Source organism: Bradyrhizobium sp. SBR1B (assembly GCF_014198205.1).
Lineage (GTDB): Bacteria > Pseudomonadota > Alphaproteobacteria > Rhizobiales > Xanthobacteraceae > Bradyrhizobium.
In genome coordinates, this window is the sequence record NZ_JACIHC010000003.1 from 222364 (window position 1) to 277632 (window position 55269).

General features: G+C 64.8%; 57 protein-coding genes, 1 tRNA gene and 1 pseudogene (2 of these 59 cut by a window edge). 27 read left to right on the forward strand and 32 right to left on the reverse strand.

Annotation, left to right across the window (positions count from 1 at the left end; translation table 11 throughout):
* Positions 1-622: the final stretch of an adenylate/guanylate cyclase domain-containing protein gene (locus GGD61_RS09420; RefSeq protein WP_183230614.1), read on the forward strand. 689 nt of this gene lie to the left of the window's left edge; the window shows 622 of its 1311 coding nt (coding positions 690-1311); the start codon falls outside the window, past its left edge; it ends in the stop codon at positions 620-622.
* A 188-nt stretch (positions 623-810) separates the two neighbouring features.
* On the opposite strand, the gene GGD61_RS09425 is transcribed toward GGD61_RS09420, so the two are convergent.
* Positions 811-1002: a CsbD family protein gene (locus tag GGD61_RS09425; protein ID WP_183230615.1), complete on the reverse strand. Its 192-nt coding sequence runs from the start codon at positions 1000-1002 to the stop codon at positions 811-813.
* 364 nt (positions 1003-1366) lie between these two features.
* On the opposite strand from GGD61_RS09425, the pseudogene GGD61_RS09430 reads away from it, so the two are divergent.
* Positions 1367-2262 (forward strand): annotated as a pseudogene (locus GGD61_RS09430) (3'-5' exonuclease).
* 15 nt (positions 2263-2277) lie between these two features.
* On the opposite strand, the gene GGD61_RS09435 reads toward GGD61_RS09430, so the two are convergent.
* The gene (locus GGD61_RS09435; protein WP_183230616.1) at positions 2278-2463 is read right to left on the reverse strand and encodes a DUF3606 domain-containing protein; all 186 of its coding nucleotides are present in this window, start codon (positions 2461-2463) and stop codon (positions 2278-2280) included.
* 116 nt (positions 2464-2579) lie between these two features.
* On the opposite strand from GGD61_RS09435, the gene ligD (GGD61_RS09440) reads away from it, so the two are divergent.
* Positions 2580-3500: a non-homologous end-joining DNA ligase gene (gene ligD / locus GGD61_RS09440; RefSeq protein ID WP_183230617.1), complete on the forward strand. Its 921-nt coding sequence runs from the start codon at positions 2580-2582 to the stop codon at positions 3498-3500.
* Between the two features lie 58 nt (positions 3501-3558).
* On the opposite strand, the gene GGD61_RS09445 is transcribed toward ligD (GGD61_RS09440), so the two are convergent.
* The 4 genes from GGD61_RS09445 to GGD61_RS09460 form a co-directional block, all read right to left on the reverse strand.
* Positions 3559-3822 carry a GlsB/YeaQ/YmgE family stress response membrane protein gene (locus tag GGD61_RS09445; RefSeq protein WP_183230618.1) on the reverse strand — a complete coding sequence of 88 codons (264 nt, stop codon included), beginning with the start codon at positions 3820-3822 and terminating at the stop codon, positions 3559-3561.
* Positions 3823-3846: 24 nt separating this feature from the next.
* The gene (locus GGD61_RS09450; RefSeq protein ID WP_183230619.1) at positions 3847-4308 is read right to left on the reverse strand and encodes a YidB family protein; all 462 of its coding nucleotides are present in this window, start codon (positions 4306-4308) and stop codon (positions 3847-3849) included.
* A gap of 73 nt (positions 4309-4381) precedes the next feature.
* The gene (locus tag GGD61_RS09455; RefSeq protein ID WP_183230620.1) at positions 4382-5002 is read right to left on the reverse strand and encodes a hypothetical protein; all 621 of its coding nucleotides are present in this window, start codon (positions 5000-5002) and stop codon (positions 4382-4384) included.
* 35 nt (positions 5003-5037) lie between these two features.
* Entirely contained in the window at positions 5038-5358 is a 321-nt protein-coding gene (locus GGD61_RS09460; protein ID WP_075968319.1) for a PepSY domain-containing protein, read from the reverse strand.
* A gap of 186 nt (positions 5359-5544) precedes the next feature.
* Here GGD61_RS09460 and GGD61_RS09465 point away from each other — a divergent pair, with 186 nt between their 5' ends.
* From GGD61_RS09465 to ligD (GGD61_RS09480), 4 genes are read left to right on the forward strand one after another with little or no spacing between them, the layout of a single operon-like run.
* A complete protein-coding gene (locus GGD61_RS09465; protein WP_183230621.1) occupies positions 5545-5823 on the forward strand; it encodes a hypothetical protein in 279 nt (92 codons plus the stop codon).
* Positions 5824-7503 carry a DNA polymerase/3'-5' exonuclease PolX gene (locus tag GGD61_RS09470; protein WP_183230622.1) on the forward strand — a complete coding sequence of 560 codons (1680 nt, stop codon included), beginning with the start codon at positions 5824-5826 and terminating at the stop codon, positions 7501-7503.
* Positions 7503-8066 carry an MOSC domain-containing protein gene (locus tag GGD61_RS09475; RefSeq protein WP_183230623.1) on the forward strand — a complete coding sequence of 188 codons (564 nt, stop codon included), beginning with the start codon at positions 7503-7505 and terminating at the stop codon, positions 8064-8066. Before GGD61_RS09470 ends, GGD61_RS09475 begins: the two co-directional genes overlap by 1 nt.
* Before the next feature lie 12 nt (positions 8067-8078).
* A complete protein-coding gene (gene ligD, locus GGD61_RS09480; protein ID WP_183230624.1) occupies positions 8079-9026 on the forward strand; it encodes a non-homologous end-joining DNA ligase in 948 nt (315 codons plus the stop codon).
* A 28-nt stretch (positions 9027-9054) separates the two neighbouring features.
* Here ligD (GGD61_RS09480) and GGD61_RS09485 read toward each other — a convergent pair whose 3' ends face one another.
* Positions 9055-9873, reverse strand: a complete 819-nt coding sequence (locus tag GGD61_RS09485; RefSeq protein WP_183230625.1) for a ribonuclease HII — start codon at positions 9871-9873, stop codon at positions 9055-9057.
* Positions 9874-10130: 257 nt separating this feature from the next.
* Between GGD61_RS09485 and GGD61_RS09490 the strand changes: the two genes are divergently transcribed.
* Complete coding sequence (locus GGD61_RS09490; protein ID WP_183230626.1) at positions 10131-11234, forward strand: DNA topoisomerase IB; 1104 nt, start codon at positions 10131-10133, stop codon at positions 11232-11234.
* Here the strand turns inward: GGD61_RS09490 and GGD61_RS09495 are convergent.
* The 4 genes from GGD61_RS09495 to GGD61_RS09510 form a co-directional block, all read right to left on the reverse strand.
* Positions 11231-11920, reverse strand: a complete 690-nt coding sequence (locus GGD61_RS09495) for a methyltransferase (RefSeq protein WP_183230627.1) — start codon at positions 11918-11920, stop codon at positions 11231-11233. The genes GGD61_RS09490 and GGD61_RS09495 overlap by 4 nt on opposite strands.
* 385 nt (positions 11921-12305) lie before the next feature.
* Positions 12306-12545, reverse strand: a complete 240-nt coding sequence (locus tag GGD61_RS40440; protein WP_246785909.1) for a hypothetical protein — start codon at positions 12543-12545, stop codon at positions 12306-12308.
* Between the two features lie 428 nt (positions 12546-12973).
* Entirely contained in the window at positions 12974-15118 is a 2145-nt protein-coding gene (locus tag GGD61_RS09505; RefSeq protein ID WP_183230628.1) for a cell envelope integrity protein TolA, read from the reverse strand.
* A 336-nt stretch (positions 15119-15454) separates the two neighbouring features.
* On the reverse strand, positions 15455-15934 hold the full coding sequence (locus GGD61_RS09510; RefSeq protein WP_183230629.1) for a ribbon-helix-helix domain-containing protein: 480 nt from the start codon (positions 15932-15934) through the stop codon (positions 15455-15457).
* 80 nt (positions 15935-16014) lie between these two features.
* Here GGD61_RS09510 and GGD61_RS09515 point away from each other — a divergent pair, with 80 nt between their 5' ends.
* From GGD61_RS09515 to GGD61_RS09540, 7 genes are all read left to right on the forward strand, one after another.
* A complete protein-coding gene (locus tag GGD61_RS09515) occupies positions 16015-17496 on the forward strand; it encodes an AAA family ATPase (RefSeq protein WP_183230630.1) in 1482 nt (493 codons plus the stop codon).
* The gene (locus tag GGD61_RS09520; RefSeq protein ID WP_183230631.1) at positions 17496-17819 is read left to right on the forward strand and encodes a hypothetical protein; all 324 of its coding nucleotides are present in this window, start codon (positions 17496-17498) and stop codon (positions 17817-17819) included. The genes GGD61_RS09515 and GGD61_RS09520 overlap by 1 nt, the downstream gene beginning before the upstream one ends.
* Entirely contained in the window at positions 17816-18076 is a 261-nt protein-coding gene (locus tag GGD61_RS09525; protein ID WP_183230632.1) for a hypothetical protein, read from the forward strand. Before GGD61_RS09520 ends, GGD61_RS09525 begins: the two co-directional genes overlap by 4 nt.
* Positions 18077-18413: 337 nt before the next feature.
* Positions 18414-18590: a hypothetical protein gene (locus GGD61_RS09530; protein WP_183230633.1), complete on the forward strand. Its 177-nt coding sequence runs from the start codon at positions 18414-18416 to the stop codon at positions 18588-18590.
* The gene (locus tag GGD61_RS41230; protein ID WP_283814528.1) at positions 18590-18724 is read left to right on the forward strand and encodes a hypothetical protein; all 135 of its coding nucleotides are present in this window, start codon (positions 18590-18592) and stop codon (positions 18722-18724) included. The genes GGD61_RS09530 and GGD61_RS41230 overlap by 1 nt, the downstream gene beginning before the upstream one ends.
* Positions 18725-18817: 93 nt before the next feature.
* Positions 18818-19138 (forward strand): hypothetical protein, encoded by a 321-nt coding sequence (locus tag GGD61_RS09535; protein WP_183230634.1) that lies wholly within the window; start codon positions 18818-18820, stop codon positions 19136-19138.
* Positions 19138-19365: a hypothetical protein gene (locus GGD61_RS09540; RefSeq protein ID WP_183230635.1), complete on the forward strand. Its 228-nt coding sequence runs from the start codon at positions 19138-19140 to the stop codon at positions 19363-19365. The genes GGD61_RS09535 and GGD61_RS09540 overlap by 1 nt, the downstream gene beginning before the upstream one ends.
* Here the strand turns inward: GGD61_RS09540 and GGD61_RS09545 are convergent.
* Positions 19358-19786 (reverse strand): hypothetical protein, encoded by a 429-nt coding sequence (locus GGD61_RS09545; protein ID WP_312012641.1) that lies wholly within the window; start codon positions 19784-19786, stop codon positions 19358-19360. The genes GGD61_RS09540 and GGD61_RS09545 overlap by 8 nt on opposite strands.
* A gap of 96 nt (positions 19787-19882) precedes the next feature.
* Here GGD61_RS09545 and GGD61_RS40445 point away from each other — a divergent pair, with 96 nt between their 5' ends.
* Entirely contained in the window at positions 19883-20020 is a 138-nt protein-coding gene (locus GGD61_RS40445; protein ID WP_246785910.1) for a hypothetical protein, read from the forward strand.
* Positions 20021-20098: 78 nt separating this feature from the next.
* Here the strand turns inward: GGD61_RS40445 and GGD61_RS09555 are convergent, their stop codons facing one another.
* From GGD61_RS09555 to GGD61_RS09580, 6 genes are all read right to left on the reverse strand, one after another.
* Positions 20099-20935 (reverse strand): metallophosphoesterase, encoded by an 837-nt coding sequence (locus GGD61_RS09555; RefSeq protein WP_183230636.1) that lies wholly within the window; start codon positions 20933-20935, stop codon positions 20099-20101.
* Positions 20936-21074: 139 nt separating this feature from the next.
* Positions 21075-21150: transfer RNA gene (locus GGD61_RS09560), tRNA-Lys, on the reverse strand.
* Between the two features lie 157 nt (positions 21151-21307).
* Positions 21308-21916 (reverse strand): Spy/CpxP family protein refolding chaperone, encoded by a 609-nt coding sequence (locus tag GGD61_RS09565; protein ID WP_177236954.1) that lies wholly within the window; start codon positions 21914-21916, stop codon positions 21308-21310.
* Positions 21917-22125: 209 nt separating this feature from the next.
* Positions 22126-23130 carry a TRAP transporter substrate-binding protein gene (locus GGD61_RS09570; protein ID WP_183230637.1) on the reverse strand — a complete coding sequence of 335 codons (1005 nt, stop codon included), beginning with the start codon at positions 23128-23130 and terminating at the stop codon, positions 22126-22128.
* Positions 23131-23435: 305 nt separating this feature from the next.
* Positions 23436-24998: a 2-isopropylmalate synthase gene (locus GGD61_RS09575; protein ID WP_018321622.1), complete on the reverse strand. Its 1563-nt coding sequence runs from the start codon at positions 24996-24998 to the stop codon at positions 23436-23438.
* A gap of 1519 nt (positions 24999-26517) precedes the next feature.
* Positions 26518-26781: a hypothetical protein gene (locus tag GGD61_RS09580; protein ID WP_049815127.1), complete on the reverse strand. Its 264-nt coding sequence runs from the start codon at positions 26779-26781 to the stop codon at positions 26518-26520.
* A gap of 297 nt (positions 26782-27078) precedes the next feature.
* Here GGD61_RS09580 and GGD61_RS09585 point away from each other — a divergent pair, with 297 nt between their 5' ends.
* The 4 genes from GGD61_RS09585 (at position 27079) to GGD61_RS09600 (ending at position 34015) form a co-directional block, all read left to right on the forward strand.
* Entirely contained in the window at positions 27079-28326 is a 1248-nt protein-coding gene (locus GGD61_RS09585; RefSeq protein ID WP_183230638.1) for an SMP-30/gluconolactonase/LRE family protein, read from the forward strand.
* Between the two features lie 370 nt (positions 28327-28696).
* Positions 28697-29881: a hypothetical protein gene (locus GGD61_RS09590; RefSeq protein ID WP_312012642.1), complete on the forward strand. Its 1185-nt coding sequence runs from the start codon at positions 28697-28699 to the stop codon at positions 29879-29881.
* A gap of 154 nt (positions 29882-30035) precedes the next feature.
* Complete coding sequence (gene uvrA / locus GGD61_RS09595; RefSeq protein ID WP_092253262.1) at positions 30036-32546, forward strand: excinuclease ABC subunit UvrA; 2511 nt, start codon at positions 30036-30038, stop codon at positions 32544-32546.
* A 158-nt stretch (positions 32547-32704) separates the two neighbouring features.
* Positions 32705-34015 (forward strand): ABC transporter substrate-binding protein, encoded by a 1311-nt coding sequence (locus GGD61_RS09600; protein ID WP_018322896.1) that lies wholly within the window; start codon positions 32705-32707, stop codon positions 34013-34015.
* Between the two features lie 184 nt (positions 34016-34199).
* On the opposite strand, the gene GGD61_RS09605 is transcribed toward GGD61_RS09600, so the two are convergent.
* The 3 genes from GGD61_RS09605 to GGD61_RS09615 all read right to left on the reverse strand — a co-directional run bounded on the left by GGD61_RS09605 (position 34200) and on the right by GGD61_RS09615 (position 36409).
* Positions 34200-35369, reverse strand: a complete 1170-nt coding sequence (locus tag GGD61_RS09605) for a Gfo/Idh/MocA family protein (protein WP_183230639.1) — start codon at positions 35367-35369, stop codon at positions 34200-34202.
* A 43-nt stretch (positions 35370-35412) separates the two neighbouring features.
* Positions 35413-35727 (reverse strand): septal ring lytic transglycosylase RlpA family protein, encoded by a 315-nt coding sequence (locus tag GGD61_RS09610; protein WP_183230640.1) that lies wholly within the window; start codon positions 35725-35727, stop codon positions 35413-35415.
* 241 nt (positions 35728-35968) lie between these two features.
* Positions 35969-36409, reverse strand: a complete 441-nt coding sequence (locus GGD61_RS09615; RefSeq protein ID WP_092253268.1) for a hypothetical protein — start codon at positions 36407-36409, stop codon at positions 35969-35971.
* A 367-nt stretch (positions 36410-36776) separates the two neighbouring features.
* On the opposite strand from GGD61_RS09615, the gene glgC reads away from it, so the two are divergent.
* The 3 genes from glgC to GGD61_RS09630 are packed head-to-tail and all read left to right on the forward strand — an operon-like array spanning position 36777 to position 39789.
* On the forward strand, positions 36777-38039 hold the full coding sequence (gene glgC, locus GGD61_RS09620) for a glucose-1-phosphate adenylyltransferase (RefSeq protein WP_018319764.1): 1263 nt from the start codon (positions 36777-36779) through the stop codon (positions 38037-38039).
* Positions 38036-39490, forward strand: a complete 1455-nt coding sequence (gene glgA / locus GGD61_RS09625; protein WP_183230641.1) for a glycogen synthase GlgA — start codon at positions 38036-38038, stop codon at positions 39488-39490. Before glgC ends, glgA begins: the two co-directional genes overlap by 4 nt.
* 38 nt (positions 39491-39528) lie before the next feature.
* Entirely contained in the window at positions 39529-39789 is a 261-nt protein-coding gene (locus GGD61_RS09630) for a SemiSWEET transporter (protein WP_028145410.1), read from the forward strand.
* A 117-nt stretch (positions 39790-39906) separates the two neighbouring features.
* On the opposite strand, the gene GGD61_RS09635 is transcribed toward GGD61_RS09630, so the two are convergent.
* On the reverse strand, positions 39907-40701 hold the full coding sequence (locus GGD61_RS09635; protein WP_092253272.1) for a class III extradiol ring-cleavage dioxygenase: 795 nt from the start codon (positions 40699-40701) through the stop codon (positions 39907-39909).
* 149 nt (positions 40702-40850) lie between these two features.
* Between GGD61_RS09635 and GGD61_RS09640 the strand changes: the two genes are divergently transcribed.
* Positions 40851-41030, forward strand: coding sequence for a hypothetical protein (locus tag GGD61_RS09640; protein WP_018319760.1), 180 nt, complete (start codon positions 40851-40853; stop codon positions 41028-41030).
* Positions 41031-41051: 21 nt separating this feature from the next.
* Here GGD61_RS09640 and GGD61_RS09645 read toward each other — a convergent pair whose 3' ends face one another.
* Positions 41052-42542: a carboxylesterase/lipase family protein gene (locus GGD61_RS09645; RefSeq protein ID WP_092253274.1), complete on the reverse strand. Its 1491-nt coding sequence runs from the start codon at positions 42540-42542 to the stop codon at positions 41052-41054.
* An 81-nt stretch (positions 42543-42623) separates the two neighbouring features.
* Positions 42624-42872 (reverse strand): hypothetical protein, encoded by a 249-nt coding sequence (locus GGD61_RS09650; RefSeq protein WP_092253276.1) that lies wholly within the window; start codon positions 42870-42872, stop codon positions 42624-42626.
* A 190-nt stretch (positions 42873-43062) separates the two neighbouring features.
* On the opposite strand from GGD61_RS09650, the gene GGD61_RS09655 reads away from it, so the two are divergent.
* The 3 genes from GGD61_RS09655 (at position 43063) to GGD61_RS09665 (ending at position 46586) form a co-directional block, all read left to right on the forward strand.
* Complete coding sequence (locus GGD61_RS09655) at positions 43063-45750, forward strand: alpha/beta hydrolase fold domain-containing protein (RefSeq protein WP_092253278.1); 2688 nt, start codon at positions 43063-43065, stop codon at positions 45748-45750.
* Between the two features lie 132 nt (positions 45751-45882).
* Entirely contained in the window at positions 45883-46155 is a 273-nt protein-coding gene (locus GGD61_RS09660) for a hypothetical protein (protein WP_092253279.1), read from the forward strand.
* Between the two features lie 86 nt (positions 46156-46241).
* Positions 46242-46586: a hypothetical protein gene (locus GGD61_RS09665; RefSeq protein ID WP_091961321.1), complete on the forward strand. Its 345-nt coding sequence runs from the start codon at positions 46242-46244 to the stop codon at positions 46584-46586.
* Here GGD61_RS09665 and GGD61_RS09670 read toward each other — a convergent pair.
* From GGD61_RS09670 to GGD61_RS09705, 8 genes are all read right to left on the reverse strand, one after another.
* Positions 46558-46713 (reverse strand): hypothetical protein, encoded by a 156-nt coding sequence (locus GGD61_RS09670; RefSeq protein WP_177236955.1) that lies wholly within the window; start codon positions 46711-46713, stop codon positions 46558-46560. The two genes, GGD61_RS09665 and GGD61_RS09670, sit on opposite strands and share 29 nt — an antisense overlap.
* A 103-nt stretch (positions 46714-46816) precedes the next feature.
* Complete coding sequence (locus tag GGD61_RS09675) at positions 46817-47335, reverse strand: septal ring lytic transglycosylase RlpA family protein (protein ID WP_092253281.1); 519 nt, start codon at positions 47333-47335, stop codon at positions 46817-46819.
* 167 nt (positions 47336-47502) lie between these two features.
* Positions 47503-48666, reverse strand: coding sequence for a serine hydrolase (locus GGD61_RS09680; RefSeq protein ID WP_092253283.1), 1164 nt, complete (start codon positions 48664-48666; stop codon positions 47503-47505).
* Positions 48667-48836: 170 nt separating this feature from the next.
* Positions 48837-50087 (reverse strand): DUF1501 domain-containing protein, encoded by a 1251-nt coding sequence (locus GGD61_RS09685; RefSeq protein ID WP_092253285.1) that lies wholly within the window; start codon positions 50085-50087, stop codon positions 48837-48839.
* A gap of 2 nt (positions 50088-50089) precedes the next feature.
* On the reverse strand, positions 50090-51562 hold the full coding sequence (locus tag GGD61_RS09690; RefSeq protein WP_183230642.1) for a DUF1800 family protein: 1473 nt from the start codon (positions 51560-51562) through the stop codon (positions 50090-50092).
* 144 nt (positions 51563-51706) lie between these two features.
* Positions 51707-54223 (reverse strand): M56 family metallopeptidase, encoded by a 2517-nt coding sequence (locus GGD61_RS09695; RefSeq protein ID WP_183230643.1) that lies wholly within the window; start codon positions 54221-54223, stop codon positions 51707-51709.
* Positions 54220-54612: a BlaI/MecI/CopY family transcriptional regulator gene (locus GGD61_RS09700; RefSeq protein WP_018319749.1), complete on the reverse strand. Its 393-nt coding sequence runs from the start codon at positions 54610-54612 to the stop codon at positions 54220-54222. The genes GGD61_RS09695 and GGD61_RS09700 overlap by 4 nt, the downstream gene beginning before the upstream one ends.
* Positions 54613-54898: 286 nt before the next feature.
* Positions 54899-55269: the 3' portion of an NAD-dependent malic enzyme gene (locus tag GGD61_RS09705; RefSeq protein WP_283806119.1), read on the reverse strand. Its footprint extends 1282 nt past the window's final position; the window shows 371 of its 1653 coding nt (coding positions 1283-1653); its start codon lies beyond the right edge, outside the window — the gene reads right to left on this strand; it ends in the stop codon at positions 54899-54901.

A 55269-nucleotide genomic window follows, 5' to 3' on the forward strand; every position in this document is an offset into this window, starting at 1 on the left:
CAAGCTTGGAGAGAGAATTCCTGGCGCACGCTACATCGAACTACCGGGCAACGATCACCTCGCATGGTCAGGAGATCAGGATCGGCTTGTCGAGGAGATCAGACAATTCATGGGTGTCTCCCCCGCTGCTGTCGATGTTGATCGCGTGCTCTCGACCGTGATGTTCACCGATATCGTCGATTCGACAAGGAAAGCCTCGCTGGTGGGCGACAGGCAGTGGCGTTCAACGCTGGAAGCGCATCATGCGGCGGTGCGTTCGGAACTAGAGCGGCATCGCGGCCGCGAAGTTAAGACGACGGGGGACGGATTTCTGGCACTGTTCGACGGCCCGGCGCGCGCTGTTCGCTGCGCCCAGGGGATCGTCAGCGCGGTGCGGCCGCTCGATCTCGAAGTGCGGGCCGGCGTCCACACGGGTGAGGTCGAGATGATGGGCGAAGATGTGGGCGGCATCGCCGTGCACATCGCAGCACGGGTAGCTCAGCATGCGAAAGCGAACGAAGTTCTGGCCTCGAGCACGGTAAAAGACCTTGTGGCGGGTGCTGGCCTCAAGTTCTTCGATCAGGGACCCGCTGAGCTTAAGGGTCTCGCCGAGCCAATGCGCCTATTCGCAGCCCTCACCTGAATAAGTTCCGGGGTCGCCGGTTCCGCCCTAAAAAGCTGAGTTGCTCTCGCCCGATGTCCACTTGCGGCTTCACAGGCGACTTCAACGGTGACGCGTTCGCGCCGCCGTTTTGCCCGCTCGCGGTCATCTCAATTGGCGCAAGACTAGCCGCCCGGAGGCGGCTAGTCTTTGATCTTCGCTTCTTCTGCTTACTTCTTGAGGGCGTCAGCGGCGTCCCGCGCCGCATCCTTCACGTCCCCCGCGGCGTTGTGGGCGGATCCCTTGGCCTTATCGATCTTGCCTTCGGCTTCCATGTCCTTGTCGCCAGTGAGCTTGCCGGCACCTTCTTTGATGGCGCCTATTGCCTTGTCGGCGGCGCCCTTCACATGTTCGCGGTCCATGTTCGTATCCTTTGCTGTCCGGAAGATCAGCACAACGAAAGTGTTGCGCAGGGGTTCCTCGCAGAACAAAGCACGGTGTTTTCAACGAACACTCTGAACGTGGCCCTTGGCCGAGCAAGCTGGGGCGTTCGCAATGTCGGCTATTGGCGGCAGGACCGGACGCGCGGCCATGCATGTCCCAATCGCCTCAAGCGCTGACGATCAGCCGCCGCTGCAACGACGAATGCAGACCGGATGCCCGCCATCGAATTCACAACGGCCGAAAAGCCCGTGAATCGCTCGTTTTTCAGGTACCTCCTTGCAGGCGCTGCGGATATTCTGCGGTGAGCCAGCCGACCGGTTCTGGCAGCCTTTCCGAGCAGCGATGTTACAGGACACGACCGATCTGGTTGCCATGGCCGAGGCATTGAGCCGGTCGGCCGACTACCGGGTGCTGCGACGCCTCGTCGCCCGACCGACCTACGTCCCGACCGCAGGGCAGGAGGTCAGGAGCGGCATTCTGCTCGACACCGAGACCACCGGTCTCGATCACGCCAAGGATGAGATCATCGAGCTTGGGATGGTCAAATTCGACTACGCGGCGGACGGACGGATCGTCGGTGTCCGCGACACCTTCTCCGCATTCAACGAGCCGGGCGCGCCGATCTCCGCGGAGGTAACGGCACTCACGGGCATCACCGATGAGATGGTGGCCGGCCGCAGATTCGACGACGCGGCCATCACGGCCTTCGCCGGGGACGCGGTCATCGTCATCGCGCACAACAGCGGCTTCGACAGGAGGTTCGCCGAACGCTACTGGCCCGTGTTCGAGCACAAGGCCTGGGGCTGCAGCAGAGTGAGATCGACTGGCGCAAACACGGCTTCGCGGGCTCGCAGCTTGGCTATCTGCTGAACGGAGCCGGTTTCTTCCACCAGGCGCACCGCGCGGTCGACGACTGCCATGCTCTGCTGGAAGTTCTCGCCTTCGAATTGCCGACGACCGGATCGCCGGCGCTGGCGCTCTTGCTGGAGACCGCCCGCAAAGCGACCTTGCGGGTTTGGGCGGAGCAGACCGCATTCGAGCTCAAGGACTCGCTGAAGCGGCGCGGCTATCGTTGGAATGACGGAAGCGACGGGCGACCCAAGTCCTGGTACATCGACGTCGACGAGACCGCCCTCGACGACGAGATCGCGTTTCTGCGGACCCAGATCTACATGCGGGACGTCGAGCCCAGCGTGCAAAGGCTGACCGCCTTCACCCGTTTCTCCGGCCGCATCTAAGGCGGCCCTGCTGACTTACCGGGCGAGACGCTTCTCGACGCGCTTGCGGCTGTTGCCGACCTTCTTGACAGCCTTCTTCACGGCCGATGCCGAGTGGCCGGTCTTCTTGGCTTCGTACCGGACTTCGTAGTCCTGTCCCTTGGCCACGCGTGCCCGGTCCTGCTTGCGTCCTCGCGCGGTCTTCTTCTTCGCTGCCGCCATCGGCTCCTCCTCTTGCGAACTGATGGCGATGCAACGCCGCAAGGATTCGCCGGTTCCGGAAACGAATCCTGCCATCCCGGCTTGAGTCCGTGAGTTGTTGCGTTGGAGTTAGTTGCGTGGCGTTTCAGCGGCGTAAACCGGCGGCGATCGGCGTCAAGGCGCCGTTCCTCGGCTTCGTAGAACCGGCCTTGGCATCATCGATCGAGAAGGTGCCGTCCGGAGCGCGATGGATTCACGAAATCAAGTTCGATGGCTACCGCGTCCAGGTCCATCTGGCGAACGAAGCCGTGAAGGTCTTCACCCGCCGCGGTCACGACTGGACAAACCGCTTCAAGAAGGTCGCCGACGACGCCTGGCACATCAAGGCCGGGTCGGCGATCGTGGACGGCGAAATCGTGGTCCCCGCCGCGGACGGCACCACGGACTTCTCGGTCCTTCAGAACGAACTGAAAGGCAGGTCGACCAGCATCGTACTGCTCGCCTTCGATCTCCTGTACCTGAACGGCCGCGACCTCCGGAAGCTGCCGCTCTTCCAGCGCAAGACCGAACTCAAGAAGATCATCGACGGTACCGAAATTCAGTTCAGCGAAAGCTTCGAGCTTGAGGGCCGCGAGATGTTCGAGCACGCCTGCAAGATCGGCCTGGAGGGCGTTGTCTCGAAGGTACGCGACAGCGAGTACGCCAGCGGCCGCGGCAAAAACTGGGTCAAAAAGACGTGCGCGCAGCGCGAGACCCTGACGATCGCCGGTTTCGCGCTCGACGAAGGCAAGTGGGATGGCATCTATCTCGGTCGGCGCAAGGGGGACGACCTGGTCTACGCCGGCAAGGTCGACCACGGCTTCGATAAGGTCTCCGCAGCCGACCTGCAAAGGCGACTAAAGCCGCTGATCCGGAAGACGCAGCCGTACGCGAAGCGGATCGCCCGCAAGGGCATCTGGGTCGAGCCGAAGCTGCTTGCCGAGGTTGAGTACCGCGCCAAGTCGGCCGAAGGAAAGGTCCGGCATCCGTTCTTCAAGGGACTGCGAGAAGATCTTTGATTTGGTGTCGAAGAGCCGCTGCGCTTCGATCTGCCGCGGCTGCTGCTGCTTGGTCGGTCTAGATAGCCCGGCGGCTTCTACCTGCCGCCAGCCCATAGACGAACAGTACGATGATCGCGCCGACGACGGCGCCGACCAGCCCCGCTCCTTCGCCGGGCCGATACCAGCCGAGCGCCTGACCGAGATAGGTCGCCACGAACGCTCCCACGATTCCAAGGATCGTGGTCAGAATGAAACCGGTCGGCTCGTTGTCGCCGGGCATGATGAATTTCGCGATGACCCCTGCGATGAAACCGATGATGATCGTCCAGATGATGCCCATGTTTTCCTCCAAGTGCGCGTTGCGTTAGCCAGCCGACGGTGAAGGAAGGCGTCCTTCGGGCGTGTATTTGTCCACGGCAGTCGGCAGCTCGCGGGACAAGCGGTCGAGTATCTCCTGCTGCGACAGTCCGGTCTGCTGTTCCAGCTTTTGAAGCACGTCAGGACCGATCGCCTGCTTGAGCTCGGGCGGGGTGACCTCCCGGTTCGGGCCCTGATTGATCCATGATTGGGCCGCGTCACCTTGGCCGTTCTGCTTAAAGTGCTCCAGCAATTCGCCGATCCCGCCGTTGAGCAGCGAACCCACGCCACCACTGCCGACCAAGCCGCCTAAATTGCCGAGCATGCCGCTCAGCGAGTCCTTGTTGCCTTCCGCGGGCTGGCCCGAGGTCGCGTTGCGAAACATCTCCGCCAACTTGTCCCGATTCTGGTAGCCGGCGAGAGCGAGCATGCCCAAGAGGGCGGTCATCGATGGCATTCCGCGGTTCATTTTCCGCTCCTGTATTCGATCGTTGTCGCGTGCAAAAAAGGCGGCCCGCCTTGGAAGCGGGCCGCCGACCGACTTACCGTACGCCCGTGCCGTAGAGTTGGCGCTCGCGGCGGACCTCGTCCGCCCCGTAAGGTTGCGCCGCCGGATCGTAGCTCTTCCAACCCGACTTTTGCCAAGCCGCGCTGCGATCGCGCAGATTGACGGCGGATTGGTCTAGGATCGCTTCGTACCGCGCACGATCGCCCTCAGGAACGCGGGCCGAAACCATCGTGCCCCCGCGCCTTACGCCTTCGGCATAGAGAGGTGCTTCTTCCTCGGAAACGCCGGCTTGCGTCAGCGCACCGACGACTCCGCCTGTGGCGCCGCCCGCGACCGCGCCAAGCGCCGTCGAGGCGAGCCATCCGGCCGCGACCACCGGACCCAAGCCCGGAATGGCCAGCAGTCCAAGGCCCGCGAGCAGACCGGCTGCGCCGCCGAGACCCGCGCCGACGCCGGCTCCCGTGGCAGCGCCTTCGGCGCGATCGTCGACACCGTCGCGGTCGCGATCGACTTTCTTGTCGGCGCTGTACCAGTTGTCGGAATTGTTCGCGACGATGCTCAAGTCCGAATGCGGCAGACCTGCCGCTTCGAGGCTCGTCACCGCGCGTTGCGCGTCGGAATAGTTGTCGTAGAGACGTGAAATTGTAACGGTCATTTTGAATCCTTGTCTGCGTTCGCTACTGCACTCGGTTACTTGGCCGCGTTGACGTTGCCCTGGAAATCCAGGCTGACGTTCGTCGATGTGCCGCCCTTGCTGGCCTTGCCGCGCCACACGCCGTTGTCGTCCTTCTTCAGGCCCGTGACGTCGGTGTAACCGGCCTGCTCGATCTTCGATTTGGCCTGGCCTTCGGTAAAACTGTTGGCGCCGGAGACCGGCTTGTCGGAATTGTTCTGGCCGGAACTGTTGACCGCGTTGTTGTTCGGACGGTCGGTCGCCGGCGGATTTTGCGCGAACGACGGACCCGTCAAAAGCGAAGCGGCCGTCAGCAGCAGAAGAAGTTTCTTGTTCATGTCGTCCTCCAGTATTGGCCGGGCACAACATATGCTGGGCTCAGAGGTTCCAAGTTTTCCCGGTCCGGATTGACGCAGCAGGGAGGCCGGGATGCAGGCGACATCAGCGCCCGCGTCGATGTACGGGTTCGCAGAATCCATCCCTGCCGATCGAACCGTGAGAGGTAATTGGCGTTTACTGACATCATGTCAGACGCATTCGACTATTTCCGCGCCTATGCCGTCCGGGCTCTTTGCAAGGCGCGAGCGATGCCGAAGGGCCGGATGAAGCACCTGCAGCCGGTGGCCGGCCGGATCTACAATCTCCTCAAGAAGGAGGCCGCCTACGGCCCCAATACGCAGCACCTCGAGGATTTTCGCGCAGCTCAGAAGCTCGACAGCTCTCTCGATCGCCGGCCAGGTGACCGCTCCGGCGCTCGCCTTACTCCGGCGGCGCAGCAAAGTGCAGATCGGGAGGCTCGCTGAATGCCTTCGCTGGACGCTCGCGGTGTGGCAAGTCTCCTGCGAGAGTACGCGCAGCGCACCGCCTTGCGAGGCGGCAATCCCTACCGGGCGAAAGCCTACTCTCGGGCCGCCGACAGCCTAGGGGCTCTTGCCGTTCCTCTGCACGTGCTTGTCGCCGAAGATCGCCTTACTGAGATCCCGGGCGTCGGGGAAGCGATCGCCGACATCGTCGCCAAGCTGCACAAGAGGGGCAGTCATCCCAGCCTCGAAAAGCTGCGGAAGGAGACTCCCGCGGGCGTGCTCGAGATGCTCGCTGTACCCGGCCTTCGTCCGGAGAAGGTGCTGCGCCTGTACAAGGATCTCGGCATCGGCTCGCTCTCGGAGTTGGAGGCTGCCGCCAAGGAGGACCGCATCAAGAAGGCGAAAGGACTCGGCGCCGCGCTGCAGGCCAGGATCCTGCAGAACCTCGCGATCGCCAAAAGCGGAGAAGGCCGCCTCCACCTGCACCGCGCTGCCGCGTTGCTCGCGCATGCGAAGGACTCGATCCGCAAGTCACGCCCCGAACTCAAGCGTGTGACGATCGCCGGCGATTTCCGCCGCGGCTGCGAACTCGTCGGCGATCTCGCGATCGTTGCGGAGGCTGCCAAGCCGGACAAGACATCGACGCCATCGGCCGACGGGCTGCAAATCCGAGTATCCGACCGCAAGCACTTCGGCGCCGCCCTTCTCTTCGCCACCGGCTCCGCCGGCCACATCGAGCAGCTTCAAGCCTTGGCCGCCGAGAAGGGTCTGCGATTACGCGCCGACGGCTTGCACAAGGGCCGCATGCTGATCGCCGGCGAGGAGGCAGACATCTACCAGGCTCTCGGGCTGCCCTTCATCGATCCCGAACTGCGGGAGGGCCGCGGCGAGGTGGAGCTGGCTCTGAAGGGTAAGTTGCCGAAGCTCGTCACCGATAAGGACCTGCGCGGAATCCTACACTGCCACACCGATGCCTCGGACGGCACCGAGACGCTGGAGACCATGGCTAAGGCCACGCGCCAGCGGGGCTTCGAGTATTTCGGCGTGGCGGACCATTCCAAGTCTGCCCACTATGCCGGTGGTCTCTCCGTTGAGGAGATCGCGCAGCAGCACCGGGAAGCCGATCGACTGAACAAGCGCTTCGGCGAGGACTTCCGGATCCTCAAGGGTATCGAGTCCGACATCCTGGGCGATGGGTCGCTCGACTATGACGACGACGTTCTCAAGCGCTTCGATTTCGTGGTCGCCAGCATCCATGGGCGCTTCAAGCTGGATCGCAAGGCACAGACGCAGCGCTTGCTTCGGGCTATTTCCGACCCTAACACCACCATCATCGGCCACATGACCGGTCGGCAGCTGCAGCGGCGGCCGGGTTACGAAATCGACGTCGAGAAAGTGCTGCGGGCCTGCGCCAAGCACGACGTCGTGGTCGAGATCAACGCCCACCCATGGCGGCTCGACCTGGACTGGCGTTGGCACCAGGCGGCGATGGAATTTGGCTGCATGCTGAGCATCAATCCGGACGCCCACTCGGTTCCAGAGCTCGACCACATGCACTGGGGCGTCGAGATGGCCCGCAAGGGCGGCGTCCCCGCCGGCCGGGTCCTGAACGCGATGACGCTCTCAGAGATCACCCGCTACTTCCGCCAAAAGCGGCGCTCGCTCGCGCGCGCCGCTTGATGCCGCAGAAACAAGATTTGTCGCTGCTGGGAAGGGTGGTGGCGGTCGCCGCCGATCGCGGGCACCACTTCAGCAAACCAACTCAGGAGCGCATAATCCTGGTTGAAGGCCACGGCGTCGAAGGCGACGCCCACGCCGGCGCGTTCGTCCGGCACCGCTATTTGGCACGCCGCAGGCCCCGCCTGTCCAATCTCCGGCAGGTCCACCTAATCCCATCCGAACTCTTCCCGTCTCTCCTCGAAGCTGGCTTCGAGGTTGGCGCCGGCGACCTCGGCGAGAACGTCACCACCGCCGGATTGGACCTCGAACGGATGCCGCTCGGGACCCTGATCGAGCTCGGGCCGTCCGCGGTCGTCGAGCTGACGGGCCTCCGGACGCCCTGCGTCCTTATCGACCGCTTCCGGGCAGGCCTTAAGCGGCAGGTGCTCTCGTCGGCGGAAACGGGCCCTGCGTTCAAATCCGGGGTGCTGGCCGTGGTCCGGGCCGGGGGACCGGTCGTGGCCGGCGACAGCGCGCGGGTTCGCCTTCCATCCTCCTCATTTCGGCCTTTGCCGGCCCTATAGAGAGCCCCTGCCATGGCCCGAAAATCGACCTTGCCTCTTCGCCTGCAGCCGATGCTGGCCACGCTGACGGATGCGCCGTTCGACGACCCAGATTGGGTCTTCGAGGACAAATTCGATGGTTTTCGTATGGTCGCGGAAATCCGGCGTGGTCGGGTCGCGCTCTACAGCCGCAATGGGAAAATCATCAGCCATTCCTATGTCGAGGTTGCGAAAGCACTTGAGGGCGTGAAGGCGGATGCTGTGATCGATGGCGAACTCGTCGCGATCGGCAAGGACGGCGCATCCCATTTCCAACTGCTCCAGAATGCCCTGCGCCATGAGGCAAAGCTCTTGTACTTCGCGTTCGACCTCATGTTCGCGGACGGCGAGGATCTGCGCGCGCTGCCGCTCCTCGAGCGCAAGCAGCGGCTAAAGGCCATCCTGCCGCGCCACAAGCTGATCGCGTTCAGCAACCACCGCAAAAGCAAAGGAATGAAGTTCTTCACAGAAGCCGAGCAGAGACATCTCGAAGGCATCATGGCCAAGCGCGCGGACAGCCCGTACGCCTCCGGACGCCGGACTGCTGACTGGCTGAAGGTGAAGACCGCACAGCGGCAGGAGGTCGTGGTCGCCGGCTTCACGGCACCTAGGCGAACCAGGCCCTTTTTCGGCGCGCTCGTCCTGGCAGTGCGCGAAAACGATGGGTGGCGGTACATCGGCCACGTCGGCACCGGCTTCAGTCACCAGGTTCTCGAGGAGCTTCACGGCAAGCTCCTGAGGCTCAAGACGGCCAAGTCGCCCTTTCCCACCAAGGTGAAGGATGAGCGGGTCACGACTTGGGTGCGTCCCAGGTGGGTCGCGGAAGTGAAGTTCGCGGAGTGGACCAGCAAGGGCGAACTGCGCCAGCCGGTCTATCTCGGCCTGCGCACCGACAAAAATCCCAAGGACGTCGTTCGCGAAAAGAGCTGGTCGCGGGAATAATGCCGTCGAGACGAAGCGATCGACCTGTTCAGCCGGCGGCTCGCTCGGATGCAGAAGGCCACGGCGGCAGGGGCGGTAACCCGAGAGCCTTGCGCACAGGGCCGAACGACTTCCGGTGAGCTGCGCATGCGCCAAGCCTGGCGAGCGCCTCATAGTGAGCCGGCACCGGGTAGCCCTTGTGATCCGCGAAGCCATAGCCGGGGTGGCGGACGTCGAGCGTCCGCATGACCGTGTCGCGCTCGACTTTCGCGACGATGGAGGCGGCCGCGATGCTGGCGGACTTGGCGTCGCCTTTGATGATGGCCTGCTGAGCGATGTCGATGTCCTTCAACCGCTTCGCATCGATGAGCAAGTGCTGCGGCGTCAATCCCAGCCCCCGAACCGCACGCTGCATGGCCTGGATGCCGGCCCAATAGATGTTGATCGCGTCGATCTCTTCGACCTCCACGAACGCCACACACCAACTCTCCGCCTTCGCCTTGATCTCCTTCGCGAGTTCTTCGCGAGCCGCGGCGTCGAGTTTCTTCGAGTCGTCGATCCCGACTATCCGCGTGCCGGGTTTCAGGATAACTGCGCCCGCGGACACTGGCCCCGCAAGAGGGCTCATTCCGGCCTCGTCCACGCCTGCCACGACATGATGGCCGCTTTCCCAGAGAGCGGTCTCGAAGCGGAGCATCTTGCGGAGGCGCTGCCCTTCGGACCTGTTTTCGAAGCGCCTTTTATCGATGGATGCCAGGATGGCACGTGCTCCCGCGCGGTCGTCAGCCCGTAGGATCTGCTCGACGCTGGCCTCGAGTGGTCGTTTCTCGACGACATAGCGCTGACGCAACACATGGAGCGGGGACATAGCGGCCTTCGCACAGACTAATTGGGACGCGTGTCCGTAAACTTTGTGGCGATTGTCTGAAGTTAGGCTTTGCCATCGTCAGCCTGCGCAGCGCCCCGTCGAGAGGAACCCCCGACTCTAGCTTGGGGGCCGGTATTCTGCGCGGCTACTGATCTGCTTCTACGACCCGACGATCTCCGAACGGAACCAACCGCCGTCTTAATTCCTTTAGAAAGGAGTGGAGCCTCAATCCCAGGGTGCTTCCGAGGGACAGGCCCATGCTCCGGGAGACTCGCAACGAAGAACAGGTTCTGGACCGCACCGCCGAGGTCCCGGCCACTATTGCGGAAGAAGGGCTTCGTTACGTCAGCGACTCCACGCCCGGTTACACCCGCAAGCGGACGGGGACTACCTTCAGCTACTACGATAAGGACGGCAAGCGCATCACCGATGCCGCCGTCATCCGGCGCATCAAGTCCATCGGTATCCCGCCGGCCTATGAATCCGTCTGGATCTGCCCCTCGGCGAACGGCCACATCCAGGCGACCGGGCTCGATGCTCGGGGGCGCAAGCAGTACCGCTACCACGCGAAATGGCGCGAGCTGCGCGACCAGAACAAGTACGAACACATCGTCCAGTTCGCAGCCGCGCTGCCCGCGCTGCGCGACCGTGTCGCGGCCGACATGAAATTGGAAGGCCTACCCCGCGAGAAGGTTCTGGCCACGATCGTCAGTCTTCTGGAGAAGACTTTGATCCGGGTCGGCAACGCCGAGTATGCCGAGAAAAACAAGTCCTACGGACTCACCACGATGCGACGAAAGCACGTTGCGGTGGGCCGCGGCGTCCTTCGGTTCGACTTCACGGGCAAATCGGGCAAACAGTGGAAACTTCGCGTCGAGGACAAGCGGATTGCCGCCATCGTGAAGCGCTGCGCGGAGATCCCAGGACATGAGCTCTTCAAGTACCTGGACGACGACGGGCAGCCGCGTACCGTCGATTCCGGCGACGTCAATGCCTACATCAAGGACATCACAGGCGAGGACTTCAGCGCAAAGGATTTCCGGACTTGGGCGGGGACGGTTCTGGCGGCGTTGGCGCTGACCGAGTTCAAGAAGTACGACAGCCAGGCCGAGGCGAAGCGTAACGTCGTCGCCGCGATCGAGAGCGTCTCGAAGCAGCTCGGCAACACGCCGGCAATCTGCCGCAAGTGCTACGTGCACCCTGAAGTCCTGAACGCCTACATGTCCGGTGACCTCGTGAGGATGATCGAAGCCAAGATCGCTCGGAATTTCAAGCGCCAGTACGCCAAGCTCACGCCGGACGAGATCATGGTTCTGGCGTTTCTGCGCAAGCGTCTCGATTCTCTGAAGGCCCCCGCCTAGTCCCGCGATCGGTTCCTAGACGCCGGCGAAATGGTCCAAACCGCCGTATGCTTGATCTCGGTGTCTTCTAGGTCGCGGGTCACCGGTACGCGATAGTCGGCGAGTCGGACAAGCTTTGCCTTCGGAAGGAAACAGCGCCCGGGGTCGCCGATCAAGATGGTCGCGCCGGCGCGCGCATGGTCGGCCAGAAATGCGAAGGCACGCGCCGCGGTGTCCCGCTCATAAAAAATGTCGCCCGCGAGGATGGTCTGCCATCGGTCATTCGGTTGGGTGTCCAGCACGTCCTTGCCGCACGACGTGAGGTGGACCTGGTTGACCTCCGCATTGAGTTCGGCCGCCGCTATCGCGAAAGCGTCAATGTCGGACACGGTCACCCCGAGCGCGCCAGCTTTCATCGCCGCGATGCCGACGAGTCCGGAGCCGGAAGCGATGTCGAGCACGCGCCGGCCCCGCACGCTATCGGGATGATCGAGCACGTAGCGCGCCAGCGCTTGGCCGCCCGCCCAGGCAAAGGCCCAGAAGGGCGGGGGAAGGCCGGCCTCGTTCAGCTCGTTCTCGGTCTTCTGCCAGAGCGGCAAGGATTCATCGGCGAGGAAGACCGCGATTTCCGGCACCAGCGGTACCGACCGGAGCCGAGTGTTGGCACGGATGAAGGATTGCGGGTCGGCAATGGTCTGGGCTGTCAAGGCGGGCCGTCGTTGTCTCGTCCCCCTGATGACTAGCACGAACCGTCTCGCACCGCGAAGACGGACGCAGAGCGGCTGCAAATTCCACTTGGAAAGATCGCGAATGAGCCGGCTCGGGAGCCAGCGAACCGACGGGCGTCCAAAAATGAGCTGAGCTTGGGGGCGCCTTGGGATCCGCTCCTACAATCCTCGATCGCCCCGAGTTTACCCGAGATTTACGGCCGAATCGGCCCGTCAGGTGGTACACTGCGGTGGTCACAAATCGCGGCCGGGCTTTCCGGGAATCCTTGTTTTTCGGCGAATTTCGCGCATCCGAGCCATAGGGGATGGGAGTCCCACTCTCTCCGCCAGTCAATCCTATAGTTTGTTGACGAGGCTTCGCCGATCAGAACGGCAACTTGCGCCCGTCATCCCAGATCGGCGGGCCGCAGCCTTCCGATTCTTCGCCTTGCCGGTCGCCGGGATCGACGAGCTTGATGCGCAGCCGGCGCAAGGTTCGCCTTGCCTCGTCGATCGAGAAGCCGCGAGCCTTCAGGTCGTCGAGAGCCCTGCGGATCAGGTCGTAGTCGAGGCTGGTCAGCCGGTCGCTCCACGACGAGGTCGCCAGCGCCACAGCGAGCGACATTCCTACCTCGCTGACCGTCGGAGCCTTGCGCCTGTCCATCTCCGAGCGCCACCTAGCTGTCCGGAGGCGCTGGCGCGCCTTGCGGACTTCGAGAGGCTGCCGTCGAGGAGCCTTCACGAACCTGGAGTCCGGCCTGTCCGGGTCTCGCTGGAAATACGCTGCGCGGGCCGAATCCATCTCCCCGATCCGGTCGACATCCTCCTGGGTCAGTCTGCGTCTGATCGTTGCCATCGTTACCTCCTCGTCCCCGAACGGGTCGACCAATCGGCTGCGCCACGCTTATCCCGGCCAGCTCAGCAAGAATCAACAGATCGAAGAATCGTGGGGCCGGAGGCTCCGCATCGGCGCGCCGCAGGCTCTGCGATCCGAGCCCGGAGGTCTTCGACGATCAGGATGAAGATGAAATCATGGAGTCGGAGGCCCCGAGGCTATGCCACAGCTGACCGGAGCACGGGATTCTTGATCGACCGGTGGACGGTCTTGACGCCGGAGGCCATGAAGGCTGCGAGGAGCGATCCCGGCTGACGGGCCTGCGTCCCGGCGCGGACTTCGGAGGGCCGCAGGCGCCTACGCTTCGCGTGCTCGACGCGGCTGAGCGCGTCGACCATGAAGTCGTCGGGGTCGAACTCGTCAGCGGTCGTTCCGAGGATGTCGGCAGGCTCAAGATCGATGGTTTTGTCCGGGATTGCCGGGGCTGATGCCTCCGGCGGGTCGGACTTCACGGCGAAGACAGTCGCTTCGGCCTGGCCGGGGACCAGGATATCAGCAGGAAAGAGAGGGTTACTCCGAAACAGCGCCCTTAATTCCACGGGCTTGCCCGCATTGATCTTCGGCGCGAGCATCCTTGATTTTGCGAGCGAATAGGCCGCATCGAAATGGCGCGCGACGGTCTTGGCGCAGCGGATCCCCTTGGCAGTGATGCCGGCGACGGTCGGCTCGCGGCCGCAGAGCATATCGAGACGCATGGACTCGGCGAGGAGCTCGACGGTCTTCTCGATGCGCACCGGCCCGGAGAACTCGCCGCCGACGGCGTAGCGCTCCTTGAGCGTCATGACCGGCTCGATCAGATGAGCCGCGGCGCCACGGCGCCTGCCCTTCTTATCCATCTTGCTGGGGTCGAAGGTCTCGGCCGTGTGCTTGGCGACGCGCACGATCAAGGCGGCCAGCTTCGCGGCCTGCTCTGCGGTAGGGCGCAGTGCTGCGGTCAGCGGATCGGTTATCGACTTCGCGATCTGGCCGGCGAAGGCCTTACGGTCGGCGAGCTTCGCCCTGCCGGCGTTGTGGATCTCCTTCGCCATGGCGAAGCCGGCCTCGCGGACGCACGGAAACCAGCCACCGCTCTCTTCGCCCAGGGCTGCGGCTTCCATCGCGCCGGCGACGAGGCCCGGAAGCGGCTTGTTCGGAACGAACGTGCCGCCGACGGCCTCGAACCATTCCTGCAGGTCCGGCATCCGCTCGGGCTGGACGATCCGGCTCTCGACGAGCCAGCTCAGCGGGTTCTTGCCCGAGAACGGGTGGCAGTTGCCGCCGCGGTCGCCGCCGAACACCTCTTGCGTCTTGACGATGACGGACCGCAGCTTGTCGTGCTGGCTCTTCTCGGAGTGCGGCCAGACCGCAGAGCCTTCCGGCAGGAGAAAAAACAAATGCGGGCGCAGCACCTGGCCGGGGCGGCGGTCGTCCGGGATCCAGCAGACGATGTGCGGAGCGCACGGGAGATCGTGCTCACGGACGACGTGATCGATCCAGGCGCGGAATTCTTCGTAGTCCTTGAAGCTTCGGTCGATATCGATGCGCCACATGTCGAAGCAGACGGCGCAGAAGAATACGTAGATCCTGTCGAGCGCGAACACCTTCTTAGAATGGCGCCAGCAGCCGTCCTTGCGATTGCCGGCGAGCAGGTTGCGGCGGTAGGCCCGGCCGCAGCTCGCGGCGAACCGCTTGTAGTGGTGATGGAGTGAGCTCTTGAATCCCTTCTTCTGGAACGGCGCGCGGTAGCATCCCGAGGTGCCGACCTCGCCGCCCTTCCATTCAAAGGCGCCTACGGCGTTGCGCGTCGACTCCTCGGCGCTGCGCTTCGCGAAGAAATGCGCCTGCTCGACGTCGTAGGCCAACTTGATCTGCTCCGGCGTGGCGTAGCCCTGACGGATCGCCTTGTCGGCGGCCTCGAACTCGCGCTGCTTGTCGGCCCGCAGCTCGTCAACCGTCATGCCGCGGTCGGAGGCCTCCTTGATCTCGCGGTCGGCGTCCCTCCGGGCGCGGGCCTCGCGGAGCTGGCCGCGGGCCTCGGCGACCTCGTCGGAGCGGGCCTCGAAGTCGGAGGCGCTGCGCTTCTTAGGGTCGCGCTTCTCGGTGCCGGGCCCGCTCCTGCGAGGACCGGGGACGCGCTTCGGCTTCTTGAGGGCCTTGGCGGCGTCGACGATGCCGGCGACCACCTCGTCCGGCGTCGGGCCGGCCTCCGGGCGGTCCGGAAACTCGAAGCTGGCGAATCCTGCGACATGGCGAACGAAATCGGCGCCCGCCGAGGCGTGCGTCATGTCGAAGGACTCGAAATCGGGTGCGATACCAGTGTCCATGCGAGCTAGCCAGGGAACACCATAGACCGAACGCCCGCAAGACGTAAAGACATCTTCGTGCGCCGCTCGCGAATCCTTGCTTAGGGGGTCGAAGTCGACCACGGAGGCCTCGGAGCCACGGTCGGAACGCGCGGACGAGTCCGGACCCGGACTCGTCTCCTGGTCCGGGCCACGTTTCTAGACTCGAATTGTTGGGCAGCGACGTTTCTAGTCTAGGAACGTCGATATGGTGGCATCCGCGAGGGGTGCGCGAAACGTCAACCGACTGTAACGGCCTCGATTTCTCGAACGACAATTCGAGTCTTGTAATATCAAGATCTCGAATTGTGGTGGCGCCTACTTGCGCTTGAGGCGGTGCGAGTTGTCGATGGGCGCGTCGGCCGGATCGGTCGCCTCGCCGTCCTGTTCGAGGTGGCCACCCACCGGCGCCGGCCAGTAGGATTCAGGCTCCTCGAACCAATCGCGCGGCGGCGCCATGCCGAACAGCAGTTCGTGAGCTGTGGAAAACCTCTGCCATCTGTCGGCGGTCCGCAGCGGATCCTTGCTTCTCAGGTCGTACGGCGTCGGCCCGGGCTTGATGCGGCCCATGGCGTCGAGCTGCGGGTTGCGAGGGTCGGCGGTCAGCCACCTGATGAGGAGGCGCTCGATGTAGTGCGACCTGGAGACGCCGGACTCGTCGGCCCGCAGCGACAGCAGCTTGAGCAGGTCGTCGTGGGCCCGTAGCGTGATGCGCTCCGAGCGGTTCTCGCCGTCGTCGCGGGCGGACGGCCCGGGCTTGCGGCGCAGCTTCCTGTTCTTTGGGAATCCGGTAACCATGATATGGTCGAATCCTTGCTTTTAGAGCATCTTTGTGCGTACAAAGATATCCAATGGTGGCAACTCGGCACAGGTGATACATGGCTTCAAAGGATTCGTCGAGGGGCAAGAAGCGCAGCAGCCACGCCGACCTGCTGCGTCTGATCGCCGAGGACCGCGCCGAGGGCGGCCGGCGGCCGCCGCCGACGTCGGGGCATCCTGCGCTGTCTTTGTTGCTCGTCGGACGCTGGGACGACGCATTCGGAATCCTGCATCAGCTCTCCGAGGAGGTCATCGGCGCCGAGCGCGCGCAGCGCTTGCTCGACAAGTGCGGCGACCGCGTCGCCGTGCAGGAGGGGATCCGCGAAACCATCGAGGCGCTCTACGCGCGCGGCACCCGGGAGGCCGGCGAGCTGGCGCTGGCCTGGTCCATGATGACATGCCGGCCGAGCTATCCGCCGCGCTTCAGGTCCGTCTTGCCGCAGCTTCAGTATGCGCTCGACCAGGCCGATCTCGATGCCAACGACGACGGCGACTGCCGCGACCGGCTGCGTATCTGGTGGGCCGCCGGCGCCGGCGAGTACATCCAGGAGAAGCGCTCGCCGTTCGCGCTGGCTGCGGCCGTGCTCGCGGGTGAGATCGTGAAGGAATCCGCCCTGCAGCCGACGTTCGAACCGGTCGACGTGCCGAAGTGGTTTCGGACGGCGTATCCGGGCCCGACGCTGACTGTGATGCCGGCTGAACGCAGCACCAAGCTGAACAACCACAATCGTCCGTTCCAGGATATCATCGACAAGCCGCTCCCTCTCGTCCTCGCCCGCGGCCTGGCGGAGGCGCGCAAGCGCCTGTCGTATGAGTTTCCGCATGCGTCCGCGGCGCTCGGCGTGCTGTTCAAGGATCTGCGCGAGGGCGAGCCCATCAGATTGAAACCGACGATCCTGTTGGGTAGCCCCGGGTGCGGCAAAAGCCGCCTGGTGCGCCGGTTCGCGAAGGCCATCGGCCTGCAGAACGTGCAGCGCTTCGACGGCGCCAGCGCCGCCGACGGTCACTTCGGTGGCACGTCTAAGGCCTGGTCGAATACGGAGGCCTCGGTGCCGGCACGCGCGGTGTTGGCGTCGCGCACCGCGAACCCGCTTGTGTTCGTCGACGAGATCGACAAGGCGACCAGGCCGGGCTCGCAGAATGGATCCTTGATGACGGCGATGGCGCCGTTCCTGGAGCGGGAGACGGCCGCGCGCTATCGCGACCAGAGCCTGGATGCCGAGCTCGACCTGTCCGCCTGCAGCTACATCTGCACGGCGAACGACGTCACGGCATTGCCGGATTATCTGAAGGATCGCTTCCGCATCGTTCGCGTGCCGGCGCCGACGCTCGTCGACCTGCCGCTGCTCGCGGCATCGATCGTCGACTCCATGCTGTTCGAGGAAGGCGACGAGTGGGCCGGCACGGTGGCGCCGTTCGCCCCCGACGAGCTGACCGTCATGGCGAAGGCCTGGGCCCCCTCGGGCTTCTCCATCCGCAAGCTGCAGAAGATCGTCGCCGCGACCCTCGAGGCGCGTGACGCTTGCTCCATGAGGCACTGATGTCGAACACCGGATGGAAAGAAGACCTGGCGCGCGATATCGAGGCCTACGGGCTTGGCGAGGAGCCGTCGGCGTTCGAGCAGCTCCGCGCGCCGACCATCGAGCAGTGGGCGACCGAGGTCCGGCGGGTCGGCAAGGAGTTCAAGCTCGTCATCACGGGCCAGGCGCGGAAGCACCCTGACTACGACGACGGCGAGGACGTCTGCACCGCGGCGATCCACTGGTTCGACCGGAAGGGCCGGTTCGCGCGTTCGACGCACCGGCTCTACATGCTCGGCGAGCAGCGCGGCGACGAGATCGGAATCGACGGGATCACCGAATGAAGCCGGAAATGGAGCGCCTACTGGAGCGTCTGCAGACCGGCTGGCGACCGCTCCCGGACGAGATCGACATGCGCGTCCGCCAGCACCGGATCTTCGATTGGAGCTTCGCGCCCTCGTTTTCGCTGCCGGAGGCGGTTATCGTCGGCCGGCCGGAGAGCCGGCAGGGCGTGATCCGGACGGACGTCATCTTGTGGGTCGACTCCGACCTGTCGTGGGCCCTCTGCGAGGATGGATTCTGGTGGCTCTTGGGAAGCTAACTCGACTTAGCTTCCCATCCCGTTTCTGTCGCTCGTCGCCGTCCGAAAATTTTTCAGCAACCTGCGCAGATTGCGCTTCGTCCTTGTCGAGGCGCGAGCGATGATTCCTGTCATCCCAGGCGAACGAACCAGGGCAGAGCGGCGATAATAGCGGGATGGCCTTCGGGACCCGCACCGCGGTTCAAGTAGGCGAGCTCGACGCGGATCGAGACGACGGGTTGTGGGTGACCCAGTAGGCGGAACCCTCGATGTTTCAGGCGGAGGCGCGTGAGCACGATTGAGTGCATCGAGATCTCGGAATCGATCCCGCGCCCCGCCGCCCGCGCCTGGAGTAGCTATGTCAGAGCACTACGATGTCCACATCGACGACAATCACGGCGTCGTCGTCATCGACCTGGACACCGGTCGCCGCCTGAGCGGGACCGCTAACAACCCGCTGATCGCGGTCCAGATGGTCGGCGTCCTGATCCAAGACCACCGCGAGCGGCGCGAGGCCGATCAAGGAGACACCTGATGCCCGCCTTCACCCGACGCCAACTTCTCTCCGGCGCCGCCGCCACGGCGGCAGTAGCAGCCATGCCTCCCGCTGCGATCGCAGAGGTCGTCTTGTCGGGGTCGCTCGAACTTCGCGACGATCGCCGCGTCTGAGGGCGACTGCTGGATCGACCAGGAGACCTCGATCGTCTGGCAGAAGATCGACGGCGAATGGTGCAGCGTCGGCTACGCAGGCATGGAGAGCGCATGATGAACGCCCTCCTCATCCTCGCCGGCCTCGCCGCCGTATCCTTCATCCAGAACGCGGCTTTCACCGCCGTCAGCCGCTCGCGCAACTCCGGCGACGTGGCGCATCACGCGAAGTGGTCGGTCGCCTCGAACGGCGTCTGGTTCGTGAGGCAGATACTGATCTACTCGAGCGTCTGGAAGGCGATCGAGACCGGCTCTTACGGCCTCATCGCCGCGGCCGGCGTCGTCTACGTCGCGAGCACGACGGCCGGGAGCTGCTGGATGATGGCGAAGATGCTGCGGTCGGAGACCGGGAAGCAGATGGTGGGAGCAAGGTGATGAAGCCGAAATTTTTTTCTCAAAGCGGCGAGCCGATGACGCCCGATCAGCGGCGCGAATGGGGCCGCAAGCGCGTCGATGAAGCGAGAGCCGAGGGCGCAACCTTTCACCGACTCTCCGTGCACCCGGACCTTCCTGACCTGGTCTTGCACGAAGGGTGGATCGCCAAACCAGAAGATCAGGGCGAGCGCGACTTCCATCTCGTTCTCGCCGACCCCGTCACCTGAAATCAGGCCAGCACCCGTCCTCTTCGTGACGCCCGGTCCTTTGAGCGCAGCCGTCGCCGAGCAGGCGGACTGCGACCAGCTTCCATAGCGAGTTGCCGTCGTACCTCCGCAGCGCCTCCTCCCGACTGATCGCGACGACACGGAAGCACTTCAGGCACTCGACGCGCAGCTCCGAGGACCTGATCTCCGCGAGAGTGCGATCGGCGCGCGGTTTGTTCGTCGCGGCCCTGGGATCCGCCAGCACGCTCGCCCACCAGGCGTCCTCGTCGTCGACGCCGGCGCGGCGCCTCTGGTTCTCGGCCAGGCGCCTCGCCGTCTCTTCGATCCGAGCCTGCTTTGCGGTCGGAAACCGCCATTCTGCACAACGTCGTCCGGCCATACGCGAGAACGCAGCCGCAGCTTGGTCACCCAAACGCTGCACGCCTCAGGAATCCTTCGCCATGGCCGACCCCGTCGAGCAGCAACCCGTTGACGAGGCCGCCGAGCTGGAGGTCGGGGCCGCGCAGGCGATCGAGGCGTGCGGCGGCGACTTGATGCAGACGATCAAGGCGCTGATCTCGCCAATTCGCTGCTCGAGCAGGAGCTGGCCGACGTCTACGCCAAGGCCTCGCACGGCTTCTTGCGCGGGCGCCGCGTGCCGAAGCGCAAGGACTAGAACGGAGAGTGAAATCGCGGAAGCGACCTCAATGAAATCAATGGCCCAGATGATACTTTCCTATTACGGCGGCCGGATTCACGGACGCGGACGCGGCGTCCATTCGGGGATCTCGATGATGAGATCCGGAGTGAATCCTGGATTCATAGCCCAGGCGGTCCCGTGTGGATTGCAGACTATGCGAGTCCCGTCGCCGGCGCCGTCGACGACCTGGCCCCCGTCGCCAACAGTATAATCATGGCTGTCGTGGACGTGCCCATGGACCCATAGCGAGGGCTTGTACTCCTCGATGATGGCGGACAGATCGCTGATGAAGCTGGAGTTGATCGCTCCGTCGTCGGCGTAGCGTTCGTGCAGCGAGCCCGGATGAGGCGCATGATGCGTGATCACCACGGTCGGTCCCGGATGCTCCTCTGATAGGCGGGCGGTGAGCCAGCGCCGTTCGGCGACATGGCGCTTGTAGGCTTCCAGAGGAGTGAACGGTGCCGGGAATTCCGCGCCTGGCGTGGTCCTGATGGACTTGTGGTCGTTGATCCACCGGCCGGCACGGATTCCTTCCGCCTGGCTTTCCGCTTCGAACCTGTAGTCGGTCCAGAGCGTGCAGCCGAGGAAGCGGACGCCGTCGATCACCGGCACCGCGTCGGCGTCCAGGAAAGTCACGTTGGTGGGGCGCGTCCTGTTCCTGATTACAGCGGCAGCATCTTGGAGCACGCTTCCGTAATATTCGTGGTTGCCTGCGACGAACAGCACCGGTTTGCCCCACAGGCCGCGCTGGTTGGTCAGCCAGCTCGTCACTCTGTGCGCGTGATGCACGTCGCCGGCGAAGATCGCCACGTCGAAGTCGAGGTTCTCCGGAACGGTGTAGCCGTGGTCCCACGCCTCGATGTGCAGGTCGGATGCAATGAAGAGTTTCATGCACCGACGATCGCCGCTGCGGCTGCAAGAGGCAACGCGATCTTCGCGCACTTTTCCCCCTGCGTGCCCCCGGGGGCGCCAAGCGTCTTCTCGCGAAGGATCGCCAAGCTGTTTAGTTGAAGGATTTGAAGGGGATGCTTGGTGGGCGCACCAGGGCTCGAACCTGGGACCCGCTGATTAAGAGTCAGCTGCTCTACCAACTGAGCTATGCGCCCGAAAGGCGGTTAGTGCCTTGCGAGGTCGGTCGTTTAGCAAAGCGATCCGGGTCTGGCAAGCGATGCAATGAAGGTTTTTCCACAGTCCCCAGGAAGCGAAAAGCCGCTGGATTCCAGCGGCTTCTCCAGGGTTAATCGTCGCAGAATCCCGCCCCGTTCAGAGCCGGCCCTCGCGATCCCGGTCGGGGCCGCCGTCGCGGTCGAAACGGTCACGATGGAAGTGCTCCATGCCGCGCTCCATCATGCGGTCCATGCCGCGTTCCATGAAGTGGCGGTGCGGGCCGTCTTCGCCGCCGCCGAACGGGCCGCGGTGGCGGGTCAGCACGGCGAGGCGCCGCTTCTGGCCCTCGTCCAGGGTCTTGTAGAGGGGGTCTGCGGCATCGGCGATCTTCTTCAGGGCCGCCGAGGTCGCGCCCATGTCCTCGGCGCGCTGGCGCAGGCGGGCGACCGGATCCTCCGGCCTGTCGGCGTCCTTGCCGGCATCGCCGGGGCCGGCATTCATCCGCGCATTGGCGCGGTCGATGCGCAGCTTGGCGAATTCGCGCACGGCAGCCTCGACCGGCGGCCACAGCTTCTCCTGGTCGGCGTTGAGCCTCAAGCCGGCATGGACGGCGGCGATCCGCGCGTCGACAAAAGCGGCGCGGTCTTCCGGGTTCATGCGGATGTGGCGGATGTGCTCCATCCACGGGCGGTGATATTGCGCATAGACCGCGCCCGAGCCGGCGATGCTGAGCACGGCGATGGCGGCGATGGTGAACTTTTTCATCCGGACCTCCTCTGGAAGGATGTCCATGAAGATGGGCGCGACGCCGCTGACACGCAACTTACAACTTGGACAGGAAGCGGGCCCTTGCCAGGATTGTAACGCCCGATTTTACCTCCAGCCGCAATCGGAAATCATTCGCAACAAAAAGGCTTCCGTGCAGGCTGCACGGAAGCCTTCGTTCATCGTTCGAAACGATCAGTTCGTCGTGCTCAGTTCGTGGTGCTCTTGGCCTCTTTAAGGAATTCGTCGATCAGCGGCTGGCCGACGCGGCCGGCGGCGTCCTTGTAGACCGGCTCCATCGCCTTGCGCATCGCCTCGTCCTGCTCGGCCGTGAGCTTGATGATCTCGCTCTTGCCGCTCTTCTTGATCTCGGCGAGCGCGTCGTCGTTTTCCTTCTGCGACTGCGCGTTGCTGAAGTCGGTCGCTTCCTTCATCGCCTTGGTGAGCGGGTCGCGGATGTCGGCCGGCAGATCGTCCCAGAACTTCTTGTTCACGATCACGACGTAGCCGATGTAGCCGTGATTGGTCTCGGTGATGTACTTCTGCACCTCGTGCATCTTCTGGGTATAGATGTTCGACCAGGTGTTCTCCTGGCCGTCGACCACGCCGGTCTGGAGCGCCTGGTAGACTTCCGAGAACGCCATCACCTGCGGCAGCGAGCTGAGCGCCTTGAACTGGGCCTGCAGCACGCGCGAGGACTGGATGCGGAACTTGACGCCCTGATAGTCGGCGGGCGCGATCAGCTTCTTGTTGGCGCTCATCTGCTTGAAGCCGTTGTCCCAATAGGCAAGGCCGGTGATGCCCTTGGCGTCCAGCAGCTTGAGCAGCCGCGTGCCGAGCGGGCCTTCCGTCACCTTCCGCAGCGTCTTCAGGTCGGGCAGGATGTAGGGCAGATCGAACACTTCGAACTCGCGAATGCCGAGCGGTCCGAACTTGGAGTTGGACGGCGCCAGCATCTGCACGCTGCCGAGCTGCAGCGCCTCGAGCTCTTCCTTGTCCTTGTACAGCGTCGAGTTCGGATAGACCTCGACCTTGACCTTGCCGCCGGTGTACTTCTCGGCGAGCTCCTTGAACTTCTCCGCCCCCTTGCCCTTCGGCGTGTCGGTGGCGACGACGTGGCTGAACTTGATGATGATCGGCGATTGCGCCGATGCCGGCCCGGCAAGTCCGAGTGCCAGTGCCGCGATGGACGCGGCGATCGCGAAGGTGCGCATAATCTCTCCCTGTTATTATCTAGGCAGCCCGGCGCGCGGGCGGCCAATCCTTGTGCCGACAGCATCAATAGCGGCTGGGAGACGCAGCCGCTATTGGCCCTTAGCAGGGCAGGTATTCATGGTGAATGCTGCACACGCCGCTGCGCCCCCTCGCCCGCTTGCGGGAGAGGGTTGGGAGAGGGTGCCTTCGCAACGGGACAGCCTGTGCCGAGAGAACCCTCACCCGCCACGCACGGGACGATGCTTCGCATCGCCCGGAGCGTGTCGGCCTCTCCCGCAAGCGGGAGAGGCGAAGGCAAGCGGCGTCAGCTCGCTGCAGCCGTCGTCACATTGTCGCGCTGGCGCTTCATGACGATCTTGTTGAGCGCGCCGAGATAGGCCTTGGCCGAGGCCACCAGCGTGTCCGGATCCGCCGCGCGCGCGGTCATCGCGCGTCCCTCCTGCGACAGCCGCACCGACACCTCCGCCTGCGCGTCGGTGCCTTCGGTGACGGCGTGGACCTGATAGAGCTCGAGCTTGGCCTCGTGCGGCACCAGGCGCTTGATGCAGTTGAACACGGCGTCGACCGGACCGTTGCCCTCGGCCTCCTCGATCTTGATCTGGCCGTCGACGTCGAGCTTCATGGTCGCGCGCTGCGGGCCATGGGTGCCGGCGATCACGGTGAGCGAGGTCAACTTGATGCGGTCGTGCGAGGCCGCCATCTCCTCGTCGACCAGCGCCTCGATGTCCTCGTCGTAGATGTCCTTCTTGCGGTCGGCCAGCGCCTTCATCCGCGTGAACGCATCTTCCAGCTGGTTCGGGCCGAGCTTGTAGCCCATCTCCTCCAGCTTGTGCACGAAGGCGTGGCGGCCGGAATGCTTGCCGAGCACCAGCGAGGACTGCTTCAGGCCGACCATTTCGGGCCGCATGATCTCGTAAGTCGAGGCGTCCTTCAGCACGCCGTCCTGGTGGATGCCGCTCTCATGCGCGAACGCATTCCGGCCGACGATCGCCTTATTATACTGCACCGGGAACGAGGTCGCTGCCGACACCACCTTGGAGGCGCGGGTGAGCTGGGTGGTGTCGATCTTGTTCCAGTACGGGAATTTGTCGTTGCGGACATTGATCGCCATCACGATCTCTTCGAGCGCCGCGTTGCCGGCGCGCTCGCCGATGCCGTTGACGGTGCACTCGACCTGGCGCGCGCCGCCGACGATGCCGGCCAGCGAATTCGCCACGGCCATGCCGAGGTCGTTATGGCAGTGCACGGAGAACACGGCCTTGTCCGAGTTCGGCACGCGCTCGATCAGCGTCTTCATGAAGTGGGTGTATTCCTCCGGCACCGTGTAGCCGACGGTATCGGGAATGTTCACCGTGGTGGCGCCGGCCTTGATCACGGCCTCGACGATCCGGCACAGGAAATCCATCTCGCTGCGGGTGCCGTCCTCGGCCGACCATTCGACGTCGTCGATCTGGTTGCGGGCGCGGGCGACCATCGCGACCGAGGTCTCGAGCACTTCTTCCGGCGTCTTGTTCAACTTCACCCGCATGTGCAACGGCGAGGTCGCGATCACGGTGTGGACGCGGCCGCGCTTGGCGAACTTGACCGCCTCGGCGCAGCGGTCGATGTCGGCCGGGTGGGCGCGCGACAGGCCGGCGATGACGGCATTCTTCGAGCGACGGGCGATCTCGCTCACAGCTTCGAAGTCACCTTGCGAGGTAATCGGGAAGCCGGCTTCGATGACGTCGACGCCCATATCGTCCAGCAGCTCGGCGACCTCGAGCTTCTCCTCGAAGGTCATGGTGGCGCCGGGGCACTGCTCGCCGTCGCGCAAGGTGGTGTCGAAAATGATGACGCGGTCCTTGTCGGACTTGTTCGCGGTGGCCATTGCAAATTTCCTTTTGAGCTTTTGCGCCGTCAGTCTGCTGGGCGCTTGAGGTGTCCGGTGATCTCGACCAACCCCTGAGCGCCCAGGCGCGTCGCGCCCAGCCGGCCCTCAGGGGCAAGTAAGAAGGAGGCCGCCAATAAGGAGGGTGGGCAGCAGCGCGGCCGGGATCGTGGCGGCGGCCAGAGCCACCTCCTCCGAAATCCCATCGATTTGGCCGCGAATCAGCATTGCCAGACCCTTTTGAGCCCCAAATCCTCGGTCAAAACCATTGACGGTTGGTTGCCGGGAGGCTCAGTGACCCGTTTCTAGACGAGAAATAGCAGCAACTGCAACGCCAAAAGATGGTCAGGTAGCCTGCCCTGGTTGCGCCGATCTCGTGTCCCGGACGCGTTGTAACGCACTTGCGTTGCTGCGCAGAGCGGGGACCCAGGGCCGACAGGGCATGATCCGGTCCGGCTCTGCAGCGCACCATCGAACGGGAGGATGCTTCGCATCGCCGGGGACGCTGCGCGGCGTCCGGGGCACGAGAGCGCAGCGTGGCGCATGCTTTCCTCACACCGTCATTGCGATGCTCCAATGCAGATCCCAGCAGCAGTGCCGTAGGGTGGGCAAAGGCGCATAGCGCCGTGCCCACGATCTCCGTCCATATTCAACAAGGCGTGGGCACGCTGCGCTTTGCCCACCCTACGAGATCTGGTTTGTGGCACGTAGCTCAAGTTGCAGACGCGGCATCGCGGCCTCGCGGCGCATTTCGCCCGAGCTTTGCTTGATCACTCCACCCTCTCATCCAAGAGGGCGCAGGGAAGGCCGGGTGCCGGCTCGCACCCGCGGTCCGCTGCGCGAAAAGCACACGCAGAAAGAACCGCACAGCAGCATACAGGTGGTGCCGATCACTCGGCCTTCCCTGCGCGATGGCTGGACGGCTTATGCCGTGATCTCCCGGGAGCCGACCATTCCTTTGGCCTCCCTCGCCCCGCGAATTGGATGATGCAGTCTGCCCGGTTGGGCTCGCTCGCATCCCCGCGAAAGGCTTGACCGTGGCAACGACGGCCAGGACCACACGGTTTTGCCGTACGCACGGCCCGCCATTTCGCCGCAGTTTTTCCAGCCCTGTCGACGAAGCCGGAAACTTACAGACGAGACGAAGCCTAGCAGCGCCGTCGTCCGCACGAAGCCTCGGGCTCACAGGGACTACCCGCCCTGCCCGCGCCTCTCGTGCCGACGCTGCCGCGTCCACCGCAAGCCCGGCTCGCGATGCGTGACGACACATGATCGCCCCTCTTGGGTGAGCCGGGATGGACAACGCATACGCCGAAACCGAATTTCGGTAAAGTGGAATATTTTTGTCCGCATGGATTGACAGAGGGCGACACAGGCTCTCGGCGCCGTAGCCCGGATGGAGCGCCAGCGTAATCCGGGACGGTGCGAGATGCCGGGCGAGCGGCCCCGGATTGCGCTTCCGCCGTCGCTCTTCGAGCTATGGCGGACAAGTCGCTTCATCCGGGCTACGAACTTCGCCCTATCCCGCGCGGCGGGCGCGGGCTCTGCTTTCCCAGCGGTCGAGCATCTGGCCGAGTTCGCCGTTGACCACGGGGACCGCCGTGATGGCGCTCGCGATCTCGTTGGTGTTGGCGGGCGCGTTGGCGGGAAGCCAATCCGGCTCGGTGTATTCGCGCCAGCGGCGTGCTTCGGCGCGTCGCTTGCTGGAGATGTAGTCACGCGTGAAATAGCCGGCCGCGAACGCGATTCCCAGCAACACGATCAATACGATGACGCCAGCCACAATCAACTCCGTCCATGCCCCCGGACGGGTTCTGCGTGGCAATCAGCGCGAAATCAAGGCTTGAACTGCGCCGAACGGGCGGCCTGCCGCGCTTTGCCGCAAGCAAATTTTTGCTTCGATCCGCGGAACATTTTCGCGCCTTGCAAACGGCACAAGGCGGACGCGAAGTGCATTCGAATATGACGGGATTGCGGCCTGCGCGAATCCGATTCCACCCTGGCAACCGGCGCTGGACCGCATTAACCTCCGGTTGCTTGGCCGGATCAACCGGTCAGCGAATATCATTGGGAGGACGCGATGACACGCCAAGAGGCTCGTGACCACACGGCCCGTGACCACGAGCAGCGTGACCAGGATGCTGCGCTTTCACGACGAACGCTTGTCCGGGGGCTTGCGCTTGGCGCCGCGGCCACCGTCGCCGGCCCCGCTCTGGCCCAGACCGGACCCGCCGCACCGCCGACCACCATCACCACCCCGCCGCGCGATTTCGGCCCCCACGGCGCGCCGACCACTTATTTCTGGGACCCCGACATCATCGCGGTCGATCCCTCCTTCAACGATCTCGCCCAGCCCAACACCGCGATCAAGCGCCTGTACACCGGCCTGCTGTGGGCCGAGGGCCCGGCGTGGAGCGCGCAAGGAAGGTATCTGTTGTGGAGCGACATTCCCAACAACCGGCAGATGCGCTGGAGCGAGGATGACGGCCGCGTCAGCGTGTTTCGCACGCCGTCCAACAATTCCAACGGCAACTCCTTCGACTTCCAGGGCCGCCAGCTCTCCTGCGAGCATTTGACCCGCCGGGTGACGCGCTACGAGCATGACGGCACCGCCACCGTGCTCGCGGACTCCTATCAAGGCAAGAAGCTGAACTCGCCGAACGACATCGCCGCGCATCCCGACGGCAGCTACTGGTTTACCGATCCGCCCTATGGCGGCCAGCTCTACGAAGGCGAGCCGGATGCCGCGGGCGGCCCGAGCAATGCGGGCGGCAAGCTCAATCCGCGGATCGGACAGCCGGCCGGTTTCCAGCCGGGCAAGCGCGAGCTGCCGACCAATTGCTATCGCATCGACCCTTCCGGCCGCATCGACCTCGTCGTTACCGAGGAGCAGGTCCCCGATCCGAACGGACTGTGCTTCTCGCCGGATTACAAGAAGCTCTACGTCGCCTCGACCGGCAAAGGGCCGGGCGACACCGGCCCGGGCGGCAAGGGCGAGATCTTCGTGTTCGACGTCGGCGGCGACAACAAGCTCTCCAACCCCAAGAAGTTCAGCGATTGCGTGATCGACGGCGTGAAGTGCGGGCCGGACGGCGTGCGCTGCGACGTCAACGGCAATGTCTGGGCTTCGAGCAATGCCGGCCGCGCCGTCGGCTACAGCGGCGTGACGGTGTGGTCGCCGGAGGGCAAGCTGCTCGGCCGCATCCGCCTGCCGGAGGTCTGCGGCAACATCACCTTCGGCGGCCCCAAGCGCAACCGCCTGTTCATGGCCGCGAGCCAGTCGCTCTACGCGGTGTTCACGGCAACGCAGGGCGCCGGGCCGGGCTGAGCCGAGAGCGCTGCATCCTGCAGGCTTGCAGCGCTCTCGTAGGGTGGGCAAAGCGAAGCGTGCCCACGATCCCCTTGATACGGAACGAGATGGTGGGCACGGCGCTTTGCGCCTTTGCCCACCCTACGGCACTGCTTTCTGCGGCACGATCTGCGGATCGATCGCCGTAAATACCCCTTCGCTTGTGCGTTTCATGACAGCTTAACGACGCGCCCGCTCCGGCGGTTCCGCGGCCGCAATCAAGCTCCATCGCGGGCCAATCTCCGCCATCAAACCAAAGATGATGTGTGACGCGGCAGGGCCGCAGCGCGGTGCGCAGGCATGTCGCTTCGCCTCCGTCCGCGCCGGACAAGAAATTGGGAGTTGCACGATGCGCCGTATGCCAAACGACACGATCATCGTCAGCGTTGGAAGCCAGGAGCTCGTGATCGCGTTCGGAGACCCCGGTCTACCGGTCGACGGCCATGGCGGTAACGACATCATGATCGCAACAGTCGATGACGGGCCCAGTAGCCTGCTGTTTGTCGGCGACGAGTCGATCCTGGAAGGCCAATCGCATGGCGGCAATGACCTTCTCGTCGCGACGATCCAGGGCCGCTTGCCCTATACGACCTTTGACGGCGACGCGCAGATCATGTCCGGCCAAGCCCGCGGCGGCAACGATTTGCTGCATGTCGAGGCCTCGAATGCGATCTATGCGAGCGTCTATCTCTCAGGCGACGCCGAAATCGCCATGACCGGGGATGCCAAGGGCGGCAATGACCTCATCAAGGCAGAGATGGGCGACAGATCGTATGGTGCGTTCAGCGGCGATTCCGGATCGCTCATGAGCGGCAACTCCCAAGGCGGCAACGACATCGTCAGCGTGGTCCAGGCCGGCGCCTCTGGCAACATATCGATGTCAGGTGATGCCTTGGTGTCCATGATCGGCGATGCACGCGGCGGCAATGACATCCTCATCTATACGGCCGGCGACGATGCGCGGTCCGGCGGCGCATCACTGCTCGGCGATAGCGGCTACATGAGCGACAATGCCCGTGGCGGGGACGACATCCTGATCGCAGCCGTCGACGGCAATCCCAATTCGACCTCCATCGCGCTCGTCGGCGATGGCTCGCAGATGTCCGGCAACGCACAGGGTGGCAATGATATTCTCTACGGGAGCGATCGCGGCGATTGGCTCTATGGCGATGCACGAGCCTACAACCCGTTCGTAGGCGGCTCGACCACCGGCGGCAGGGATCTGCTGAACGGCGGAGGCGGCAACGATCAGCTCTGGGGCGGACCGAGCAACGATCTGTTCGTGTTCGGGGCAGGCTCGGGCCAGGACGTGATCAACGATTTCGATCAGGGCAACAAGGCGGCGGGCAGCACGATACTCGAGCAGGAAGTGATCGATGTGCGGGCCTATGGCTTTGCGGACTGGGGCGCGCTGAAGAGCCTGATCAGCGATGACAGCGCCGGCAATGCGGTGATCCAGCTGACGGCCAACGACACCATCACGCTGGATGGCATCCATGCCGCCGATCTCAACGCCAGGGATTTCATGGTCTGAGGCGCGGCTTGCCGCCGCGACCCAAATCCCTCGCAAGGCCCTTCACTGTCATCGCGGCGGGCCTTGGCTTTGTGCAGAACGCAGAGGCCCACTGGCCTCGAAGGACCCATCCTGCGATCTTGCCGTTAATTCCGACGCGGCCTGGAGAAGCAAGATGGACGATCGACCAAGACGACCCGACAGCCTGATGCAGGACGACGGCTTCGTCCGGGTGCGCGGCGCGCGCGAGCACAATCTAAGGAACGTCGACGTTCGCATTCCCCGCAACGCGCTCGTCGTATTCACGGGCGTGTCGGGCTCCGGGAAATCCTCGCTTGCCTTTGGAACGATCTACGCCGAGGCGCAGCGGCGCTATCTGGAGTCGGTGTCGCCCTACGCGCGGCGGCTGTTCCACCAGATGCAAGTCCCCGAGGTCGACGACATCGAGGGCCTGCCGCCCGCCGTCGCGCTCCAGCAGCAACGCGGGGCGCCGACGACAAGGTCATCCGTCGGCAGCGTCACCACCATCTCGAACCTGCTGAGGATGCTCTATTCCCGCGCCGGCGATTATCCGCGGGGACAGCCGATGCTCTATGCGGAGGCGTTCTCGCCGAACACGCCCGAGGGGGCGTGCCCGACCTGCCACGGCATCGGCAGGATGCTCGACGTTACCGAGAAGTCCATGGTGCCCGACGACACCAAGACGATCCGCGAGCGCGCCGTCGCGGCCTGGCCGAGTGCCTGGCAAGGGCAGAACCTCCGGGACATCCTGACGACGCTCGGCTACGACGTCGACAAGCCCTGGCGCGAGCTGCCGAAAAAGGACCGCGACTGGATCCTGTTCACCGAGGAGCAGCCGACCGTTCCTGTTTATGCCGGCTACGACGCCGCTGAGGTCAAACGCGCGCTGCGCCGCAAGGAGGAGCCGAGCTACCAGGGCACGTTCACCGGCGCGAAGCGCTACGTGATGCAGACCTACGCCAAGTCCGAGAGCGCGATGATGAAGCGCCGTGTCGCGCAATTCATGATCACGCGGGATTGCCCGACCTGCCACGGCACCCGGCTCAAGCCCGAGGCGCTCAAGGTCAGGTTCGCCGGGCTCAATATCGCCGAGATGTCGCATTTGCCGCTCAAGCAGCTGCAGGAGCTGGTCAAGCCGTTCGCAAAGACTTCGACGGACAGATCGGAAAAGACCGTCGTCGCCAGGCGCATCTGCGAGGATCTGTCGGCGCGCCTCGCCGTTCTGCTCGACCTCGGCCTTGGCTATCTCGCCTGCGAGCGCAGCACGCCGACGCTGTCGCCGGGCGAATTGCAACGGCTGCGCCTTGCGACGCAGGTTCGTTCGAACCTGTTCGGCGTCGTCTACGTGCTCGACGAGCCGTCCGCGGGCCTGCATCCCGCCGACACCGAGGCGCTGCTGCGGGCGCTGGACCGGCTGAAGCACGCCGGCAATTCGATCTTCGTGGTCGAGCACGAGATCGAAGTGATCAGGCATGCCGACTGGCTGGTGGATGTCGGGCCTGACGCGGGCGACGGCGGCGGGCTCATCCTCTACAGCGGGCCGCCGGCAGAGCTCGGTCAGATCGAGCAATCGCGCACCGCCCACTATCTCGCGCATCCCCGCAAGAAGCTGCCGACGACCCGTCGCGAGCCGAAGGGCCACCTGAAGGTCAGGGGCGTCGCCCGCAATAATCTTCGCGGTCTCGACGTCGATATCCCGCTGGGTGTCCTCGCCAGCATCACCGGCGTGTCGGGCTCCGGCAAATCGAGCCTGATCAGCCAATTCCTCGTCGAGGCCGTCGCCGGGCATCTCGGCCATACGCTCGCGGACGAAGCGGACGACGACAGCCTCGCCGCAAGGGTCGAGACCTTGGGCGGCAAGATTGTTGCCGGCCTCGACCGGATCGGCCGCCTCGTCGTGGTGGACCAGAAGCCGATCGGCCGCACGCCGCGGTCCAACCTTGCGACCTATACCGGCCTGTTCGACCATGTGCGGCGGATGTTCGCGGCAACGCCGCAGGCAAAGTCCCGCCGCTACGACGCGGGACGCTTCTCGTTCAATGTCGCGAAAGGCCGATGTGCGACTTGCGAGGGCGAGGGCTTCGTCTGTGTCGAGCTCTTGTTCCTGCCCAGCGTCTACGCGCCCTGCCCGACCTGCAAAGGCGCCCGCTACAACGACAAGACGCTCGAGGTGACAATCCGCGGCAAATCCATCGCCGACGTGCTGGCGATGCGCGTCGACGAGGCCTTCGAGTTCTTCGAGGGCGATGCCGCGCTGAACCGGTCGCTCTCGGTGGTGCGCGAGGTCGGTCTCGGCTATATCCGCCTCGGCCAGTCCGCCACCGAATTGTCCGGTGGCGAAGCCCAGCGGATCAAGCTGGCGACCGAGCTGATGCGTCCGCAACGCGGCCATACGCTCTATGTGCTGGACGAACCGACCACAGGGCTGCATCCGCGGGATGTCGAGCGGCTGATCGCCCAACTCGACCGGATCGTGGACGCCGGCAACAGCGTGGTCGTGGTCGAGCATGACATGGACGTCGTCTCTCACAGCGACTGGATCATCGATCTCGGCCCCGGCGCCGGCGACGAGGGCGGACGCATCGTCGCATCGGGGACACCGGATCAGGTTGCCAAGGCCAGCGGAAAGACCGCGCATTATCTGGCGCGGCGCTTGAAGCAGTAGCGCTCGGTCTCGCCGGACCTCACCGTCATTTCGCAATTGCGTTCTATGGCGCAGCTGACAGACCCGACTTTCGCCATGTTGACTTTCCGCTGTCCCGCTCCCCATACTTCGCAAAAAAGTAACAACCAGTCATAAGAACGGTTTTGAGGGAGGATAGGATGCCGACTTCACGCAGGCAGCTGCTGAAGGGTACGGCGGCTGCCGCCGCCACACTCAGCCTCGATTGGACCAGGGCCCAGGCGCAGGCCGAGAATTTACGCATCGGCCTGATCTACGACCTCACCGGCCCGTTCGCCGCCGGCGGCTCGGTCGCCTCCTCGGTCGGCGCGCAGATCGCCATCGACCTCGTCAACGAGAAGGGCGGCATCGGCGGCAAGACCAAGATCGTGCCGGTTGCGGCGGACTCGCAGAGCAAGGCGGATGTTGCCATCAACGAGGCCGAGCGGCTGATCAGCCAGGAAAAGATCGACATCATCAACGGCGTCTATTCCAGCGCGCATGCGGTGCCGATGGCGGCGAAGGTCGAGCAGCAGAAGAAGATCCTCTGGATCACGACTGCGGTCTCGACCGCCGTGTTCAAGGACAAGAATTTGCAATACGTGTTTCGCGCGCAGATCCATTCCGACCAGTACGGCCAGGCCTTTGCCGGCTTCATCGCCGAGCATGCGAAAGCCAAGCTCGGCATGGAGGCGAAGGACGTCAAGGTCGCGCTGATCCACGAGGACGGCCCCTATGGCGTCGGCGTCGCCGCGGCCGACGAGGCCTATGCCAAGCAGGCCGGCATTCAGGTCGTGCTGCGCGAAGGCTATTCGGCGTCCGCTCCCGACCTCTCGGTGCTCGTGACCAAGATCAAGCGCGCCAAGGCCGACGTGATCTCGCATGCCGGCTACAACCCCGATATCACTTTGTTCCTGCGCCAGGCCCGCGAGAGCGGATTGCGCTTCAAGATGCTGTTCGGTGCCGGCGCCGGCTACAGCCAGCTCGACAAGCTGCGCGCCACCTTCGGTCCCGACATCGACAATTTCTGCAACATCGACCCGGTGCCGGCGCAGCTGCTCGATGCGGCAAAACTCGCGCCGGGCATGGGCGAGCTGATCAAGACCATGGTCTCGCGCTACCAGGCCAAGACCGGCGCCACCGACGTGCCGCCGCACTGCTCGATGGGATTCAACCAGACCTGGGTGCTGCTCAACAACGTGCTGCCTGTCGCCAAGGAGAAGTACGGCAGCTTCGAGCCGGAGGCGATCCGCAAGGCCGCGCTCGACGTCGACATTCCCGCCGGCGGCACCATCCAGGGCTATGGCGTGAAGTTCTTCCCGCCGGGCACGCCGCTGTCCGGCCAGAACGAGCGCTCGACGCCGGTGGTGATGCAGAACGCCGGCGAGCACATCTCGGTGGTGTGGCCGACCAATATCAGGACGCAAGACCCGGTATTCCCGCTGCCGAAGGGATCGACCTACGGGACGTAGGGGCGGCTTGCTCCCACCCTCCCCCTCCAGGGGAGGGTCGCTACGCATGCAGCGAAGCGAAATGCGTGGCGGGATGGGGTGATCTCTCCACACGGGCACTGCCCGATTGGTGAGATCACCCCACCCCGCTCGCGCTGCGCGCGATCGACCCTCCCCCTCCAGGGGAGGGTAAGAGAAGCGTGCCCTACAACACCACCCTCCGCCCCTCCTCCGCGGCCCAGTACCCTGCGTAGTTCACCTTGATCGTCTCATAGGCCAGCGCGAGGTCAGACAGCGGCTGCCGCCCGGTCGCGACGCATTCCATGAAGTCCTGAATCTCCTGCAGATAGCCGCGCGTCCATTCCTCCTCGAGGCAGACATATTGCCAGCCGGTTTTGCGGTCGACCTTCTCGGTGATGTAGACGCTGGCGAGCTTCTCCTCGGAGGTCTGGTAGCTCATCAGATGATTGTTCGGGGTGATGTTGGCGAATAGCGAGCCGCCTGACGTATACGTCTCGACCAGATTGCGCACGCCGCCCATGATCATGTCGCCGGAGAACACGGTGGCCTTGGTGCCGTCCGAGAACGTCGCCGTCAGCGTGCCCCAATCCTCGACATCGACCGGATTGGCCTTGATGTAGGTGCGCTCCTCCGGCTTGAGGCCCGCTGTGACGTTGCCGACATCGCCGGTGACGCTGGCGACACGGATGCTCTCACCGCGCGCCTTGGCTTCGACCTGCTTGAGGTAGAGCACGGCCGAGAGCGGATGGCAGCCCATGCGGATCAACGAGCCGCCGCCGGTCATCGCCCATTGCGCGGCGTGGGCCGCGTGCGAGCCGGAATGGCTCTCCTCGCCCTTCATGAAGAGGATCTTGTCCTTGGTCGCCTTGATGATCTCCGCAGTCTTGGTCACCGCGGGCGCGTAGATCCAGTCTTCGGCATACATGAAGAGCTTTCCGGTGCGCTCGATCGCGGCGCGCGTCTTGTCCATCTCCTCGAGCACGCGCTCATACATCAGCGCCTTCGGCACGTGCTTGCCGATCGGCTGCTTGTCGCCGTCGCGGCCGAAATAGCCGGCGAACGGCTTTTCGCAAATGACATGCTTGCCGGCCTGCATCGCCCCGACAATCATTTCGGCATGAAGATTGGGCGGGGTGCAGATGTCGACGACGTCGATCTCGCGGTCGGCGATCAGATCGGCAAAGCTGCGATAGACGCGCGGGATGTTGTGACGGCCGGCGAATTCGACGACGTGGTCGCCGCGCGCGGCCACCGCCGCGACCTCGACATCCACGCCATAGACGCGCCGGAACGCATACATATGCAGCTCCGACACGAAGCCGCAGCCGACGAGTCCGATCCTGATGCCTGCCATAGCGCCCCCTTGCTTTGGGCGGCACTATAGCGCGCTGGCCGGCCTATTCCACGGAGACTCGCACCACGCCGGCGCTCATCATCCCGAGCGCGCGGGCGGCCGGCACCGAGAGGTCGACGATACGGCCGCGGATGAACGGGCCGCGATCGTTGACGCGACATTGGATCGTGCGGCTGCCATAGGAGACCCTCAGCACGCTGCCGAACCGGCGCGTCCGGTGCGCGCAGGTGAGCTCGCCGCCTTTGCCGGCTTTTGCGTAGCCGTAATAGGAGGCGAGCCCGCTTTCGGCATATGCAACAGAAAATGGTGAAAACGAAAAAATGGCCAGACAGAGGAATAGCGTGGTTTGCGCTTGCACGGCACCGCTCCAGATTGGCCACACCCGGCGCTGCAAACGTCGCTTTGTTCCCTAAGGTTCCCAACTCACGGCGCGCAAGGAGCGACCGCGCCATCACACATTGTTACTTTCCGGAAAGAGCGGCGCGTACGGTGATCTCGCGCAGCATCGTCGCCGGCTTAGCGACATCACGCCGCAATCGTGCGCGCAAACCTGTGACGCGTTTGCGCGCAGACCATGCTCAAAGCCAAAGCGCGACGGCTCACCAATATCGGCGATAATAGTGCCGGTGATAGACCCGGTACGGCCGGTAGCCGTAGCCATAGCCGTAATACGGACGATAGGGCCGATAATAGCGCGGATACACCGGCGCGTAGCCGTAGCCGCCGTAATAGGCGGGGGCATAACCGTAGCCGTAACCCGGATAGCCATAGCCGCCATAATACGGTCCGCCGCCGTAATAGCCGTAGCCGTAAGGCGCGCCGGCCGCGATCGCGCCGCCGATGATCGCGCCGGCCGCGAGACCGCCAAGGCCCCAACCCCACCCGCCGCCGCGCCAATGCACTTGCGCGACATCGTCACCGACCGCGGCCTTCATGGTCGCGACGTTGGTCGGCAGCGGGGCCGCTGCCGCCGGTTGAATTTGACCGGCGATGACCACGCCGGCGACCGAACAGGCAATTGCCGTTTTCCAGATCCTCATCGACTTGCTCCCTGTCTAACGTCTTGCTTGGAAAAGGATCGCAGCGACATGATCGGGCATCTTTGCGCCAAGTCAAAGCCCGGATTTTCCAAGCCCGTATTTGCGTGCGGCGCACAAGCCTCGTCCAAGCCTCGCTGCGAGCCGGCTGCCGGCATGCGAGGCGAGCCGACGCGCCCGCTCTGCCCGACGTGACACCGGTGCGATGCCGGAGCCCCGCGGCCAAGGCAGAGCATTAAGCTTCTCGCCCGCGCAACCAACAACCTACTTCACGATTGACTATTCGTACCGCTACTATCGGTTCCAATGGCGCGAGGCTTCTCGCGACAAATAGCCTCGGCCTGCGCCGGGTGTGAGTGGGAGGAATGACATGAGTGCCGCGAGACCCGAGCCGCTTGCCCGTCAGGCGCTGGCGTTCGTCCTGGCTGGCGGACGTGGCAGCCGGCTCCTGGAGCTGACCGACCGCCGCGCCAAGCCAGCCGTCTATTTCGGCGGCAAGTCCCGCATCATCGATTTCGCGCTGTCGAATGCCGTCAATTCGGGCATCCGCCGCATCGCGGTCGCAACCCAGTACAAGGCGCACAGCCTGATCCGGCATCTTCAGATGGGTTGGAACTTCTTCCGCCCGGAGCGAAACGAGAGCTTCGACATCCTCCCCGCGAGCCAGCGCGTCTCCGAGAACATGTGGTATGTCGGCACGGCGGATGCGGTCTACCAGAACATCGACATCATCGAATCCCACGCCTGCCGCTTCATCGTGGTGCTGGCCGGCGACCACATCTATAAAATGGATTACGAGGTGATGCTGCGCCAGCACGTCGACAGCGGCGCCGACGTCACCGTCGGTTGCCTGGAGATGCCGCGGACGGAATCCTCGGGCTTCGGCATCATGCATATCGACGAGAACGGCTGGATTCAGGAGTTCCTGGAGAAGCCGAAGGATCCGCCGCCGATGCCGGGCAAGCCGGACGTCTCGCTCGCCAGCATGGGCATCTACGTGTTCGACGCCAAGTTCCTGTTCGAGGAGCTCAAGCGCGACGCCGATGATCCGAACTCGAACCACGATTTCGGCAAGGACATCATTCCCTACCTCGTCAAGAACGGCCGCGCGATGGCGCACCAATATTCCACCTCCTGCGTGCGTTCCGGCAGCGACCCCCGCGCCTATTGGCGCGACGTCGGCACGGTCGATGCCTATTGGGCCGCCAATATCGACCTCACCGACGTCGTGCCCGAGCTCGACCTGTTCGACAGCTCCTGGCCGATCTGGTCCTATGCCGAGATCACGCCGCCGGCGAAATTCGTCCATGACGAGGAGAGCCGGCGCGGCCAGGCCGTGAGCTCGCTGGTCTCGGGCGGCTGCATCATCTCCGGCGCCTCGCTGCGCCGGTCGCTGCTGTTCACCGGCGTGCGCATCAACTCCTATGCCAATGTCGAGAACGCCGTGATCATGCCCTATGTCAATGTCGGCCGCGGCGCGCGGCTGAAGAACGTCGTGATCGACCGCGGCGTCGAGATTCCGGAAGGACTCGTGATCGGCGAGGATCCCGCATTCGATGCCAAGCGCTTCCGCACCACCGAGCAGGGGATTTCGCTCGTCACCCAGCCGATGATCGACAGGCTCAATACATGAGGCCTGTTCGCGTCCTCGCGGTCGCTTCTGAAGTCTATCCCATCGTCAAGACCGGCGGCCTCGCGGATGTCGCCGGCGCGCTGCCGATCGCGCTGAAGGCGCATGGCGTCGAGATGCGCACCTTGATGCCGGGCTATCCCGACGTGATGCGGCTCGTATCGAACGCAGAGGAGATCCGGAGCTGGCCGGATTATTTCGGCGGGCCGGGCCGGCTGCTCGCGGGCTCCCATGACGGGCTCGACCTGTTCGTGCTCGACGTGCCGCATCTCTATGCGCGGCCGGGCAATCCCTATGTCACCACCGAAGGCGTCGACTGGCCGGACAATGGCGTGCGCTTCGCGGCGCTGTCGCGCATCGCCGCCGATATCGGCCACGGACTCGTCCCCGCCTTCGTTCCCGATGTCGTGCACGCCCATGACTGGCAGGCCGGGCTCGCGCCGGCCTATCTGCATTATGACAATCGCCCGCGGCCCGGCACCGTGATGACCATCCACAACATGGCCTATCAGGGCAAGTTCGCTCCTGAGCTAATCGGTGCGATCGGCCTGCCCTGGCACGCGTTCAACGTCAACGAGATCGAATATTTCGGCGGCATCAGCTTCTTGAAGGCGGGCCTGCAATTCGCCGATCGCATCACGACGGTGTCGCCGACCTACGCACAGGAGATCCAGAGCGACGAAGGCGGCATGGGGTTCGGTGGCCTGCTGCGCGCACGCGCGAACGTGCTGAGCGGCATCCTCAACGGCATCGACATCTCGGTGTGGAATCCGCAGGACGATGCGCACATCGCCTACCGCTACGGCGCCGAGGACCTGACCTTCCGGGCCGCGAACAAGGCGGTGCTGCAGCAGCAGTTCAATCTCGATTCCTCCGACGAGGCGCCGCTGCTCGGCGTCATCAGCCGGCTGTCGTGGCAGAAGGGGCTCGATCTGCTGCTCGAGGCCATTCCGACCATTCTGGCCGAAGGCATGCAGCTCGCGCTGCTCGGCAGCGGCGACCGCGATCTCCAGGATCGCTATCAGTCCGCTGCCCGCGCCAATCCCGGCCGGATCGGCGTCGTGATCGGCTATGACGAGATTTTGGCGCACCTGCTCCAGGCCGGATCGGACGCGCTGATCGTGCCGTCACGCTTCGAGCCGTGCGGCCTGACCCAGCTCTGCGCGCTGCGCTATGGCGCCGTTCCGATCGTCTCACGCGTCGGCGGGCTCGAGGACACCATCGTCGACATCAGCGAAGCCGACGCCGCCGACCGCGATGCCACCGGTTTCAAGTTCGCACCCGTGACGGCGGCCGCCCTCGCCGGCACGCTGCGCAAGGCCAACACCGCCTTCCACGACAAGCAGACCTGGCGCCGGCTGCAACGAAACGGCCTTGCGACCGACGTCTCCTGGCGCAACCGCACCGGCGACTATGCCGCGCTGTATCGCGGGCTCATGACGGAGCGTGCCTGAGGCGATGACCATCGTCGAATCCATGCTATAGAGCCGGCATGGACCCGTTCGTGATCAAGCTGATCGGCTTTGCCGCCGCCACCTGCACCACCGTGGCCTATGCGCCGCAAGCCATCAAGGTGTGGAAGACGCGCTCCACCGGAGACATCTCGCTCGGCATGTTTCTTGTGATGGTGCTCGGCCTCGCGCTCTGGCTGATCTATGGCTTGCTCTCGGGCGATGCGCCGCTGGTCGCCGCCAACGCCATCACCATGCTGCTCGCCGGCGGCATTTTGTTCATGAAACTGAAATACGGGTGAGGTCGCGGGATGCGTAGGGCGGATTAGCCCCCGGCTGCGCGAAGCGCAGTCCGCGGGCGTAATCCGCCACCTTGCCGCACGACGGCGGATTACGCTTCGCTAATCCGCCCTACGGAATCAACCGAATACATACGACGCCATCGCCACACTCGCGACCTCGTCGACGAAGACGCGCTTGCCGATATCGCTGCCGGCGGCGCCGGCAGCCACCATCAGCGGCAGCAGATGATCCTCGCGCGGATGCGCGAGGCGCGCGCTCGGTGCGTTCTCCCAGTCGACCAGCATCGCGTTGCGGCGAGCCGGATCCGGGTTGCTGATCGCCTCGTTCAGATAGGCCTCGAAGTCATACGAGACCGGCTTGGACTCCGGCCGGTTGAAGCCACGCATATTGTGATAGGTCAGCCCGCTGCCGACGATCAGGATGCCTTCATCGCGGAGCGGGGCAATCGCCTCGCCGACCTTGACGTGCTCGGCCGCATCGTAAGCAGACTTCAGCGACAGCAGCACGATCGGCATGTCGGCGTTCGGATACATCAGGCCGAGCGGCACGAAGGTGCCGTGATCAAAACCCTGGTTGGGATCTTCCCGGCATTCGAGGCCCGCGCGCGTGAGCAGCGCCTTCACCTCGGTCGCAAGTTCGGGCCGGCCCGGCGCCGGATATTTGAGATGATAGGTATGCTCGGGGAAACCGTAATAGTCGTACACCATCGGCGGATGCGCCGAGGTCGAGACGGTGAAGGCATCGGCCTCCCAATGGCCGGTGATGACGAGCACGGCCTTCGGCCTCTCCGGCAGAAGCTGCGGCAACCGGCCGAACTCTTCGGCGGTTCTGGCATATTGCACCCGCCTGTCCTCCATGAACGGCCAGGGGCCGCCGCCGTGCGACAGGAACAGGGTCGGAAATCGCGTCATGGGGCTCGTCTCATCGGCACTCTGCGCGTGCCCGCGCGTCCGGCAACGAGCATAGGCAAACCGGCATGGTTAGCAAGTCGTTAACGATTTGCCGCCCAAAATCCCCGGCGTGGCCGAAGCAGTCGGCCTGAAGACAAGTGAGACGTGAGATGAAGAAGTTTGCGCTGGGGGATGTCGTCAACAGTGACAAGGGCCGCCGCGGCATCGTTCGCGCCGCCTTCAAGTCGCGGGACGGCCAGCAGTTCTACGCCGTCGAGAAGGACGGCGCGATGGACTATCTGGAGGAAGGCCGGCTGACGCCGGCGCCCCGCGTCGAGCTCGCGGCTTAAGTCCAACCATTTTTATCGGCGCTAGCGCGCGAGCCGGTCGAGACGCTCCGCCAAGGGATCGTCGCCGCTCGCGATGCGATCGTTCGTGATCAGCAGCAGGCGATCGCTCCCTGCGGCTGCGTCCCAATGCGGCAGACCGGGACCGTTGGGATCGCCGCTTCTGGCGAAGTTGATCCAATAGGACCGCATGCGGCTTGCGACCTCGCGATCGGCTCGCGAGAAGATGCCCGCTCCCGGCACGCCTTCTGCACCGAAGATGAACTGCAACTCGCGCCCGTGCCCAGCCCCAGGATTGGCGCGCCGCGCCTCGGGCACGTAAGCGAAGCGATAGCGAAAGGTCGCCGCGCCGCTTGCGGCATGCAGGCGCGCCAGCAGCCTTGCGGGCTCGGAAAAAACTTTGTCGGTGTAAAATCTTGCCGCAAGATCCGAAGGCTTGGCGAGAGAAGGCCTGTCGAGAGAAGGCTTGGCGAGATCGGGATAGAGCTTGCGCAGTTCATCGCTTGTGAGGCCTGACGCTGCAAGCTCCTCCCTGGTATCGAACTCGCCGTCGAAACCCGTCTCGTCGTCGTTCGAGCCGATCATCAGAGGAATGCGGCTTTGATGTCCGGCCGCAAAGCCGGCAGCGATATCCTCGGTCACCAGACTTCCATCCATCATTGGCGCGAAGGCATACCGCGATTGCTCCAGCAGACGGCTTTCGGCGGCAAGCAGGCGGCGCGGTTCGGCGGCGCGCAAATCCGCCTGCGGTCCGAGCGCCGCCACGAACTGCCGGCCGGTCGCATGCGCGTCCTGCACCGAGCGCAGAGGCGCGCGACCGGGCACCGATTGCAGAATGGCCTTCTGGAACAAATCGCGCGACTGCGCGGACAGCATCAGAAGCGCGATCGATGTCGCGCCCGCGTCGCTGCCAAACAAGGTGACGTTGTGCGGATCACCGCCGAAGGCCGCGATGTTGTCATGAACCCAACGCAGCGCGGCGATCTGGTCCATCAGGCCGTAATTGCCGGAGCCGCCGTCCGCCAACGCGGGATCAGCGAGCCAGCCGAGCGCGCCGAGGCGATAATTTGCGGTGACCACGATGAGGCCGGCCTGCGCCAGCCTGGCTCCGTCGAACAGCCGCTCATTCGCGGTGCCGCCGATGAAGCCGCCGCCATGGATGAACATCATCACCGGCAGCGGGCCGTCGACCCCGAAGGGACGAAACACGTTCAGCGTCAGGCAATCCTCGCTCGCATCAGGCAAGGACGGCTGAAGGCACGGCGCGCCGTAATCGTAGGCGGTGTGCATCTCCGAACTTTCGGGCGTCGGCTGCGGCGGGCGCCAGCGCAGCGCGCCGACCGGCGGCGTGGCGTAGGCCAGTCCCTTGAACGAGGCCACCTCGCCTTCGACGGCGCCGAGCATCTGTCCTTCACGCGTCAGCGCGAATGGAAATTGTCCGACCGGCTGCGCCACGGCCGGGCCGGCGCAACACAGGACAATGGAGGCCGCAAGAAGCGCGAGCAGGGATCGCATCTTCGGTGCATCTCGATGCGCGGAACGGTTTCCTGCAGGTTACGTCCGCCGCCGTCGGCGGGGCAAGCCTGGCGGCTCGTACTAACCGCGCTTTGCGAGAATCTCCGCCAGCGCGTGCCGCGCGACGATGCCGAGTTCGCCGAGCGTGGCGTGCCCGGCCCGCGCGGCTTCGATCAGGCGCTCGGCGATGAACCTGCGGCTGTCGTGATCGCCGCCATGCGGCAATTGCCGGCACGTCTGCTCCAGGACGACGTCCATGTTCGCTTTGGTCCGCTCACTCAACTCTGTCATGACGCCCGGCCGGTACGCGTGGCTTGTAACCGCAAGCATACAGAGGCGGATCGGGCATGATTAGCCCGGGTAATCACGGCCATTGTGCATCGCGGTGCGTGTAGTGCCGCAACATTCACGCGGCCACGATGACGCCGCAAACGCCTACCCAAGATTGCACATGCCGTGATGACAAGCCGTGCATGTGGCGATAGCCTTGCCGGCAAAACAAAACATACGGGAGGATGCCATGCCTGACGCGATGGTTGCCACACGTGCCTCCGATGAGCGCGGAACCGCTCAGCAGGTCGATGTCGCCGTGGTCGGCGCCGGCTTTGCCGGCCTCTATCTGCTTCATCGCCTGCGCAAGGCCGGCTTTAGGGCGGTCGGGCTCGAAGAGGCCGGCGACGTCGGCGGCACCTGGTACTGGAACCGCTATCCGGGCGCGCGCTGCGACATCCAGACCATCGACTACAGCTACACCTTCGATCCCGAGCTCGAGACGGCCTGGACCTGGTCGGAGAAATACGCGACCCAGCCCGAAATCCTGCGCTATCTCGGCTTCGTCGCCGACCGCTACGACCTCAGGGGCGACATCCGCTTCAGCACCAAGGTCACCGAAGCCAAATGGGACGAGAAGGCCGAGCGCTGGCAGCTGACCACCGACAATGGCCCACCGGTCTCCTGCCGCCATTACATCATGGCCACCGGCTGCCTCTCGGCGCCGAAGCCGCCGGAGATCGACGGCGTCAAGGATTTCAAGGGCGAGGTCTATTTCACCGGACGCTGGCCGCATGGCGGCGTCAATCTCGCAGGAAAACGCGTCGCCGTGATCGGCACCGGCTCGTCGGCGATCCAGTCGATCCCGCTGATCGCCGAGCAGGCCGCGCATCTGACCGTGTTCCAACGCACGCCGAACTTCGCACTGCCTGCGCATAATGGCCCGGCCCCATCGGACCGCATGAGCCTTTTGCAGGGCGATCGCGCCGCCTATCGTGAGCAGGCGCGCCAGTCGATGGCGGGCGTGCCCTATCCGCAGCAGATGGCAGTGAGCTGGCAGCTCAGCGATGCCGAGCGCCGCGCGCGCTTCGAGGAAGCCTGGGGCAAGGGCGATCTGGTCTATATTCTGACCCAGCTCTGGGCGGACCAGGCCGTCGATGTCGACGGCAACAAGCTGATCTGCGATCTCATCCGCGAGAAGATCTCGGCGGCCGTGAAGGATCCCGAAACCGCCGCGGCGCTGATGCCGCACGACCATCCGTTCGGCGCCAAGCGTCCCTGCCTCGATACCAACTACTACGCCACCTACAACCGGCCGAACGTCACGCTGGTCAATCTGCGGCAGGAGCCGATCAAGGCGATCACGGCAAGTTGCATCTCCACGAACGGCCGCAGCTTCGACGTCGACGTCATCGTGTTCGCGACCGGCTTCGACGCCATGACCGGCGCGATCCGCGCCGTGCATCCGATCACCGGGCGCGGCGGCAAGTCGCTGACCGATGTCTGGGCGCAGGGGCCGCAGACCTATCTCGGGCTCACGGTCGAAGGCTTTCCCAACTTCTTCATGATCACCGGGCCGGGCAGCCCGTCGGTGCTGTCGAACATGGCGGTGTCGATCGAGCAGCATGTCGACTGGGTGGTCGACCGACTGGCCGCATTGCGTGATGCCGGCTTCACCACGATCGAGCCGACCGAGACGGCGCAGGCCGGCTGGAACAGGCACATGGCCGACTGTTCGATGCTGACGCTGCATCGGCTCGCCAACACCTGGTACACGGGCGCCAACGTCCCCGGCAAGGTGCAGGGCCTGATGCCCTATACCGGCGGCGTTGGCCCCTATCGCAGCATCTGCGATGAGGTGGTCAGCCGCGGCATGCTCGGCTTCAGGCTCACCGGCCCTGGCGGCACGGAGCAATGCAATGACGGCGAGGTGGTGCGGCTGCAGCCCGACGTGCGGCTGGTGATGAACCTGCTCGCGTCGCTGAATCTGCCGCCGATCGAGTCGATGGGCGCGATCGGCGCACGCGAGTTCGTGAACGAGTTCAACAAGGGCCGGCCCGCCGGACGGCCGGTCGGCGAGATCGTCGACGGCACCCTGCCCGTCACGGGCGGTGCGCTGCCCTACCGCGTCTACAAGCCGGCGACGCCGGGACCGCATCCGGTCGTGGTCTATTTCCACGGCGGCGGCTGGGTGCTCGGCGACGAGCAGTCGGACGAGCCGTTCTGCCGCGACATGGTGCGGCGGACCGGCATGACGTTCGTCAGCGTCGGCTATCGCCACGCCCCCGAGCATCGCTTCCCGACCGCTGCCGAAGATGGCTATGCGGCCACGCGCTGGATCGCCGAACACGCCACTGAACTCGGCGGCAAGCCGGGCCCGGTAATGGTGGCGGGCTGGAGCGCCGGCGGCAACATCGCCGCCGTCACCTGCCAGCTCGCGCGCGACCGCGGCGGGCCGGAGATCGCTGGCCAGCTCCTGATCTGCCCGGCCACTGACTGCACCTTCGATCGCCCGTCCTATAACGACAATGCGACCGGCTACTTCCTGACGCGATCGCTGATGTACTGGTTCTGGGACCTCTACTGCTCGCCGGCGGACCGCACCGATCCGCGCGCCTCGCCGCTCCGCGGCAAGGTCGAAAGGTTGCCGCCTGCTTTCGTGGCGACCTGCGAGTTCGATCCCTTGCGCGACGAAGGCATCGCTTATGCCGAAGCGATGGCGGCCGCAGGCGTCCCGGTCGAGCAGCTCAGGGCGAACGGCCATTTCCACTCGTCCTTCACCATGGTCGATGTGGTGATCACGGGCGTGCCGGGCCGCGTGCAAATGGCGGAAGCCTTGCGACGCTTCGCCGGGCTGCCGCCGGAGATCAGCCGCGGTGACGAGGACAATCACGGCAACGCCAGCCCAGGGCACAAAATCGCGGCGGCCGCGAGTTGAGCGGAAACGGAGCGGCCGGGAACCTTTTCCCCGCTGCCCCGTTAAGTGCGTGTGGCATTGAGATGCAGCGACAGCTATGGGCCCCGGCACGCAAATCTGCGTGCTGGGGTGTTTTTTGCGTGAGGTGGGACGATGGGGGACGTGGTTGCGGCTTCAAAGGTCGATTTCGATGCGCTGGCGGCCCTGCATAAATGGCCATCGCTGGCAAACCAGCGCCGGCCGGACCGGGAATCATACCCGATAAGGGAAGGCACGCTCGACGAGTGCATCTCGGCGTTCATGGGGAAGCCGGCGGCGACCCGGCATCTCTATGAGATCCGGACAGCGGCGCAGCCGCCGCTCGTGACCGGCATCCTCTCGCCCGAACACGTTATCGAACTCTCGCGCTGGAGAGAATTTCTCTGACGGCGCTTCACATGCAGGCGCGTTAGGAACCTTCTGCCGGTTTTTCCCGTTGGTGGAAATCGGAAGTCAAGCCGCGAGTGCCTCACATGCTTGAAGCTGGCGTACCACCCCCGGTCGTGCCCTATGGCGCAGACCAGACCCTGTTCGTGGTGATCGATCGCCTCGACCAGGCGACGGAGATTCGCATCGAACGAAGCGATCTCGAAGCCACGATCGGCGAGCTCGTCGCCGGCTGCTTCAACGACCCCATCAAGGTGATTTCGTTCAACACGCTCGAACATTGGATGAAGGACATCTCGACCGATGTCGCCGGCGCGATAAAGGCACGCTGCGACATCTATGGCATAGAGCTACCCGACTATCTCAGCGACTTCATCGATAGCCATAGCATGAATGCGGGAGTTATGCGCGCCGATATTTGCCGGCGATGACTTCGATTTCGCGACGGCGCTCGTCGGCGAAGGCCTGGAGCTTTTCGATCGTCAGCGTATCCGTGATCCGTTTGGCGAGTCGCTCGGCGCGCGCGGCTTGATCTTCGAGATATCGGATCGTGTTCAAGCGCCCGCCTCCCCAACAGCCCCAAATTGTTCGGACAGACATGGTGCTTGAGAAGCCGCTAACACCCGGTTAAGCGCGGCGGGCCGAACGCGATGTCTCGAACTCATTGCACGACGTCGAGCCGGACATTGGTGATGCCCCTGTCGACCATGCCGAGCGCCTCGGCTGCGGAAGGCGAGACGTCGACGACGCGTCCGCGGATATAGGGCCCGCGATCGTTGACCCTGACGGTCACGAAGCGGCCGGAGGAAACGTCGGTGACGCGCAGCTTGGTGCCGAATGGCAGGGTCGGATGGGCCGCGGTCAATTCGTTCTTGTCGAACTTCTCGCCGCTCGCAGTCTCCGTATCCGAATAGAAGCTGGCAACGCCGTGCGAAGCCGCTTGCTTTGCATCGCCATTGGGAATGCGCACCCGGCTGATCGGCCTTGGATGCAGCGCCGCCACCCGGTGCGGCCGCTCGATCGCGGCCTGCCGGCCGGTGCCCCCGAGATCGGCCTTCTGGCGGCCGACAGGCGATTGCGCGCAGGCGGCGAGCGAGGCGGCCCCGACGATGGCCAGCAGCAGCCGGCTCGCGGTTGCCAGTGAAATCGGGGCAGTTTCGGCACGTGCAATGCAAGACATGATGCGCCCTCCGAACTGCCCGGAGTTTCGGTGGGCAATGAGGGCAGAACCTTGTCGGAACAAAAGCGGGCGTGGGGCCGCCGCCGTTTCGCGTCAGCTGTGACGATTCCACCACACCTGCATGTCCTGAATCGGGACGGCGACCGCCCCAGAAGGGCCCTTCCCGTTCAGGCCGGAGGCGGGATCGCGCGCAACACGTCCCGGAAGACGCCGAACTGCAATCGAAACGCTTGCGAGCTGTAGTCCTGATAGTAACCCGCAGTCACTGCGACGACGAGATCGAGTTCCGGGACGATGCGGATCGACTGCCCGCCGCGGCCAAGCGCGCCGATCCAGTTGATCTTGCGGTCATTGAGGCGCGTTTGGCCGCGCCACCACAGATATCCGTAGGTTTGAGAGTCCGTCGCCTTGATCTTCTCTGCCGTCGAAGCCTCGATCCACGCCTTGGAGACGATCTGGCGGCCGTTCCAGCGACCGCCCGCAAGCACGAGCTGGCCGATCTTGGCCATGTCGCGCGGTCGCAAGCGCAATCCTCCTCCGGCATCGGTATCCCCCCTGTACCGGCCCCACGCCGTGCCGGTGATACCCAGAGGCTCGAACAAATTCTCGCGCGCGAATTCATCGAGAGGACGTCCCGTCGCCTTGCGGATGATGGCCGACACAAGCGTGAGCGCGCCGGTGTTGTAGAAGAACTCCTGCCCCGCCGCGGCGGTCACGGGAAGACCGAGAACGTAACGACACGGATCCCACGCCATATGCATGCGCGTCTCGTCATTGTCATCGTCTCCCGTCGCGGGCGTCGCCTCGACCCACTTCAGGCCCATCGACATGGTGAGCACGTGCACCAGCCGGATGCGGTCCTTTTCGGGAGAACGCAAGTCGGACAGCTCGGGGAAGAAGCTGAAGATCGGCTCGTCGACGCCGCGTATCAGCCCGCGATCGATCGCAATCCCGACGACGAGCGATGCAACGCTCTTCGAAACAGACTTCATGTTGTGCAACGTATCGGCATCGAAGGCGATGGTTTCCACACGGCGGCCGTAGATGTAGCCGGGTATCTCGTCGGCGCCCTTGAAGTAACGCTCGAACGCCAGCTTGCCGTCGCGGGCGACCAGCACCGCATGGATATTGGCATCGCTCGTGGCGAGCCGGTCGGCCATCCCGCACAGCGCCTCGCGATTGACGAGACTGTCGCCAGCGACGGAGCCGCCCGGCCAGCCGTCGCCCCGTTCGGGCGGAACATCGCAGCCGTCGGCTGCGTTCGCGCAGACCGCGGAGAGCGGCGCCAGTGCGGCGCCGCCGAGAAGCGAAATGAACTGGCGCCGCCTCATGCGAGCCTCATCCCTGTTGCGGCGCGGAGCCAGCTTCGGCGCCGGCGTATCGGGGCTGCGCGTTCTCTCTGAGGATGCGCGCGAACTCACGCCAATAGAGCCTTCGCCAGTTCGTCTTCAAGCTGGCGAGAAAATCGAGCTCTCTTTGCGTCAGCGTGCACATTGCGCCTTCAGGCCACAAGGCCCCCCATCGGCTTGACGTCGGCGCTGCCGGGGAAAACCGCATCCGCCAGCACCTTCTCCTCGACGCGCAAATGATCCCTGAGCAGGCCCTTGAGCACGGCGCGCAGATCGGTGGTCGGCTTGAGGTCGCGATCCTCGAACAGTTGCGCCGGCTTCAGCCCCGGCCAGTCCGCGATCACCCGGCCGCCGGCGAGCCCGCCGCCGATCAGGAATGCGACCGTGCCGGTGCCGTGATCGGTGCCTTGCGTGCCGTTGATGCGCGCGGTGCGCCCGAACTCGGTGACCACGGCGACGACGGTCTCGCCCCAGGCCTCGCCCATGTTGCTCTCGATCGCGGCGAAGGCACCGTCGAGCGCGCCCAGCAGATTGTAGAGCTGGCCCGAGGCCGCGCCTTCGGCGATGTGCGTATCCCATCCGACGAAGCCCATGGCGCCGACGCGCGGACCGTCGGGCTTGGCGAGATACCGCGCGGCGGTGCCGGCGGCGTCGGCGAAGTAGGCGCGCACGCGCGCGATGCCCGGCGGCGCCAGGGTCGGATCGTCCGACATGACGTCGCCCGCGCTGGGTGCCCCGCTGAGCGAAGCGAGCTTCATGCGCGCCTGCAGCACGGTCGCGAGCTTCGGGTCGGTGTGCTGGTAGAGATCGAGCAGGCGGCTCTGCGTGTCCTCGCTCGCCGGGAGCAATTTCTGCGGCACCCATGTCATGACCGGCGCCGAGCCGCGCACCACCAGCGGCGTCACCGAGCCGATGCCGAGCGCGCGGCTGCCGCGTGGATCGACGCGGCCGCCCGATTCCAGCGCGAGCAGCGCGCGGTTGAGCCATCCCGAACTGGTCATCCCCGGCTTGACGAGCCCGCTCTCCAGCACGTCCTGGCCATCGAAATGCGAGCGCTCGCGATAGGGCGTCGCAACTGCATGGACGATCGCGGCCTTGCCGCTCTTGTAGAGCCGGTGCAAATTCGGCATCGCCGGATTGAGCGCGAAGAAGGCATCGAGCGGCAGCGCCGGCGGCTTGCCGTCCAGCACCAGCGCGCGATCGCCGCGCAACGAGATCCAGTCGGGATCGCCGACCGGCGCGACGGCGCCGAGGCCGTCGAGCGCACCGCGCAGCACGATGACGAGCAGGCGCGGATCGCGCCCCTCCGCGCGCGCGATCCTGGGCATCTGGCTCCATGCGAACAGCGCCCCGGAGCCGACCAGAAGCTCCCGCCGCGTGGGCAGGTGATCGACGAAGCCCATGCTCACCTCCTCTGAAAATCCGCCGACATGAACAGCAGCGCCAGTGCCTGCTGCCGGCTCTCGGCGCGGCCGACCGCCTGCTTCACCTCGGGGGCGATTTGCGATGCAAGGACGTCCTCGATGATGGCTTGCGGATCGGCCATGCCGGTGATGCGTTCGGCGAAATTGTTGGCGACGTCGAGCCGCCGGCCGACGCCGTCGATCCAGCTCGCTTCATCGTCCGGATAACCCTTGGGCGCGGGCGGACGCCACAGCGGCTCGCCGAGCAGCTGCTGGCCACCGGTGTAGAGGACGGGATCGACCTGCGTGATGCCGGTCGCACGCACCATGCCGACGACCCATTCGCCGGGACGCTTGAGCTTTGACGGCGGCGCACGCCACGCCTCGTCCGACGACACCATCAGGGTCGCGACCTGCTTGAGATCGCCCTCGGTGTCGCGAAAAACCTTCGCCATCTGTTCGACCAGCGCCGGCGGCGGCTCGTCGGCGACGAAGTGCCGCGCGAGCTTGGTCGCGACATGGGTCGCGGTGGCCGAATGCGCGGCGAGATCGCGCAGCACGGCGCGGCCCTGCTCGACATCTTCCTGCTCATAGCGCTTGCCGAGCACGGTCTGTCCGCCGGGCTCGTGCAGCCGGGGATTGAAGGTGAACTCGCCGCCATGCTGGGGATCTGCGCCCGGCGGCACCAGCGTCCAGCCGGTCATCACGTTGGCGAAGCTGATGACGTCGTCCTGGGTGTAGCCGGAGCGCACGCCGAGCGTATGCAGCTCCATGATCTCGCGGGCAAAGTTCTCGTTGAGGCCGCTGCTGCGGTTGATGCCCGCGGTCGAATTCGCCCCCATCGAACCGAGATTGTCGAGATAGAACAGCATCGCCGGATGGCCTTCGACGGCCAGCAGGAGATCGACGAACCGGCCAAGCGCATTGGCGCGAACCGCCTCGCGTTCATAGGCACCGGACATGCTCTGGATCCGGTTGGCCGAGATGCAGAAATGATTTGACCAGAACCAGACCAGCCGCTCGGCAAAGCCGATATCGGCTGCAAGCGCTGCCTCCGTGCGCAGCTTGGCTTCCTGCAAATACATCGGACGTCCGGGATCAGGAATAGCGTCGGCGGCTTGCTTCGCCGCCATCTCGGCGGCGTCCTTTTCCTGGCCCGCTTGCCCCTGCGTCTGCAATTGCGGCTGAGCCTGGTCGTCAGCTGCGGTGGGTGCCGACGCCATCTGCTGCTTCTTGGCCTGCTGCTGCGCTTGCTTGGCGCGGGCCGTGCGCCGCGCATTGGCATCGGCCACGGTGCGATAGGCTTTCGCACTGGAGGGCAGGCTGGCCGCCGCGGCGAGCACGAGCGGCCGGTCGAGCTCGGCAATCAGCGCGGCGCGCGGGTCGCTTCCCAGCGCGGCAATCGAGCCCGGCCGCGGCCCCATCCCGAAGCGATGGAGCGCCAGCACGGCTTCGGCCTTTGCGGAATTGCTCATGGCGAATGCCCAATTCTACGAGCCCGCCCGACGGCATCGCTCGAGGCTACGAATTGTAGTGCTACATATCGTAGCATTCGCGGGACTGACAGACAAGCGGAGATTGAAACACCTCCATCAAGACATCGGGAGCGGCCGGCGGCCCTAGAAATTCGGCCCGAGCGCGATCTTCGTGATGGTGTCGTTCCTGACGCCGATGCGCCATTCCGCCGAGCCGTTGGCGAACTGGGCGATGTAGATGTCGCTGTCGAGCGCGGTGACGCCGCGGAAGGAGACCGCACGCAACGCACCGAGCCGCGCCAGGATCGCCTGGTCGAACGGCAACTGCTGACGTGTGATGTCGGCCACTTCCGAGGTCATGTGCTCGTAGTCCGGCTGTCCTCTGCCGACGCCCTCGATATAGCGGCGCAGCATCGCCTCGCCATTGGCGATCGGAACGGCGCGGCGCGCGGCGCGACCGGGATGCGCGCCGATATTCGAGGCTTCGACATTGTGGAAGCGGGTCTGCCGGCCCGGCATCAGGATCTCCAGACACCGTCCCGATTTGTCGGCGATCATCCAGGGATTATTTACGGTGGTGGTGGTGAACCAGGTCATGTTGGGCCTGACGATCTGCGCCTTGCGATTGCCGTCCGCGTCCAGCTTGAACACCTGGATGTCGTCGGCCATCTCGTTGTAGAGCATGATCCTGATCGGCGAGGTGCCGGCGCGGCCGCGAACGCTCGCCTCCTCCGCGCAAGGCACGATGCCGCCGAGCTCCTCATTGCCGTCGGCCCGGAATAGCACGTCGCCGGCCTTACCGTCCGGCTCGATCATCAGGCGAAATTCCGCCGTGCCGTTCTCGAACTTCGCGCCATAGATGTCGTAGCCGCCGGGGCCGACGCCGCGGAAGAAGATCGATTGCACCGCGCCGAGCGACACGAACGTCGTTTGCGACTCGCTGAGCTGCCGGTGAACCTTGGCCGCCAGCGGCGCACTCATCCGATCGTAGTTGGGCGTACCGCGGCGAAGATCCTCGATGCCGCGCAAGATCATCTCCTTGCCGCCGGGCGCCGGGACCTGCTCCCTGAATCGGTCAGGCACTTCCGCAAGGCGGCGCGCGAAATCCGCCTCGATCGCCTGAGCCACCGCCGCATCGATCCGGGGCGCCAGGCGGGCGCCAAAGACCGAATTGTGCACCAGCACGCGCGAGACCTTTGATTGCTCGTCACGCAGGAAGATCAGGAGATTCTCGCCACGGATTGAGAAGATGTCGGCACCTTCGGCGAGGAGCGTCGCCGGGCCCAGCACGGTTTCCTGCACCCGGAGCCGATCACCGTCACGCCGCACCGTCAGCACGCGGTTTGGCGCAATCCTGTACCAACCGACATACGGGTCGAGCGATACGGGCTCGGCTACCGCCGCCGGCATCTCGGCGACACGAACCGCACGAATGTCGCGGCCGTTCATGCGCAGCGTCAGCTCGGACGAGCGGCGCTCCGCATCAGCTGAGAACGTAATCTCGCCGGACGAAGCCGCATAGGACGCCGTGCCGTCATTGCCGACCGTGAGGCGCAGCTTGCGCTGGCCCGTGAGCTGGCCGTAAAGCTCGTCGCCCTCGCGGAAGACGGCAAACACCGAGGTCGGACCCATGGCGTAGAAATTGACGAACGGGCGGTAATGCTGGACGGGCACCTCGCCGATATCCGCGGCCACGGGCGCCGCGTCCGGCGTGCGATAGGCGATCATGCCGGCGGACACGATCACCACGGGGACGATCGCAGCCGCGATCCACAGCCGCTTGCGCCAGCTGACGGCGACGGGCATCGCGGCAGCCGCGATGATGCGCTCGACACGGGCGCGAACGGTCGAGGCCCGCGCCATCGCGAGCTCGACCGGGCGCGGCTTCACGGTGCTGGCGAAATCGAGCAGGATTTCCGCATAGGACAGCCGGTCGTCGATCACCTCGATCGCCTCGGCGTCGCTGATGATCTCGGCGAGCTCGGCAAGCCGCGCCAGCTGCCACCACGAGAACGGGCTGAACCAGAACACCGCGCGGTTGAACGACGCCAGCAGGAGGACGTAGAAATCGCGGTTGACGACATGCGCGCCTTCATGCGCGAGCACCGCAAGGCGCTTCTTCGCGTCCCAGCTGAAAAATTGCGGCGGCACCAGAATGGTCGAGCCGAAGGTGACGGGGCCGCCGACATCGAGGCTGACGCGCACGTCGGCGTCGATCATCTGCAGGCCCTTCATCGGCTTTGCCGCGCGCGCCAGACGCCAGGTCAGGCAGAGCCCGATCGCGAGCCGCAGCAGCAACAGGCCAGCGACGCCGGCATAGATCACGGTGGCAACGAGCCACCAATTGATCGAGAGCCCGCTTCTGGCCTGCGGCGCGATGGCAATGCCGGGCGCGACTGGCAGCGCGGGCTGCGGCGTCTCCAGCATCGAGATGTCGGCCGGCAGAAAATCATCCGGCACGGCGACCGGCAAAGGCAGCCGGGTGATCGTGAGCGTCGGCCAATGCATCACGAACGGCATCGCCAGCGATGCCAGCAGCACGACGACCCAGGCCGTCATGTGAACGTGCGGGTTGCGCACGCGAAACAGGTTGAGACCGAACCAGACGACGCCTCCCAGCACAAGGGAGCGCAGTGCCGCCTCCGCCAGAGTTGCGATCATTCTTTCTTCACTCCCCTCGCCTTCTTCGCCTTGGCCACCTGGTCGGCCAGCGTACGCAGTTGCTGCTGGTCGAGCATCTTGTTGTCCACCATGCCGACGAGGACCTCCTCGATCGAGCCGTTGCAGAACCAGTCGACGATGCGCTGCACTGCCTTGGCCGCAACCTTCGCGCGCGGCTCGGCGGCCTGGTAGACGTAGGTGCGGCCGTCCACGGTGTGATTAGCATAGCCCTTTTCTTCGAGCCGGCGCAGCACCGTGCGCACGGTTGATTCCTTCAGACGCCGCGACAAGCGCTCGCGCACGATTTCGGCCGTGACAGGACCATGGGCCCAAACCAATTGCATGACCTCGTGCTCGAGGTCGCCCAGTTCGGGCAAACGATCGTCCATGGCGACTTACCTTGCGGATTGAATTTTCTTGTAGCGCTACAGACTGTCGCATATGCGGCCGCGCGGCACAATGGCGATTCCACCTGGGATGGTGCCGGTGTGCTGACCTAGTTGCCGGTTCGTGATTTGAGGGAAGTCGAAATATGCGAGGTCGTCACGCCCGGGCTTGTCCCGGGCATCCACGTTCGTACCGCGCGTCAAGACGAGGATGGCCGGGACAAGCCCGGCCATGACGAGGCGGACACGTGACGCGCCTTAACCGCGCCGCTTGGCCGGGGATGGCGGCTTAGTAATGCGGCTCGTACATCTGCGACTGCACGAGCGCCTTGACGTCGTTGGGTGCGGGTCCGTCGGCGAGGCCGCGCTGATAGGCAACATCCGCCACCGCCGCGGCGATGCGGACCGAGACTTCGCGGATGCGCGGCAGGGCCGGATAGAGGCTGCCCTGCGCGAGATCCTCCTTGCCGACGCAATCGGCGAGCGTATGGGCCGCCGCCATGAACATCTCGTCGGTCACCAGCTTCGAGCCGCTGGCGATGACGCCGAGGCCGACGCCGGGGAAGATGTAGGAGTTGTTGCCCTGGCGCGGCACGAAGCTGCGGCCGTTGAGCGTCACGGGGTCATACGGGCTGCCGCAGGCGAACAGCGCGCGCCCTT

Bases quoted from the DNA above. Each gene is read 5' to 3' on its own strand.
- GGD61_RS09425 (WP_183230615.1), bottom strand. From the start codon at position 1,002: ATGGACCGCGAACATGTGAAGGGCGCCGCCGACAAGGCAATAGGCGCC.
- GGD61_RS09435 (WP_183230616.1), bottom strand. From the start codon at position 2,463: ATGGCGGCAGCGAAGAAGAAGACCGCGCGAGGACGCAAGCAGGACCGG.
- GGD61_RS09445 (WP_183230618.1), bottom strand. From the start codon at position 3,822: ATGGGCATCATCTGGACGATCATCATCGGTTTCATCGCAGGGGTCATC.
- GGD61_RS09450 (WP_183230619.1), bottom strand. From the start codon at position 4,308: ATGAACCGCGGAATGCCATCGATGACCGCCCTCTTGGGCATGCTCGCT.
- GGD61_RS09455 (WP_183230620.1), bottom strand. From the start codon at position 5,002: ATGACCGTTACAATTTCACGTCTCTACGACAACTATTCCGACGCGCAA.
- GGD61_RS09460 (WP_075968319.1), bottom strand. From the start codon at position 5,358: ATGAACAAGAAACTTCTTCTGCTGCTGACGGCCGCTTCGCTTTTGACG.
- GGD61_RS09465 (WP_183230621.1), top strand. From the start codon at position 5,545: ATGTCAGACGCATTCGACTATTTCCGCGCCTATGCCGTCCGGGCTCTT.
- GGD61_RS09470 (WP_183230622.1), top strand. From the start codon at position 5,824: ATGCCTTCGCTGGACGCTCGCGGTGTGGCAAGTCTCCTGCGAGAGTAC.
- GGD61_RS09475 (WP_183230623.1), top strand. From the start codon at position 7,503: ATGCCGCAGAAACAAGATTTGTCGCTGCTGGGAAGGGTGGTGGCGGTC.
- ligD (WP_183230624.1), top strand. From the start codon at position 8,079: ATGGCCCGAAAATCGACCTTGCCTCTTCGCCTGCAGCCGATGCTGGCC.
- GGD61_RS09485 (WP_183230625.1), bottom strand. From the start codon at position 9,873: ATGTCCCCGCTCCATGTGTTGCGTCAGCGCTATGTCGTCGAGAAACGA.
- GGD61_RS09490 (WP_183230626.1), top strand. From the start codon at position 10,131: ATGCTCCGGGAGACTCGCAACGAAGAACAGGTTCTGGACCGCACCGCC.
- GGD61_RS40440 (WP_246785909.1), bottom strand. From the start codon at position 12,545: ATGTCGCTCGCTGTGGCGCTGGCGACCTCGTCGTGGAGCGACCGGCTG.
- GGD61_RS09505 (WP_183230628.1), bottom strand. From the start codon at position 15,118: ATGGACACTGGTATCGCACCCGATTTCGAGTCCTTCGACATGACGCAC.
- GGD61_RS09510 (WP_183230629.1), bottom strand. From the start codon at position 15,934: ATGGTTACCGGATTCCCAAAGAACAGGAAGCTGCGCCGCAAGCCCGGG.
- GGD61_RS09515 (WP_183230630.1), top strand. From the start codon at position 16,015: ATGGCTTCAAAGGATTCGTCGAGGGGCAAGAAGCGCAGCAGCCACGCC.
- GGD61_RS09520 (WP_183230631.1), top strand. From the start codon at position 17,496: ATGTCGAACACCGGATGGAAAGAAGACCTGGCGCGCGATATCGAGGCC.
- GGD61_RS09525 (WP_183230632.1), top strand. From the start codon at position 17,816: ATGAAGCCGGAAATGGAGCGCCTACTGGAGCGTCTGCAGACCGGCTGG.
- GGD61_RS09530 (WP_183230633.1), top strand. From the start codon at position 18,414: ATGTCAGAGCACTACGATGTCCACATCGACGACAATCACGGCGTCGTC.
- GGD61_RS41230 (WP_283814528.1), top strand. From the start codon at position 18,590: ATGCCCGCCTTCACCCGACGCCAACTTCTCTCCGGCGCCGCCGCCACG.
- GGD61_RS09535 (WP_183230634.1), top strand. From the start codon at position 18,818: ATGATGAACGCCCTCCTCATCCTCGCCGGCCTCGCCGCCGTATCCTTC.
- GGD61_RS09540 (WP_183230635.1), top strand. From the start codon at position 19,138: ATGAAGCCGAAATTTTTTTCTCAAAGCGGCGAGCCGATGACGCCCGAT.
- GGD61_RS09555 (WP_183230636.1), bottom strand. From the start codon at position 20,935: ATGAAACTCTTCATTGCATCCGACCTGCACATCGAGGCGTGGGACCAC.
- GGD61_RS09565 (WP_177236954.1), bottom strand. From the start codon at position 21,916: ATGAAAAAGTTCACCATCGCCGCCATCGCCGTGCTCAGCATCGCCGGC.
- GGD61_RS09570 (WP_183230637.1), bottom strand. From the start codon at position 23,130: ATGCGCACCTTCGCGATCGCCGCGTCCATCGCGGCACTGGCACTCGGA.
- GGD61_RS09575 (WP_018321622.1), bottom strand. From the start codon at position 24,998: ATGGCCACCGCGAACAAGTCCGACAAGGACCGCGTCATCATTTTCGAC.
- GGD61_RS09585 (WP_183230638.1), top strand. From the start codon at position 27,079: ATGACACGCCAAGAGGCTCGTGACCACACGGCCCGTGACCACGAGCAG.
- GGD61_RS09590 (WP_312012642.1), top strand. From the start codon at position 28,697: ATGCGCCGTATGCCAAACGACACGATCATCGTCAGCGTTGGAAGCCAG.
- uvrA (WP_092253262.1), top strand. From the start codon at position 30,036: ATGGACGATCGACCAAGACGACCCGACAGCCTGATGCAGGACGACGGC.
- GGD61_RS09600 (WP_018322896.1), top strand. From the start codon at position 32,705: ATGCCGACTTCACGCAGGCAGCTGCTGAAGGGTACGGCGGCTGCCGCC.
- GGD61_RS09605 (WP_183230639.1), bottom strand. From the start codon at position 35,369: ATGGCAGGCATCAGGATCGGACTCGTCGGCTGCGGCTTCGTGTCGGAG.
- GGD61_RS09615 (WP_092253268.1), bottom strand. From the start codon at position 36,409: ATGAGGATCTGGAAAACGGCAATTGCCTGTTCGGTCGCCGGCGTGGTC.
- glgC (WP_018319764.1), top strand. From the start codon at position 36,777: ATGAGTGCCGCGAGACCCGAGCCGCTTGCCCGTCAGGCGCTGGCGTTC.
- glgA (WP_183230641.1), top strand. From the start codon at position 38,036: ATGAGGCCTGTTCGCGTCCTCGCGGTCGCTTCTGAAGTCTATCCCATC.
- GGD61_RS09630 (WP_028145410.1), top strand. From the start codon at position 39,529: ATGGACCCGTTCGTGATCAAGCTGATCGGCTTTGCCGCCGCCACCTGC.
- GGD61_RS09635 (WP_092253272.1), bottom strand. From the start codon at position 40,701: ATGACGCGATTTCCGACCCTGTTCCTGTCGCACGGCGGCGGCCCCTGG.
- GGD61_RS09640 (WP_018319760.1), top strand. From the start codon at position 40,851: ATGAAGAAGTTTGCGCTGGGGGATGTCGTCAACAGTGACAAGGGCCGC.
- GGD61_RS09645 (WP_092253274.1), bottom strand. From the start codon at position 42,542: ATGCGATCCCTGCTCGCGCTTCTTGCGGCCTCCATTGTCCTGTGTTGC.
- GGD61_RS09650 (WP_092253276.1), bottom strand. From the start codon at position 42,872: ATGCTTGCGGTTACAAGCCACGCGTACCGGCCGGGCGTCATGACAGAG.
- GGD61_RS09655 (WP_092253278.1), top strand. From the start codon at position 43,063: ATGCCTGACGCGATGGTTGCCACACGTGCCTCCGATGAGCGCGGAACC.
- GGD61_RS09660 (WP_092253279.1), top strand. From the start codon at position 45,883: ATGGGGGACGTGGTTGCGGCTTCAAAGGTCGATTTCGATGCGCTGGCG.
- GGD61_RS09665 (WP_091961321.1), top strand. From the start codon at position 46,242: ATGCTTGAAGCTGGCGTACCACCCCCGGTCGTGCCCTATGGCGCAGAC.
- GGD61_RS09675 (WP_092253281.1), bottom strand. From the start codon at position 47,335: ATGTCTTGCATTGCACGTGCCGAAACTGCCCCGATTTCACTGGCAACC.
- GGD61_RS09680 (WP_092253283.1), bottom strand. From the start codon at position 48,666: ATGAGGCGGCGCCAGTTCATTTCGCTTCTCGGCGGCGCCGCACTGGCG.
- GGD61_RS09685 (WP_092253285.1), bottom strand. From the start codon at position 50,087: ATGGGCTTCGTCGATCACCTGCCCACGCGGCGGGAGCTTCTGGTCGGC.
- GGD61_RS09690 (WP_183230642.1), bottom strand. From the start codon at position 51,562: ATGAGCAATTCCGCAAAGGCCGAAGCCGTGCTGGCGCTCCATCGCTTC.
- GGD61_RS09695 (WP_183230643.1), bottom strand. From the start codon at position 54,223: ATGATCGCAACTCTGGCGGAGGCGGCACTGCGCTCCCTTGTGCTGGGA.
- GGD61_RS09700 (WP_018319749.1), bottom strand. From the start codon at position 54,612: ATGGACGATCGTTTGCCCGAACTGGGCGACCTCGAGCACGAGGTCATG.